Raw genomic sequence first — 40,592 nt, forward strand, 5'->3', positions numbered from 1 at the left:
GACAGGTCCAAACGCCCTCATTTAGCGGATCACGCCTGGCGATGGTTGCGGCGTCTCGGGCCTCTGAGGTGGCTCCGGTTGCTCGGGAAGTTCCGCCTTGCTCGCCGGTTCCGGTCGATCGGGACTCTCAACCGCGCTCGGAGTGTCGGCTTTTTCAACTTCAACTTCGACCACTCCTGAATCTCCGTCCGAAGCAGTTGCCTTCGTGATTGTATTGCCACTGGGAGTTTCGACGCTGCTCTCCTCCGAACCGAGCGTCACTTCCGCGCCATCCCAATTTTCCGCTGGAGTGTCAGGAGGACTTGCCACTTCCTGGGCAAGCGCCATCGGTGTAGCCATGGTGAGTGCAAAACACGATCCGGCGATGGCTGCTGCTTTTCTCATTTCCTGGGTTCCTTTGCTTCTGCTTGTAGCGCTCTCTCAATTCCGGCGAAGTGGGAGCGTTCCAGAAAAGCAGCGTCGATCGGGTAGGCTGCCCCATAGAAGCGATTAGACCGGGCCAAAGCGGCAATGGGGCGATACGGGAAAATTGCTCACAGCCAATCGAAACGAACAGATTGAGGCTGCTGCTTGTGGACTTGGCCATCCCGAATGCGGGAGGGCAATTTAGCCGATGAGACCTGCTGACATTGCCAAGCCGATGACAAGCATGAGCATCGCCACGCTATAACGGACCACACCGATTGTGATCTTGTCGAGGTAGCGAGTGGCTCCATAGGCCCCTGCAAATGCAGAGACTGTGCCGACGGCAACAAGCAAGGTCTCCCGCCCCTGGGAATCTATGCCTGTCCCAGCGAAGGAGGCTGCGTAGGTGACGAGCCGAGACAGGTCGACCAATATGGCGATCATTACGCCTGTTGCGATGAACCGATCGGGAGGTAGCCCGGTCTTCAAAAGGAACATGGATCTTAACGCGCCCTGCTGTCCCGTAAGTCCTCCAAAGAAGCCACTGAGCAGGCCACCAAGAGGCAACAGTCGCGGCGGCGCCTGTAGTTCATTGAACCAGCGCTGAAGTTCAAGCGTGGCGAAAAGGATCAGCAAGAGGCCGATGGTCAAGCCGGCACCAGTTGGGCCGAAGCTTCGCCCTGACAAGCTCCAAGCAAATAGCTGGGACGTCTCACTCAGCAATGCCAACACCCAAGCACCAGCGATCGCGGCGGGTACAGCCGGTAGACCGAATTTCAGGACCGTTGCCCAGTCTGTTCGATCCTTCAGCAAAGTACCTTTGAAGACATTGTTGAGGAGGTGGACCACCCCAGTCGCAGCTACCGCGAGCGGTGCAGGAAGAAACAGGGCGAAAGCAGGCAGCAGGATCGTGCCGAGCCCAAAGCCCGAGTAGAGCGTCAGTGCAGAGGCGACCATGGCCACTGCAGCGATGAGGGCGATATCCATGGGGACGAGCCGGTAAGGCTAACTGCTGATGCGGGCAAACGGGTCCTTCGCAATTTTGTGAACGGATGACCCAGTTCCCGAGAAATTCCTCGGTATGCTTGGTCACTAGCTTAGAACTGTCGCCTGCCGAAGATGAGGCTTCTTCCTACCTAACTGCAGGAGTGTAGGAAAACGAGAAGAACATACAGTGGACATGTCTGCAAGGAGCCGGAGTTTCAGAGTTATCCCAGCAGGCAACGACACCGTCAAAGTTTGTTAGGGCGGACTTCTAGAGGCATACAAGGCAGTGCCAACCGAGGGAGTGTGTGCCCATGAATTGTTTCATACTTTTTTCATACTCGAGCCATGATTCTCGCTAAGTGCTTGAAATCATGGTGGGCGCGACAGGGATCGAACCTGTGACCCCACCCGTGTGAAGGGTGTGCTCTACCGCTGAGCTACGCGCCCGCCCGTGCTTTGCGATGGCCATACCATCGGGGCAGGCGCGCGCCTTTACGCGGCGAATCGCGCCATGGCAAGCGCCGGCTAGGAAGCCAAAGCGCGGAAAACTATCGCCAGCCACCCCTCGTTGTGCGGAGTCGAATTCTCCGCCCGCGGCAAGGGCATGCATTCGAGGCAATAGGCCTGCATGCCATTGACCCGGAGCAATCGATCTAGGTCACTTTCGATACGGCCAAGCAGTCCGCGCTGCTGTCGCGCAAACAAGGCCGTGACGTCGGCGCGCTCGGCATTCTCCGGATCGTCGAGGAATAGGGAGCGCAATAGATTGTCATAACCGCTGGGTCGCGACCCCAGATACTGGGCGTGCCAATCATCGCCCAGCTTGGCCTGCTTGGCGACCCAGGCCAGGGCCTCGTCAATCCCGCCATATTGGTCGACCAGTCCGATCTGCCTGGCAGTGCCGCCGTCCCATACGCGGCCCTGACCGATCCGATCGACCTGATCGCGTGTCAGCTTGCGCGAGGCACTGACGCGCTGGAGGAAGTCCTCATAACCGTCTTCGATGGTGGCCTGCAGGATCGCATCCACCTCAGGGGTGAAGCCGCCGATCAGATCGGGCTGGCCGGATAGGGGAGTGGTCCGCACGCCATCGCTTGTCACGCCAATGCTGGCCGCGGTGTCCTCGAAAGTGGGCACGACTGCGAAGATGCCGATCGAACCGGTAATTGTCTCGGGTTCGGCAAAGATTCGGTCGGCGGGTGTCGAAACCCAATATCCCCCGCTGGCTGCAAGGTTGACCATCGATACGGCAACCGGGATGCCCTTCGCCTTATGGCGCAGGATCGCGTTACGGATTTCTTCGGACGCCAGCACCGAACCACCCGGTGAATCGACCCGGACGACCAGACCGGCCGGATCGCTGGTCAAGGCGTCGTCCAGTAGCGACGCAATCCGCGAACCTCCTGCAATACCTGGTCCCGCATCGCCGTCGACGATCTCCCCGGCAATGGTGACGACCGCAATCGGCTTGCCGCCTTTCGGTTCGGGGTTGTCGACCAACCAGGTTGCCAGCGACGTCGTGGGGTAGGCGCTTGGTTCGCTGCTCCAGGCGTCTGCGCCGACCAGTTCGACCATGCGTTTGTCAAATTCTGCGCGCGTGCCGATTCGATCAACGAGGCCTGCCTGTTTGGCAGCTGTGGCGAGGTCTCCCTTGGCGCCCCTTACCCAAGCCACGGGATCACCCGTCACCTGAGCTATGTTGGCGGATGGTCGAGCCTTCTTGAGATTGGCCTGATACTCTTCCCACAGGGCGCCATAGAGCGCCCGATAGTTCTCGCGCGCGGGTTCGGACATGTCGGACCGCGAATAGGGCTCAACCGCGCTCTTGTATTCGCCGACCTTGTAGATCCGCGCATTGACCTTCAACCGCTGGAGCAGGCCTGCATAGTACGGCCGCTCTCCGCCAGGTCCGGCAATCACTGCTCCGCCAAGTGGGTCCACCCAAACCTCGCTGGCATGCGCTGCGAGCAGCATCGCGTCGTCACCATAGGCCGTGGCATAGGTGAGCACCGGTTTCTCGGCCGCGCGGACACGATCGAGCGCCTCGCCGACCTCTTGCAGATGTACCTGGCCTGCCCCGAGGAAGCGGTCGAGATCGAGTACGACTGCGGTGATGCGATCGTCTGCCGCCGCCGCATCGAGTGCGCGCACGAGATCGCGGGCCTGATACTCCACTACGGGAGCTTCGCGAGCGAGTAGTGCCATGAGTGGGTCGATTTCGGTCCGTTCTTCGACAATCATGCCATTGAGATCGATTTCCAGTGCACCGTCGCGAACGGCCGCCGGGGACGGGCGCGCGGTAAGCACCATGAACAGTCCGGCGAAAAACAGCAGCATGAACACCAGGACCAGAGCGTCCTTGATCCCGACCAGTAAGCGCCAGACCTTGCCCGCAAAATGCATTCGTACAATCTCCTGTTGCACCCTAGCTAGGTGAGGTGGTGTCGCTTCGCCAGCCGAAAGCGCTTGAGCGCACAAGGTCACTCGACTAAGGGCGTGGCTTCAATGGCATCGACGGAAACTTCGGCCCATGTGGCCCGCTATCCCGCGGGTTCGCTGGCATTCCCGCACCGCGACCTCATTGGCATCGGCCAGATGGAGCGGCACGAAATCCTGTACCTGCTCGACGAAGCGGAACAGTGGGTGGCGCTCAACCGCCAACCGACCAAGCACATCGACCTGCTTTCCGGCCTGACCATCATCAACGCCTTCTTCGAGAATTCGACGCGCACGTTGTTGAGCTTCGAGATCGCGGGCAAGCGGCTGGGTGCGGACGTGATCAACATGCATGCCGCGCAGTCGAGCGTGAAGAAGGGCGAAACGCTGATCGACACCGCGATCACGCTCAACGCCATGCACGCAGATGCGATCGTTATCCGTCACGCATCGAGCGGGGCAACCCAGCTGATCGCGGACAAGGTCGATTGTCCCGTGCTCAATGCCGGCGATGGACAGCATGAACACCCGACGCAGGCGCTGCTCGATGCGCTGGCGCTGCGCCATGCGTTGCGCGAAAGGGGCGAGGGGGCCGAGGACTTCACAGGTCTCGTCGTGGTGATCTGCGGCGATATCCTGCATAGCCGCGTAGCGCGCTCCAACCTCCTTTGCCTGCAGGCGCTTGGGGCAACCGTGCGCCTCTGCGCGCCACCTGCACTGATGCCGATCGGGATCGACGCGATGGGCGCCGAGGTGTTCCACGATTTCGATGCCGCGCTGCAGGGTGCGGACGTTGCCATGATGCTGCGGTTGCAGACCGAGCGGATGAGCGGTCAGTTCATCCCGTCTGCCCGCGAATATCATCACCTCTATGGCCTGACCAAGAAACGCCTCTCGAATGCCAAGCCCGATGCACTGGTGATGCATCCGGGGCCGATGAACCGGGGGGTTGAGATCGATAGTGAGGTGGCCGACATGATCGACCGTTCGATCATCACGCGTCAGGTCGAGATGGGCGTTGCCATCCGCATGGCTGCGCTTGACGTGCTCACACGTCGTGCGCGCGGGGTCGCAGGTTGGGGAGATGCCGCATGAAGCAGCTTCGCCCTCTCACTATCATCAACGGCAGGCTGGTAACGCCAGAGGGTCTGCGCGAAGGTGCGGTCCGTCTCGCCGATGGACTGATTGCCGCCCTGGGTAGCGTTGAACCGCATGACGGTGATGAGATTATCGATGCCAAGGGCCAGCTCGTCACACCAGGTCTTGTCGATTTCGGCGTGTTCAAGGTCGACAAGCCGGCATTTCATTTTGGCGGGATCACCCGGGCTGCCCTGATGCCCGATCAGTCACCGCCGCTCGATCTGCCGAGCCGGGTTTCCTATATCGCCAAGAGTGGCAAGCCCGATTTCTGGGTCCACCCGCTTGCAGCCGCGACGCGCGGGCTCGAGGGGCGCGAGATCGCCGAGATCGCGCTCATGCGCGAGGCTGGTGCGCGAGGCATCGCGACGGGCCGTCAATGGATTGCGGACGCTGGGGTCATGCTGCGGCTGCTGCAATATGCCGCCATGCTCGACATGGCGGTGGTCACCCATGCCGAGGAGGCATCGTTAGTGGGCGGCGCTGTCGCCACGGCGGGCGAGATTGCGACGCGTCGCGGCCTGCCCAGCGCACCTGCCGCCGCAGAAGCGATCGCGATCACCCGCGATCTTGCGCTGGCCGAACTGGCCGGCGCGCGACTGCACTTTCGCCAGGTTACCACGCGGTCCGGGCTCGAGCTGATCCGCCAGGCCAAGGCTCGAGGGCTTGAGGTGACATGCGGCGTCACTCCGGCGCATTTCATGCTGTCTGATCTGGCTACCGTCGATTTTCGCACCTTCGCGCGCCTGTCGCCGCCGCTACGATGTGAAGATGACCGTTTGGCCGTGCGCGAGGCGCTCGCCGATGGAACGATCGACATGATAGCCAGCGGACACGATCCGCGCGGGCCCGAGGACAAACGCCTGCCATTCGCCGATGCGGAGCCAGGGATGGCGGGGGCGGAGACCTTGCTGGCGATGGTCCTTTCGCTTGTGCGCGATGAGGTAATCGACCTGTCTCGTGCTTTCGAACTTACTGCTGGAGCGCCGGCAAGGCTGCTGCGTGTCCAAGCAGGACTGCTCAACGAGGGATTTGAGGCCGATATCGCGCTGATCGATGCGGACCGCCCCTGGGTGATCCAGAGCGCGAAGATGGAAGCTACGGCAGGCAACACGCCTTTCGACGGACAGCCAACTCAGGGCCGCGTCAGCGCATTGTGGAAGGGCGGTGTGGCGGTAGCCGATTGAGTGGTTTCCAGTAGCCGCGGCAACGGGTATAGGGGCGGCAGCGGTCGCCAACCCTGTGGAGGGTGCCGATGGCCACGCGTGCAGAAGCTGCGATTCCGCTCGACGATAATCCCGTAGGCGACGGCTTCGCCGCATTCGTCGATCGTTGGATTTTCGTCTTCATGGCAGCGATGCTTATCGCTGTAGTCCTGATTGGCTTTATTCCCGATTCGCTCCAAAAAATTGCGGAGGTTGGTGCGGGCGAACGGCCTGCATTTCCCATCCAGATGCACCTTCATGCGGTGTTGATGGGAAGCTGGCTGCTCTTGCTGTTCACCCAGACCATACTGATGGCGACAGGGAAGCGCGGGCTACATATGCAGCTTGGCCTATTGGGGATGGTCCTGGCGCCGATGCTGGTTGTTGCAGGTGTGTTGCTGGTTCCTGCAAACTTTGCATCCCGCATTGATTTTGCGCAGGGCGCCGCCCCTGAAGTCAGCGCCCAACTGCCCGGGTTCCTGAACTTCATGACCAATATCGCCTTGCTGCAGCTTCGCGCCGGGTTTTGCTTCCTGGTCCTAGTGATCCTGGGCTTACACGCCCGCAAACATGATCCAAGTCTGCACAAGCGGCTAATGATCCTCGCGACGATAGTTCCCATGCCCGCAGCCTTGGACAGGATGCAGTTTTTACCGCACAGCCTTCCGAATTCGCCGCTCACGGTGGACCTGTGGCCGCTATTCCTTATCGCACCTATGTTCGTATGGGACCTGTATCGCCAACGCCGCATTCATCGAGCCTATTGGTATTGGCTGGGTGTCATCGCCCCAACCGGCATCTTGCTCAATGTCATGTGGAACTCGGAATGGTGGCATCGGGTAGCCCCTCCGATCCTTTACGGCTGATCTCCCGCGATGAAGAACCCCGCCCGGATCGCTCCGGACGGGGCTTCAAGTCTGCGCTGAGTGCCCGATTTTTACCGAGCTGCTACTCGAACTTCGTCACGCACCACGTCGAGCGCGCCTGGCAGCGGGCTTGATGCGGCATAGGCGATGCACCCGCCACCCTTGCCTTTGACGGTGCGGCACATCGAAGCGGCTGATGTTTTGGCAAAGCCGGCGGCGGCAACGCGATAGTAGATCTTGCCGTTGACGCGGGCCTTGGTGATCACTCTCTCGGCGTCGCCAAGCTCAGGGTAACGGCGCTGGAACTGTTTCCAGGCCTCCTGCGCGTCCGACATCGAAGAGAAGGAGCCCAACTGGACGTTGTAATCGCCGGAAGCGAAACTCGGAGCAACGGCGCGGCTTTGCGGCGTGGCGGCCGCAACGCGCGGTGCTGCGGAGCTGCGCGCACTGCCGATCGGTTGTACCACTTCGCGCGAGACAAAGCGGGTGCCATTAGTGGTTCCCAGCCCTGCTTCCGCAAGTGCGGCATCGGCGCTGTCGTCGAATGCAGGCGCACTTTCAGCTGCCGGCAGTTCGCCTGCGAAGGCGAAGCTTGTTTCCTGGGCGGCTTCGGTCGGTTCGATAGCCTCTACCGCAAGCTGCTCAACCGCGGGATGGTTCGCGAGCGCAAGCATTGCGGGCTGGCCCGGATCGGCGGCGATGCCCACCCCAAGCAGACTGGCAACACGCTGGGCTGGAACCTCGGCCTGTGCCAATAGCGCCCACTGCGAAAGACGATCGCCCAGCTGGTCACCAGGAATGTCCTGCGCGGCAAGCAGGCGTGCATTCGCCCAGTCTCCCGAAAGGGCGAAAGCGTAGGCGAGATTCTGGCGAACCTTGGTGGTGTTCTGGCCACTGCGCAGCGTGTTGCTGAGCACGTGTACGCCTTCCTGCGGGCGCCCGGCGAGTGCAACGGCAAGGCCGAAGTCGCCGGGATCGATGCCTGCCTGGTGCTGATGCAATACGTTGAGTGCGCTGGCCTGATCGCCCAGCGCCGTCAGGGCGAGTGCGTAGCTGATCACGGTCCGTGGTGCGCTGTCACCCAATTCCAGCGCTTCACCGAATGTCGTTGCGGCAGACTGGAAGCGACCGGCCTCGAGATAGGCATTGCCAAGAAGTGTGCGGGTCGTGGCGTCGCGCGGAGAGGCCATGACCGCAGCTTCCGCGTTGGCGATCGCCTTGTCGAATTGTCCCTTGGCCAGCGCGGTTTCGGCCTGCGAAGCCGAATAGGCGTGCGATGGCGCCACCTTGCCGGTGCAACCCGCAAGCGCAGTCGTCGCAAGCGCCGTGGTTACGGCGAGTTGGACGAGCCGGCGGGTCTTGGCGTTGGTCTCGGTGCTCATTTCATTCCCCCTTGGAGGTGATCCCACGTCGTCTTCGGCTTAGTGTTCCGACTTCTGGACTTGTGCGGCGAGGCTCGCGATTTCCGGCATTTCGGCGAGCAGTGAATCCAGTGCGTCGGTGACGAGTTGCTGTGCGCTGCGACCGCGTACGGTACAGGCCAGGCGCAGCATCAAATGGCGTTCATGGTCCAGGCGTAGCGTGAAGGCAGCGCGGCGACCGTTCGACTTGGCAGGTTTGCGCGGTGCGGGTCGACTTTCCACAATCGGCTTTTCGAGATGGGCCGCGATCCGCGAAAGCGATTCGCGCACCTGGTTGGGCGCTCCGCTTTCGTTTGCCGCCTGCGGAGCTATGGCTACCACCTTCTCGGAACGGGTGATTGCGGCTTCGTCATCACCCATGTCGTTCCAGCCGAGGTCTTCCAGGTTGGCGGCGGCCTCCTTGCCGTCGACCGGACCTGGGATCCCGGACTGCGGGCGCATGGCGGGCTTGGCACCGCCCTTGCGCGCGAGGAGCGTCGGGGTGAGTGAAGCAAAACTGGCGTCTGACATCCGGCCGTCTCCGCCTTTCGCTCTTACTGGGCCACCCGACGGCCGAAGCCGCCAGCGGGGCGATGGGCACCGGGCAGTGCAGACTGCGAATTCGGTGCGGCGAAGACCGTGCGGCGGAAGTTCTTCTCCAGACGGTCGGCGATGTACTTCCACAGCGCAGTGACCTCGGCTGCCGAACGGCTTTCCGGGTCCACTTCCATGACCGTGCGACCGTCGATCATCGAGGCGGCAAAGTCGGTCCGGTGGTGCAGGGTGATTGGTGCGACGGTACCGTGCTGGCTCAGGGCAACCGCAGCTTCCGAAGTGATTTTTGCCTTGGGAGTCGCGGCGTTCACGACGAACACCAGCGGCTTGCCGGCGCGTTCGCACAGGTCGACCGTAGCGCCGACTGCGCGTAGGTCGTGTGGCGAAGGACGGGTCGGCACGACGATCAGTTCGGCCACCGAAATGACCGACTGGATCGCCATGGTGATTGCGGGCGGCGTGTCGATAACGGCCAGCTTGAAGCCTTGCGACCGCAAGATTGCGAGGTCGTTGGCCAGACGGGCGACAGTGGTCTGTGCGAAGGCGGGATATTCCGCCTCACGCTCGTTCCACCAGTCGGCAAGCGAGCCCTGCGGGTCGATGTCGATCAATACGACCGGCCCTGCGCCCGCGCGCTGGGCCTGAACGGCGAGATGTCCGGAGAGCGTGGTCTTACCCGATCCGCCCTTCTGCGATGCCAGTGCCAGTACACGCAAGGTTTGTCCCCCTGGTTTGCGCCTGAGTTCGATAATCTGACGCGCCAAATGCGGCGGTCTTGAGAGGGAGATCGCAGACTACCCCTAATTTAGAGTTAACTTCGCGCCGGATTGGCCGATCTAAATCGCACAAGACTTTGCTAACCTAGGATTTACTATAGGATGGCCACGTTGGAGCCGCGCCTTGAGGCAAAGCCGCAGGAGGTAGGGTCAATGGATCGTCAAACGAAGCGGATGTTGGCGGCAATCTGCGCCGTCGGATCGCTTGCGCTTGCTACTTCTGCTCAGGCGGATGTGAAGGACGGAGTCGATGCGTGGACGCGCGGCGAATATGCCGTGGCAGTCCGTGAGTGGGTCGAGCCCGCGCAGCAGGGCGATCCCGATGCGCAGTTCAATCTGGCGCAAGCCTATCGATTGGGCAGGGGCGTCGATTCCGATCCAAAACAAGCCAAGGCGTTTTATGAATTGGCTGCCATGCAGGGGCATCTGCGTGCGGCTGACAATCTTGGCCTTATGCTGTTTCAAGATGGGCAACGTGAGCAGGCGATGCCCTACATCGAAGCCGCAGCAGGGCGGGGAGATCCCCGCGCTCAGTATATCCTTGGTATTGCACATTTTAATGGCGATCTGGCGATGAAGGATTGGCAGCGCGCCTATGCCTTGCTGACCTTGGCCAATGGCGCCGGATTGCCGCAGGCCAGGTCGGCCATCCAGCAAATGGATCAATATATCTCGTTGGAGGATCGCCAGGCGGCCCAAGCGCTTGCCGCCTCGATCAAGGCGCAAACAGAAGCCGTGCGGGCGCGGGACATGGCTGCTGTCGACCTGGCATTGGGTGGGGAGGCCGTGACGGTCGGGACCCAGCACACGCCATCGGCGGCGGTGCCTGCATACCCGCCGCGGCCACCCGTATCCACGATCCAGGCGGGCGCGGACTTCACTTTGCCGGCGCGCTCTCAGCCAGTTCTTGTGGCACGGGCCGAACCATCGACTGTGCCGGCACCGCCGAAACCTGCACCAACTGTAGGTGTGCCACCAGCACGGCCAGCACCTGCGATCGTCAAGGCCGACCCAGCGAGTGGGCCATGGAAACTGCAGCTTGGCGCCTTTGGTGTTCCCGGAAATGCCGACCGCATGTGGAACCAGCTGTCTGGCCGCAAGGAACTGGCAGGCCGGAAGAAGATCAAGGTCGCGACGGGATCGCTGACAAGGCTGCTGGCTGGAGGATATGCAAGCCGTGCGGAGGCGAACGCGGCATGTGGATCGCTCAAGCGTGCCGGCCACGTTTGCCTCGTAACCCAGAAGTGACCGCAACTGTTCAGCGGGACTTGGCGCCTTAGTCCAGTGTGTTAATACGATGGCACACGGGGAGAGTTCTTATGACAGTCGCTGCCACGCCCGACATGGCCGACGATACTGTAGCCGCAGGAGTCGAGCCGAGAACAACGCGCGGTGCCGATCGTCTGATAAGCCTCGATTTCATTCGCGGGATCGCCGTGCTCGGTATCCTCTTCGCCAATGTCACCGCCTTTGCCCACCCGTTCATGGTCTATGTGTGGCCGGGTGCGATGCCCGGTGGCCCGACCGAAAGCGATAAGCTGGTCTGGTTGATCCAGTACGTGCTGATCGATCACAAGATGCGGGGGCTCTTTACGCTCCTGTTCGGCGCTGGAATGATGCTCTTTGTCGAAAGGGCTTGGGAGAAAGGCTCGGGTCGCTGGCTCCAACTGCGACGCCTGTTGTGGCTGCTGCTGTTCGGCATGATCCACTATTACCTGATCTGGTTCGGCGACATCCTCCAAACCTACGCCGTTTGGGGCATGGTGGCGCTGCTGTTCATGAAGTGGAGGGCGAAATCGCAATTCCTGTTGGGGCTTGTCCTCTATGGGCTGGGAGCCCTTGCCATGGGCGGTCTATTCGGCTCGCAATATTACTTTGCGACCAATCCCGAAGTAGCCGAACGGATCCTGCCGGAAGGGCAGCAGGAGAGCTTGGCAAAGGTGGTTCCGGATACGATCGAGGAGGTGGCCGAGGACATCGAGCGCGTCCGTAGCAGCAGCTATGGCGAAGTGGTCCGCCACCAGGTGGTCGATGAGACCGACCAGAACCTCGTAGGGATCGCCTTCGGCCTGGCCGAGACGATCGCACTGATCCTGATGGGCATGGCGCTCTACCGCTTCGGTTTCTTTAGTGGGACGCTCGATCCGGGGGAGATGCGGCTGTGGGGCTGGGTTGGTCTGGGGGCAGGAACGCTGTCGTCGCTTGCGCTCGGCCTGTGGGCCTATGCAGCGGATTTTCCCTTCTTCCTCACGTTCTTCGTGTTCGAAGGGCTGTTCATGGTGCCGCGCCTAGCCTTCGTGCTTGGCCTCGCTGCTTTGTTGGTCGAATGGGCGCCACGCGCGGGTCAGAGCTGGCTGGGCCAGCGCTTCGTCGCGGCGGGCCGGATGGCTTTCAGCAACTACCTCGGCACATCGCTTATCATGATGGCGATCTTTCCGGCCTGGGGCCTGAACTTGTTCGGCACCATGCATCGCGTGGCGTTGTTTGGCATGGTGCTCGCCGTCTGGGTGTTGATGCTACTTTGGTCCAAGGCCTGGCTCGAACGCTATCGCTATGGGCCGCTCGAATGGCTGTGGCGCTGCCTTACATACTGGCGCTTGTTCCCTCTGAGGAGGTAATGTGTACCCGCCCTTGCTATTGCGAATGACTCGCACTAAATGTGCTCTTGCGAATCACTCGCAGGAGCTGCCAGCATATGTACGTCTGCATCTGCAATGCCATCAGGGAAGGTGAGTTGCGTAACATTGCGCGCCGCGTCCCGGGCGATGCGGTCGCGTGCTACGCAGCGATGGGCAAGCAGCCCAACTGTGGACAGTGCTTGGTCGAAGCTGACGAGGTCGTGAGGGAGGAGCGCGAAATGGCGTTCGAACCCGCCGCAGCTGCTTGATTTCACGCTACTGACAATCGGTTGCAACTGGCGGAATTCTGCCAATTTTGCTCCCGCTGACCCTTGCCATGACCAGCCATGCAGGCGCATAGTCGCGCTCCCGCAGTCAGAACAGGAGAGCAGCCATGAAAGGCGATCCCACGGTCATCGAGTTCCTCAACAAGGCACTCACTAACGAGCTGACCGCGATCAACCAATATTGGCTGCATTATCGCGTGCTCGCCGATTGGGGCATCACCCGTCTTGCCGAGTATGAGCGACACGAATCGATCGATGAGATGAAGCATGCGGATGTGCTCGCCGAACGCATCCTGTTCCTCGAAGCGCTTCCCAATTTCCAGGCGATCCACAAGCTCAAGGTTGGCGAAACGGTTGAGGAAATCCTCAAGGCCGACCTGGCGGTGGAAATGGAGGCGATCCCGCTGCTCAAGGATGCAATCGCGCATTGCGAGAGCGTGCGCGACTATACGAGCCGCGAGATCTTCGAACGGATCCTCGAAAGCGAAGAGGAGCACGTCGATTTCCTCGAAACGCAATTCGACATGATTGCCCGCATGGGGCTGGAAAATTATGTCCAGCTCAACAGCAAGCCGGCGGGTGAGAGCGACTAATTAGCGACCTCCCAAAAGGTTGCACCTGCCTCGCCATGGCGGGTCAGGCGGGCGATGCGACGCGTTCCGTCCCACAATTCCGCGGCACCACCATCTGCGTTGATTTCTGCCACGAGCAAGGCGGTTGCAGTGTCGAGCGCAGCGAATGCCAGGGGCTCGTGCGAAGGGCCGCTCAAGTTTTCTATGACTACGCTAATCCGGTCCATGGCTGGCACTCCTTGGTCAGAACGCCACCGATGCGCCAGTCGGGATGAACCCCGGATAACCGCGCGCGAATCTTTTTCGCAGCATAGTCTGTTCTCGGTCGATCCGCCGCTATTTCGCGCCCAGCCGTTCGGCTCCCCCATTCTTTCGAGGGTCAGGTTCGGATGCCGTAGATCGCAGTTTGACTCCATTTGGATTCACGCGCAGCTAGGGTGCTGGAAACGGTCTTTGAACAAGGATTGGGTCGTTCGTTTCCAAAGTCACGGGTCGCGATAACCTGAGACTTGAGAGGAATGACCAATGAACAAGCTGACAAGACTGGGTGTGACCCTGGCAAGTGGGGCGCTGCTTGCGCTTGCGGCTCCGGCCGCCGCACAGCTGGAGGAATGGGTCGACTATACGCCGCAGAAAGAAGTGATCGAATTGACCTATGTTAAGGTCGATCAAGGCCAGCTGGACACATATCTCGAAGGGCTGAAGCAGACCTGGGTGAAGGCCAACGAGGCGGCCAAGTCCGTGGGTCAGGTCACGTCATACGGGATCTATGTGGTCCCTTACGGCAGCAACGAAGTGAACCTCGTGCTGCGGATCACCTACCCAAGCATGGCATCGCTCGATGCAGACAAGGCCGAATATGACAAGTTCATGGCCGCCTGGGGCAAGGCCAACGCGGATTCGAGCAACAGGACGGTGATCGAACTTTACAACAAGATCCGCGAGATCAAGGGCACCTATATCCTGCGCGAAATCAAGCTGAAATAGTCCGACGGACGACCAAGCGGGCGGGCCTCGGTCTCCGCCCGCTGGTCAAGCACTCATCTCGAATACCGGGCCAAATAACCAGTGTCGTCCGGCACCAGGCTCGCGCGCTCAGTCTTTCTGATAGGGGTTCTTCGGGCTCTTGAGCACGACGCGCACCGGCACCGCCTCGAAGCCGAGCTTGGAGCGGATGCCGTTGACCAGGTACCGCTCGTAGCTCTTGGGCAGCATGTCGAGCCGTGTTCCGAACACCACGAAGCGGGGCGGGCGAGTGCTCGCCTGGGTAATGTAGCGCAGCTTGATCCGTTTGCCTTTTGGGGCAGGCGGAGGGTTGGCTTCCAGCGCATCGTCGAACCAGCGGTTCAATGCGGCCGTGGGAACGCGGCGGCTCCACGCTTCTCGCAAATCGAAGGCGGCGCAAAGCAGCTGATCCAGGCCCTTGCCGGTCTTCGCACTGACCGCGATCAACGGCAGCCCGCGCACCTGGGCCAGCCCTTCGTCAAGCGCGGCACGAATGCCGTTGAACAGCGCGCTGGCGTCCTCGGCAACATCCCATTTGTTGATGGCGATCATCAGCGCGCGACCTTCCTCAAGCACCATGCTGGCGATCTTGAGGTCCTGGTGCTCCAACCCGCGCGTGGCGTCGAGCAACAGCACGACGACCTCGGCAAAGTCGATCGCGCGGCGCGCGTCGGCGACGGAAAGCCTTTCCAGCTTTTCGACCACCTGCGCCTTCTTGCGCATCCCGGCTGTGTCGATCAGGCGGACCTCGCGCGCTTCGCCGGATCTGGGATCGGTCCATTCCCAGTCGATCGCGATCGAATCGCGGGTGATCCCGGCTTCGGGACCGGTCAGCAGACGATCCTCACCGAGGAAACGGTTGATCAGCGTCGACTTGCCCGCATTGGGTCGACCGACGATGGCAAGCTTGAGCGGACCTGCGACTGCGTCCTCATCTTCTTCGTCGAACTCTTCGGCCTCTTCTGCGGATTCGGCCTTGGCGCCGATGATCGGCCAAAGATGATCGAACAGGTCGGCCACGCCTTCGCCATGTTCTGCCGAAAGTGCGACCGGTTCGCCGAAGCCCAGGGCGAAGCTTTCATAGATACCGGCGTCGCCCTGCTTGCCCTCGGCCTTGTTGGCGACGAGGACCACGGGAACCTCCTGGCTACGTAGCCAACGCGCGATTTCCTCGTCGAGCGGCGTTACACCCACCCGCGAATCAAAGACGAACAGCGCGGCGTCGGCACCTTCCAGGCTGACTTCGGTCTGCTTGCGCATCCGACCGGGCAGGCTTTCGGCGTCCTCATCTTCCCATCCTGCCGTATCGACGATCTGGAATTCCAGCCCGGCAATTTCCGCATCACCAAAGCGCCGGTCACGCGTCACGCCTGGTTGGTCATCAACCAATGCCAGTCGCTTGCCGACCAGCCGGTTGAACAGCGTCGACTTGCCGACATTGGGTCGGCCGATGATAATCACCGTCGGTTTGGCGGGGGATGCGCGCATGATGGCGCGCCAAGTGGCGGTTTGCTGCGCGCAATGCAAGCGGCAGCGCGATTCGCTTGCTCGGCGCTGATTCGATCCGCAACGATTTGGTAAGGTTAACGGCCTACTCATGGTCGGCATGAGGAAGCTGATTGCCCTCGCTGCGTTACTTGCCACTGCAACGCCGGCCCTGGCCGACGATGCTGCACTGGACGGCATGGTCGGCGACAGGGAAGGGCATGAGCTAGAACCTTACCTGCAGTGCGCACCATACGCTCGCCAGGTCACGGGGATCGCACTCTACGGCGAAGCCAGCACGTGGTGGGATCAGGCGCAGGGGCACTACGCCACCGGTCACAAGCCACGCGTAGGCGCGGTGATGACGTTCCGACCTCACTTAAAACTGCAGCTCGGTCACGTTGCAGCGGTCAGCAAGGTGCTCGATTCGCGCCGCGTTCTGCTCGATCATGCCAACTGGTCGCCAATCAATGGGCGCCGGGGCCGTGTTGAACAGGATGTACTGGCGATCGATGTTTCGCCTGCCAACGACTGGAGCCTGGTGCGGGTGTGGTACGGGCCTTTGGGAGACGTCGGTACGACTGCCTGGCCGGTCGAAGGCTTCATCTACAAGGATCGCGCCGCTCAGCCACAAAGCCAAACGGCCCGCCAATCGCCAACACCTGTCCAGCCTGCACCTTTGCCTGAAGAACCGTCAAAGCGCTTCCTCAAGGCTTTCGCCGAATTCCAGTAATCAGCTTGCCTTGGCGACCGGGGCGTCTTCGCCGAGGTCTTCGAACCATGCCTCGACCGGACCGCTGAGCTTGAGCGTCAACGGATTGCCGTGACGATCGACGGTCTTGCCGGCCTGGACGCGAACCCAACCCTCCGAAATCGAATATTCTTCGATGTCGGTGCGCTGCTTGCCCTTGAAGCGGATGCCTACGCCACGCTTCAGCACCTCTACGTCGAAATGCTCGCTCTTCGGGTGCACGGACAGGCGGTCGGGCGGGGTGTCGGTCTTGGTCTGATCGGTCATGGACCGCGCCCCTAATCCGCGCCGCGCCGCGCGGCAAGATCAATTGGGCGTGTGGACCGCCGCCACGCTTGCGCTATTCGTTGCATCCTACTAGAGGCACGCGCCTACACGCGAAGGACTGGCTCCTCTCGCGCAGCTTCACTCGGGTTTGCGGGCGTGGCGGAACTGGTAGACGCGCTGGTTTTAGGTACCAGTATCGAAAGATGTGGGGGTTCGAGTCCCTTCGCCCGCACCAGTGCCGCCGCTGCAAGCGGAACCCTCGCCATTATCGCTTTTGGAAAGTCACGAGTTTCAACCAATGCAGATCAAAGAGACCGCCAACGAGGGCCTGAAGCGCGCATATGCCGTGACCATCGCGGCCAAGGATATCGACGCGCGCATCGACAGCGAAGTGAAGAAGATCGCCCCGCAGGTTAAAATGCCCGGCTTCCGCCCCGGCAAGGTACCCGCGAACCTGGTGCGCAAGATGCACGGCGAGCAGCTGCACGCGCAGACGGTCAATGACATGATTCGCGAATCGGTCGATAAGGTGATGGCCGAAAACAAGCTGCGTCCGGCGATGCAGCCCAAGGTCGAATTCGGCGAAGGCTATGAAGAAGGCAAGGACGCCAGCCTGACGGTCGAGCTGGAGGTGCTCCCCGAAGTGGACGCTCCGGAAGTCGAAGGCCTCAAGCTTGAGCGCCTGATGGTGCCCGTCACCGACGAACAGGTGATGGACGCGGTCAATCGCATCGCGGAAGGCAACAAGAGCTACAAGGACGCGCCGAAGACGAAGAAGGCCGCTGACGGCGACCAGCTGATCATCGACTTCGTCGGCAGCATCGACGGCGTCGAGTTCGAAGGCGGCAAGGCCGAGAACACCCCGCTGGTGATCGGATCGGGCCAGTTCATTCCTGGTTTCGAAGAGCAGCTCACCGGTGTGAAGACCGGCGATGAGAAGACCATCACCGTGACTTTCCCGGCTGACTATCCGGCCGAGCACCTGGCGGGCAAGGACGCGCAGTTCGCGATCAAGGTCCAGCAGGTGAAAGTCCCGGCCGAGACCAAGGTCGACGACGAATTCGCCAAGAACCTCGGCCTCGAAAACCTCGACAAGCTCAAGGAACTCCTGCGCGGCCAGCTCGAGCAGGAAACCGCCGGACTCACCCGCACGCAGATGAAGCGCCAGCTGCTCGACACGCTGGCCGCCGGCCACGACTTCGCCGTGCCGCAGGGCATGGTTGATGCCGAATTCGACCAGATCTGGGCCCAGCTGCAGCAGGAAGCCGCGCGCGCGGACGATTCGGCTGCGATGCTCAAGGAAATGGAAGACGAGAAGGACGATTATCGCCGCATTGCAGAGCGTCGCGTCCGCCTCGGCCTGCTCCTTTCAGAGATCGGCCAGAAGAACGGCGTCGAAGTCACCGCCAACGAAATGCAGATGCTGATCCAGCAGGCTGCACAGCAGTATCGCGCGGAAGACCGCCAGCGTTTCGTCGACTACGTTCGCAATGAGCCGATGGCCGCTGCGCAGCTTCGTGCGCCGCTGTATGAAGACAAGGTTGTCGACTTCCTGTTCGACAAGGCCGAGATCACTGACCGCGAAGTGACGCGCGAGGAACTCGAAGCCGCGATCGAAGCCGAAGAAGATGCGGCTGCCGACGCCAAGCCGGCGAAGAAGGCTGCGGCCAAGAAGCCGGCTGCAAAGAAGGCCCCGGCGAAGAAGGAAGCAGCTGAAAAGCCGGCGGCGAAGAAAACTCCTGCCAAGAAGGCCGCTGCCAAGGACGAGGGCGAGAAGAAGCCTGCCGCCAAGAAGGCACCGGCCAAGAAGGCCGCGGCTAAGAAGTAAGCTTCAAGCCGTAACGAGACACCAGGGGGCGGTGAGCTTCGGCTCGCCGCCCCCATGTTTATCGGGGTATCAGAACTCGAGCTCGACCAGCAGGCGAAACTGCCCGTTGGTCTCGTCGTTCGCTTCACCTAGCGCGAAGAGGTAGCCGGCTTCTATCTCGAGTTCGGGACCCAGTCCCTCGATCTCGAATTTCGCGACCGGGCCGACGAAATGCTCCGCGCGTGGCAGGAAATCGTCGAACGTGCCCAGTTCCCCGTAGGCCTGCACGCCCAGACGGACCTCGCCGAAAGCTTCTACATCGGCTGACACCGCATATTCGAGCTCGACCTTCTCACCCGATTCGAGCTCCTTTTCGGCGATCAAGTTGAAACGCAAGTCGAGCGGCCCTGCCTTGCGCTGGACCAGCAGCTTGGTCTCGATCTTGTCGGCGCCATCGAAGACGATTTCATATTCACCATAGAGCGCGAAAGTCAGTCCACCGACCTTGCCGAGCTCGTAGATGCCCTCGATGCCAAGCGCCTCGAGCTCGCGATCTTCGCCGGGTTCTTTCTCGAACTCGCCGCGCAGGCCGAGACGGAAGCTGTCGGTGAGGCCATAGGCGCCTTCGAGCACGAGCGCGTCCTCGCCATCCTCGGGGCCGCCAGCTAGCGCACTGTAGATCGCCTCGAACTCGAGTTCGCCCTTCTCTACCTCGGCGCCATAGACTTCGTCACCCAGACCGGGCGCGGCATGCGCGGCACTAGGGACAAGCATGGCCATTGCGGCCAGGGCGTAGCGACTCTTCGACATGGGATTCCTCACTGCTGGATGCCTGCCTCTAATGCGAAGCATTCTCAATCACAACAAATTGGCTCGATTGTTGAAATCGATTTTTCTGCGACTGGCAATCGTCGCCCCCCGATCCTATTTCCCCGGCGCAAGGAGATTTATCGTATGGCCACCCATCGCACCAAAATGCTCATCATCGGTTCGGGCCCGGCGGGCTTTTCCGCCGCCATCTACGGCGCGCGCGCGATGATGGAGCCGATCGTGGTGCAGGGGCTGCAGCCCGGTGGTCAGCTGACCATCACCACCGACGTCGAAAACTACCCCGGCTTTGCTGACGTGATCCAGGGCCCCTGGCTGATGGAGCAGATGCAGAAGCAGGCCGAACATGTCGGCACGCGGATGATGTGGGATACGATTGTCGATGTCGATCTGGCCAATGGCTCGCCGTTCCGCGCGGTCGGGGACAGCGGCGATGAGTATATCGCAGATGTGATCGTGATCGCCACCGGTGCGCAGGCCAAATGGCTGGGCGTGCCGGGTGAGCAGGAACTGGGCGGCAAGGGCGTTTCAGCCTGCGCGACCTGCGATGGCTTCTTCTATCGCGGCAAGAAGGTCGTGGTGATCGGCGGCGGCAATACCGCGGTCGAGGAAGCGCTCTACCTCACCAACCATTCGGACGACGTGACGCTGATCCACCGCCGCGACGAGCTGCGCGCGGAGAAGATCCTCCAGGAACGCCTGCTCAACCACCCCAAGATCAGCGTCATCTGGAACAAGACGGTCGAGAGCTTTGATGCCGGGGCGACCGGCGCGCTCGGCCATCTCGCCCTGCGCGACACGGTGAGCGGCGAGGCTTCCACGCTCGAGGTCGGCGGGGCCTTTGTCGCGATCGGCCACGCACCTGCGACCGAACTGTTCAAGGGCAAGCTGGAACTCGATGCCAGCGGTTACCTGGTGGTCGAGCCGGGCACGCCCAAGACGGCGATCCCTGGGGTATTTGCCGCGGGCGACGTGATGGATCACACTTATCGTCAGGCCGTAACCGCAGCGGGAACCGGCTGCATGGCAGCGCTCGACGCCGAACGCTTCCTCGCGACGCTGGAAGCGCGCGAGCACGAGGCTGCCGAGTAATCGGTAGCGCGGCCCCCGCCGTGGCGGGGGCCGGCTATTCCTTTACCAGCCGAACACGAAGATGGCGGCGTGCAGCACGAGCGCCATCAGCACCAGGCTGGACAGCGCGAACAGTACGAAGCGCACCAGCACGCGATTGGCGGTCGCCTGCACCAGCGAGTGCACGATGCGCAAACCGACGTAGATCCACGCCAGCAGGGCATTGAGGCCTTCGCCCTGACCGGTCACCGCCAGCACCAGTGCGATCGCGTAAAACACCGTCGGCGCTTCGTGGAGGTGATTGTAATTGTCGGCCTTCCAGCTGACCGTATCCGGTAGTTGGCCCCGCAGGCTCGCGCCGGTCGAACCGACCATCTTGGCGCCGTCGATACCGGCTTTCGACATGGCGGGGATGCGGGTGATGTACATCCACCACCACATGACCATGGTCCATCCGGCAAGAGTGACGACCGGCTGGAGAATTGACGATTCAATCATGCGAGAGCTCCTGGATCAGCAAAGAGGGTTGCCATCACCGCGCGGATCGCAAGGATCGTTAGGACGATGGAATACAGAGCAAAGATGGCAATTCGCACCGGGATGCGATTGACCAGTGCCTGCCATAAGGAATGAATGATGCGCAGTCCTACATAGCTCCACGCTAGCAGGATGTCGGTTGCGCTTGCTCCCACAATCGCAAGGATGATCACTGCCGGATAAAATACCGTTGGCTGCTCCATCAAATGGGTGAAATTGTGGGACTTCCACATGACTTTTGCAGGTAAGATGCCTTCGAGGTCCTGCCCACGCACGCCTGGTTTTGCGGGCGGCATGTTTTTCCCCAGCTTGGCGATGGCGGGAAAACGGGTTCCAGCAGTCCAAAAGAGCATCACCATGGACCAAAGCACCAGGACTGCTGCCGGTGCGAGCATCTGAGCCTGCATGTTCCTACTCCTCCTTTGCCCTTGTGGCAAAACTGCGGCGGGTTCCGGGGATTGTCAAATGCTTGCTAAGCCTCGGCAATCGTTGCGGCATATGCCTGCGGGTCGACATTCCCGCCGGTCATCATGATCACGGTGCCTTCGTCGACCGGCACCTTGCCTGCCAAAGCCGCCGCCAGCGCCGCGGCGCCGCCGGGTTCGGCCACCAGCCTCAGCTTGGCAAAGGCAAAGCGCTGTGCCGCAAGAACCTCGTCATCGGTCACCGTCACACCGGGTTCGACGCGGTCCTTCAAGATGGCAAGGTTGAGTGGCTTCGTGGCGTCAGGCTGCAGAGCGTCGCAGATGGTCTTGGGCGGAACATCGGCAACGCGCACGATTTCGCCTGTGGCCAGCGCTTGGCCGACCATGTCCCAGCCGACCGGCTCGACCAGGTGGATCGCACTTTCAGGGCAGGCCAGCGAGAGGCCTGCCGTGAGCCCTCCGCCCCCGCAGCAGACGATGAAGCGCGAGGGTGTGCGGCCGAGCTGCGCTTCGGCCTCGATACCTGCGCTGCCTTGGCCTTCGATTACCCAGGGGTCGGCGAAGGCATGGACCAACGTTGCACCGGTGTCCCCGATCAGTCGCGCCGCGACCTCATCGCGATCTTCACCGGGGCGCTCGTAAAGGACCACTTTCGCGCCTAGCGCGCGGGTTGTGTCGAGCTTCACCCGCGGGGCGTTTCTCGGCATGACGATCGTCGCGGAGATACCCAGCCGCCGGGCCGCCCATGCTACGCCTTGTGCATGATTTCCGCTCGATACAGCGACCACACCCCGGGATTGTTCTTCCTTAGTCAGGTTGACCAGGCGCCACCAAGCACCCCTTATCTTGAACGCGCCAACCGGCTGCAGCATCTCGGCCTTCACCCAGCACTTTACGCCATGGATTTCGATGGGGAGCAGGGGTGTGGGCGGAACAATCTCCGCAATCTTGGCCGCTGCTTCGAGGACACCTTCGCGGGTCGGCATGCGTTGTTGGGTCATGATTGGATTACTCTGTGGGAGGTCCTGCAGGATGGAACAGGTGGAACAGGGTACTGCCGAAAGGAGTGAGGTCGATCCGTTTGGGTCGCTTAACGACTACGACGGGCATGATCGACAACGTGCGCATGCCGGGTCCTTGCCTCAAGCGGCACTGCTAGGAAACGGGTTTCTCGGATCGATTGGCGACTTCCGCGCATTTCGCTAGGGGACCTGCCAAGATTCGAATTTCGGAGAAACCCTATGTCGACAGTCCTCGTGATCGGTGCCGGCGGCGTCAGTTCGGTATGCGTGCACAAGATGGCGATGAACGCCGATATCTTCAGCGATATCCACCTTGCCAGCCGTACCAAGTCCAAATGCGATACGATCGCCGCCAGCGTGAAGCAGCGCACCGGCGTGGACGTCGCGACCTATGAGATCGACGCCGAGGAAGTCCCGGCGATGGTCAATCTGATCAAGAAGGTCCAGCCCAGCCTGGTGGTCAACCTGGCGCTGCCCTATCAGGACCTGCCGATCATGGATGCCTGCCTTGCTGCAGGCGTCGACTACCTCGACACCGCCAATTACGAGCCGAAGGACGAGGCCAAGTTCGAATATAGCTGGCAGTGGGCCTATCACGACCGTTTCAAGGCAGCGGGGATCATGGCGCTGCTCGGTTCGGGCTTCGACCCGGGTGTCACCAGCGTCTTCACCATGTGGCTCAAGAAGCACAAGCTGAAGACCATTCGCACGCTTGATATCCTCGACTGCAACGGCGGCGACCATGGCCAGGCCTTCGCCACCAACTTCAACCCGGAAATCAACATCCGCGAAGTGACCGCACCCGCGCGGCATTGGGAAAACGGCGAGTTCGTCGAAACCCCGGCGATGGGTAAGAAGGTCGAATTCGACTTCGAGGGCGTCGGGCCCAAGAACATGTACATGATGTATCACGAGGAGCTTGAGAGCCTCGCCAAGTTCAATCCCGAGATGGAGCGTGCGCGCTTCTGGATGACCTTCGGTGACGAGTACATCAAGCACCTCACCGTGCTGCAGAACGTCGGCATGACCTCGATCGAGCCGATCAAGTACAAGGGCAAGGAAATCATCCCGCTGCAGTTCCTCGCCGCGGTGCTGCCCAAGCCCGAAACGCTGGGCGAAACGACCAAGGGCAACACCAATATCGGTTGCATCGCCACCGGCGAGGCGCTCGACGGATCGGGCGAGAAGACCTTCTACATCAAGAACATCTGTTCGCACGAAGCCGCCTATGAAGAGACCGGCAATCAGGCAGTTTCCTATACCACTGGCGTTCCCGCGATGATCGGCAGCGCGATGGTGGTGCAGGGTGCGTGGAAAGGTGACGGCGTGTTCAACGTCGAAGAAATGGATCCCGACCCGTTCATGGACATGCTCAACAAGCATGGTCTGCCGTGGACCGTCGAGGAACTGGACGGGCCGGTCGAGTTCTGATCAACTGCGCCTTCGGGATTTAGTGATCCGGGGGCAAGCATGAAGACTTCACGACGTGGCTTTATGGGCGCGGCGGCCATTGCCGCGACTGCGGCAGGAACTGGCTTGCGTGCGCAGCCGAAGGAGTCCGGTCGGGTCGACGGGCCCTTCGTCCTGACGACCTGGGATTTCGGTCCGGGGGCGAACGAGACTGCCTGGCCGGTTCTTGCCGGGGGTGGATCCGCGCTCGACGCGGTCGAGCATTCGATCAATCATGTCGAACTGCTGCCCGACGAATACTGGGTCGGTTACGGTGGCGTTCCCAACGAGGTTGGCGAAACGACGCTCGATGCGACCATATTGTGGGGTCCGACGCATGACTGGGGCGGGGTCGGCTGCCTCAAGCGGGTCAAGCGCGCCATTTCGGTTGCACGCAAGGTCATGGAAGAAACCCAGCACACGCTGATCGTAGGGGATGACGCGACACGGTTCGCGGTGCGGATGGGGTTCGAGGAAACCTCGCTCACCAATCTGCGTTCGCAGGCGGCGTGGGAAAAGTGGGCGGCCAAGGGCGTAAAAACCGACGCCTTCGACCCCGAACCGATGGATGCGGATCGCCTTGCAGGGCACGATACGGTTGGTTCGATCGCGGTCGATGCGCACGGGAATCTGTGCGTCGGTTGTTCGACCAATGGCCGCGAGTTCAAGATTCCTGGCCGCGTCGGAGATTCTCCGGTCCCCGGTGCCGGTGCCTATGGCGACCAGTTCGTCGGAGGAGCCGTTGCAACCGGCAATGGCGATGTGATGATGCGCTTCCTCCCGACCTATCACACGGTCGAACTGATGCGGCAGGGCATGCCCCCGCAACTCGCCGCCGAAGCGGCGCTGAAGCGGATCACTGATCGCGGCTACAAGTTCAGCGGCGGGATCGCGGCTATCGGGATCGACGGTCGCTATGGCGGTGCGCAGGTTGGCTGGGACGATGGAGGGTTCAGCTTTTCGGTCCGCAATCGCGAAGGCAATCGCCGCGTTTGGGTTTCGCCCGAGCCTGTCAGTCAGCCCGGCTAACGGTTTGGCAGGCTTGGCCATGGTAATTGGCATCGTTCAGGTTCCGGAGTCCGCATGAAGCCGTCGCATTTCGCCATCGCCATGCTGCTTGCCTCGGCGGGCTGCTCGCAGCCTCCGCCGCGCGAGGATGTGCCCAAGGGTGTGGTCGACTTCGGCTGGCCGACCATCCCCGCCGATGCGAAATTTGGCGAAGTCAGCGCGGTCGATGTCGATCGCGAAGGCAATATCTTCGTTCTCCACCGCGCAGGGCGGGTCTGGGAAGAGCCGTTCCCGACCGAACCGATAGCGGACCCGACCGTGTTCGTATTCTCGCCCGATGGGGAGCTGATCGCCAAATGGGGTGCGGGCCTGTTCATCATGCCGCACGGCATTTCGATCGATGCCGAGGGCAAGGTTTGGATCACCGATGTCGCGCATGAGCAGGTGTTCCGCTTCAGCCACGATGGGCAGCAGGAACTCGTCATGGGCGAGCGTGGGGTGAGCAGGCAGGATGCAGGTCATTTCGGCCGCCCGGCGGACATCGCTTTCCTGGGTGACAAGGTGTTGGTGGCCGATGGCTATGTGAACACGCGTGTGGCGGAATTCGACCGTGACGGGCATTTCATCAAGGACTGGGGGGACTTCAAGGTCGCCCACGCCGTCACGGTGGATGACCAGCACATCTACGTAGCCGACCGCGAGCATGCGCGAATCCAGGTTTTTTCGCTCGAAGGCAAGCCGGTGGAGAGCCGCGTATCGCCGGCGGGCAATCACACCTACAGTCTCAAATCACTGGGCGACGGGCGCCTGCTGGCAGTGGAAGGCCGGGACGGTGCGGATCGCACGGGCGCGATCCTGCGCATCTATGGCGCCGACGGGCGTATCGAGCGATCTTTCGACGTCGGCCTGCCCGGCGAAGACGCGAGCCTTGGCCATGACCTCGCCATCGGTCCCGACGGAAAGGTCTACATGACCGACGTGACCGGGGGGCGGGTGGTCCGTTTCACTATTCCACCCAAGCGCTAGCGGGCTGTTGCGTCTTGCGTGGCGCTGCTACGCTCGCGTGCATGGCCACGCCTGCGAAACAATCCCGCAAGACCCAGCAACGCACGATCGAGACGCGTGCGGCGATCATGGAGGCGGGCGCTCAACTCTTCGCGACGCGCGGCTTTGCACAAACCGGGGTGCGCGACATCGCCGATGCGGCGGGCTGCAACCAGGCGCTGGTTTCCTATCATTTCGGCAGCAAGGGCGGGCTCTACGATGCTCTGCTCGCAGATGCGGTCGAACGGGCGAGGGCGATTGCTGCGAAGGGCTTCGACCATGCCCACCCGGTTCGTGCGCTGGTGCGCACCTTCGCCAGGGCCATCGGATCGACCCCGCATTTCGTGCCCATGCTGCTGCGCGAATACATGGAGCCCGAACGAATGCTCCATCCGCAGACCTCGCGCACTCTGCTGGGGATGATGGCAATGACCCGCGCGGTGATTGACGGGCTGCCCGAAACTTCGCCTGCACGGCAATGGGACCCGCAGGTGGTCCACCTCGCCATCGTCGGCCCGCTGATCCTGTTCCTCGTCGCCACCCCGGTGCGCGAGCGTGTGATGCGCGAGGTCGATGTGGGTGTCAGTACTCCGACCCTCGACGAATTCGCCGATGGCCTTGCCACGATCATGGAACATGCTTTGCGAGAAAATTAAGCGCTTGCTTAAAATAGCGCATTGTGTATTACCGCCCTATTACAGCAATAGGGATCAGCGATCATGCGTGCCAAAACTCTCCTCCTTGCGAGCCTTGCCATGCTCGCAGTACCCGCCAGCGCATATGCGCAGAACAACCAGAGGGATGCTGTGAACACCATCTCCGCAGATGAGGAAGCCCGGGCCGACGCTATCCTGCGCGAATTTGCGGCGGACTATCGCAATGACCCGATGGCGATCGACATGATCTTCGGGATCAAGTTGGGCGGTGCCTGGTGGACCGTCTCGGTCGAACGCAAGGAAACCCCGTCGCCGCGCGGGCGCCTGGTCGATCATGCCTTCGGCCCGCACTCGGTCACATTGACCCGCGGCATGCCGGTGACGCCGACCTGGTATTTCGAGATCGCGGATCTCGACGTGCTCGAGCTCATCGCCTCGGGCAAGGTCAATGCCGGGACTGCTTCCATGCAGAGCTTTGGCAGCGACAAGGTCGGTGTCGAAACGCGCGACATGCCGGGATTCAGTTCGACCTCGGGCGATGAGGCGGATCTCTACCTCGCGCTTTCGCACTTCTTCACCAAGGGCAAGCCCGAGGTAACCCGCTTCGGCCGCGACACCTCGCTCGAAACGCATGGTGCGCAAGCGACCGCGCTGCATACGATGAAGGGCTTCCGCATCCTCTATTTCAGCATTGGCCCGGAGGAAGTGGTCAACGACGACCCACGGCTCGAGTTCGGACAGATGCCCAACCTCTTCGTGGTCACTTCGGGAAGGGGCACGCTCTATTCCGATGACGGGCCGATCGCGCTGGAGAAGGGCATGAGTGTCTTCGTCGCACAATTCGTGAAGCACAGGCTCGCCAATACCGGGACCGAGCCGCTCGAAGGCGTGCTGGTGCTCTATGGCGACAATTCCGACTTCGGTTTCGGGACCTCCTATCCCAGCTATTTGCAGGACCTGAACCAGTTTCACCGGACTTACCCCTTTGCCAAGCCAAAGCCCAAGGAAGAGTAGCCCGGCGGTCTCGATTGACAAATTTATCAAACGACATAAATTCGAGCGCGAAAGGAGCCAAACATGGCGACCCACGCGCTCGAATCATTCGATGATACCCTTGTAGATTCGGAGGGCGCCGGACTGCCCGCCTCGGTCTTGGCCCAGCGCGAGGCGATCCCGGCGATCTACGGTTCGATCGACTTCGCACGAATGCCCGAGCGCTTTTCGACCGATCTTGCCGACAAGGTCGAAATGCCCGCGCGCTTCACTTCGCGGCGGGCAGAGCTTCTCGCCGATACCGAATGCCTGGAGCTCATTCGCGCATATACGATGACCGGCGACCGCACCGCCGATGCCTTTGCCGCGCTGATGCCCGATTACGGCTTTCGTCGCCTCGTCGACATGCTCGACCTGGCCTGCGAGCAGGGCATCGAAGCAGTCGCGGATGCTCCCGCTGAACTGCGCGCCTTCATCGCCGCGATGGAAGCCAAGCCCGACTGGCTCGACATGGAACTGGTTGAGCAAGGCGCGCGACAGGAACGCAACGCGCATGTCCACCTGACACCCTTCGTGCTGCGTGGGGCCTTCATCGCGACCTTCATGAACAAATACAGCGCGCTGCCCATGGCGCTCACCGGCACGCTCTCGAACAACACCGCCGCGCGCCGCGCCTATGAGACCGGCAGCTTCTTCACCTCCACCCTGATGCCCGGCGCGCTGCGGCGCGACGGTGCGGGCTTCAAGGCGGCTGCCAAGGTGCGTCTGATGCACTCGATGGTGCGCGCCAACATCATGCGCAGCGGTAAATGGGACGTCGGCACCTATGGCGTTCCGATCCCGCAGGTCGACCAGATGCCGGCAGGGCTCATCGGCACCTATCTGATGGCGCGCGAAGTGCTCGACAGCGGGCGCGAGACCTTCACGCCCGAGGAACGGGCCAAGGTGGAACTGGCCCGCTATCGCTGCTTCCTGCTTGGCCTGCCCGAAGACCTGCTGAGCGACACGCCGCGCGGGATCGAGAAGCTGTGGCTGACACGCCAGGCGACCTTGCGCGCCGAATTCGACCCCGAGACCTGCGGTGCCCTGTTGCGCGCCACCATGGTCGCCGAAATGACCCAGGGCGAGGGCCTGTTTGCTGGCGTCAAGCGTTGGATGGAAGGCGGGTTCTCCAAGCTCTTCTTCATCGAGCATTTCATGGGCGGCGACCGCAAGCTGGCCGCCAGCGTCGGTGTGACCATGAGCGCAGCGGACAAGGTCGCGGCGATCGCCGCGCTCGCCTTCGTCCATGGCCGAATCCGCTGGTTCAAGCTGCTGGCGGCGATCCCTGTGACACGCGAATGGGCCGACCGCAGGCTTGTCCGCAAACTCGCGGGGCTGCTCGAGACCTACGGCCACGCCGATTTCATCACTGACGCGAGCAAGTACAAGCCGTCGGTCTGACAGGTTCTGGCGAACCTATGGAGCTTGGTCGCGGCTTGGCCTATGGGCCGCGCATGGCACAGCCCGAACCTGCCGCACGCGGCACCTACGCCAAGAGCGCCGACACGCGCCGCGCGATCGTCGACGCGGCGATCGTCGCGTTTGGCGAAAGCGGGCTCGAAGGTGCCAGCACCCGCTCGATCGCCGCGGCGGCCGGGGTCAACCAGCCTGCTCTGAACTATCATTTCGGATCGAAGGACGGGCTCTATGTCGAATGTGCCCGGGCGATTGTCGAACGCTTCGCTGCCGGGACTGCCTCGGCCTCGGCGGCAGCGGTCGCCTTGCTGGCGAGTGGGGCACCCATCGATCCGGCGCGGGCCTTGGGTCGTCTGCACGAACTCATGGATGCTCTCGTCGAAACGCTGGTGTTGAACGAGGAAGCCGCTGTCTGGGCCGGTTTCGTTGCGCGCGAGATGAATGCGCCCGGCGCGGCCTTCGCGATCCTCTACGAAAACCTGTGGCAACCCGGGACCGAACTTGCGGCGCGGCTGATCGGCGCGGCACGCGGCCAAAAGGAACCGGGCGAAGATGCACGCCTTGAAGCCTTGATGCTGATTTCCAATCTAATCGCCTTCACCAACGGCCGGCGCGTGTCGAAGGCGATCATGGGCTGGTCCGACATCGGGCCCGAACAGGTGGTAGCGGTGCGCCGCTCCATCGCCCGCCAGATCGATGCGCTGGTTACCGCGAAGACCGGAGAGTAGGACAGACATGGAAACCAGAGCCGGCGATCCGGGCGCATTCGCCCATTTCGACCTTTCGCGGGTCAGTTCGCCTGCCTTCGTGGTCGACGCGGCGAAGCTGCGCGCAAACTGCCAGGTACTGGCCGATATTCGCGATGCTGCCGGGATCAAGGTGCTCGCTGCACTCAAGGCGTTCAGCATGTGGTCGACGGCGCCGATCATCGGCGAATATCTCGATGGCGTGTGCACCTCGGGCCTATGGGAAGCCCGGCTGGCCAGTGAGTTCTACGATGGCGAGATCGCGACCTATTCGGCCGCCTACAAGCCCGAGGAACTGGAGGAGGTCCTGCGTCTGTCGGACCACGTGATCTTCAATTCGCCCGGTCAGCTTGAACGGGCCTCGCTGATCCTGGACGCCGCTCGCGCTGCCGGGCACGACTTCGACGTGGGCCTGCGCATCAACCCGCTCAGTCCGCAGGGCGAGGTGCCGCGCTATGACCCCTCAAGCCCGGGCAGCCGTCTCGGCTTCCCGATCGACCAGCTGACGCCCGAGATCATGGAGCAGGTCGACGGCATCCATTTCCACAATCTCTGCGAGCAGGATTTCGAACCGCTCCACGCCACCTGGGATGTAGTGTTCGATGCGCTCGAACCGTATTTCGGCCAGCTCAAATGGATCAACATGGGCGGCGGCCACCACATTACCCGCGCCGACTACCAGCGCGAGGAATTGATCGAGTTCCTCAAGGACGCGAAAGAGGATACGGGCGCGGAAATCTACCTCGAACCGGGTGAAGCGGTGGCACTCGACGCGGGTATCCTCGTCGGTACCGTGCTCGACACCGGGTGGAACGGGATGCCGCTGGCGGTCGCCGACATCTCGGCCACCTGCCACATGCCCGATGTAATAGAAGCGCCCTATCGCCCCGCAATGCTTGGCGAGGCACAGGATGAGAATATCGAGCCGGTGCGGATCGGCGGCCCCTCGTGTCTCGCGGGCGATGTTATCGGTGACTATCGTTTTGCGGAAGGGCCGGAAGTCGGCACGCGCTTCGCCTTCCTCGACCAGGCGCATTACTCGATGGTCAAGACCAATACTTTCAACGGGGTCCAGCTACCCTCGATCTACCTGTGGGACAGCGAAACCGATCAGCTCGAGCTGGTCCGCGAGTTCGGCTACGAAACCTTTCGCGACCGGTTGAGCTAGCGCGCGGGTCGCTGCTGGCCACGCGCTCAGTACGGCGGTGTCACGCTGCAACACCGGACGCGAAAGCTTCCCGGCGGTGCTGTTCGCCGGGATGCTCGGTTTCAAGCCTGACGATTTCCATCGGCCCGGCGACGATGAATAGGGCACGTTCGACCAAGGCCCCAGATCAGCTTCTGATCAGGGCGTCGGGCTCGCCTCGGTAAGCTCGATCGGGGCCTCCTCGATTGGCATCTTCGTACTTGCCGCAGTGGCAACGGTGACATTGGCGCTGGCAAAGGCCGCGGGATCGTCACGCTTCTTGAGCTTGGTCCAGGTCCCGACCGGATAGCCGTATTCGGCCAGACAGTCGCCCATGGTGCGTTTGTACGCGCGTTCCTTGCCGCCACGGATGGCGCGAGATACCCCGAAGCCAGCCAAGACGCCGATTACCGGTACTGCGGCCAGGCTGGCCGATGCCGCTCCCGTGGCAACATTCACACCGCCAAGCCCTGTCGACACAATGGCCGCGCCTGCTCCGACCGTAGCCACGCCTGTCGTCGCGATGGTGGCTGCGGCGCCCTTGAAGTTTGACGAATGGCCTGCGCGGACAAGCTTCTCGCATGTGCGATAGTCGTTTTCGAACGCCATCCGATCGGCGACCGGCGCGCTGACATTGGCCGAGAAATTGCGCGGACGCGTGGAACAGCCGGCAGCCATGACCGACAGGGCCACGAGGCAGGCGGTGTATGGGCGATTTTGCATCGGACTTCTCCCTGTTGAAACCGCCGTTCTGGGCGGGTGAGGGTGATGTCCGCGATCGCCGTGCATTCGGTCAGATGCATCGGGCTGCGCAGCGCGATGCATCGAGTTGCAAATCCGGTGCACTGGAGTAACTCATGGGCATGGACACGGCACGCGACCTGCCGATCAAGCTCGACATGGTGCTCAAGGCAGCATCGCTGAGCCGCGTCGCGCTGGCGCAGGCGCTGGGAGTGGACAAATCGCTGGTTGGCCGCTGGCTGGCGGGTACGGTCCACCCAAGCGAGCACAACCTGTCGCGTCTCAGTCACTTAATGGAAGAACGGCTGCCCGGCTTTCGCCTGGCGGACTGGTATGTCCCGGCGGAGGAGCTGGCGCGCAAGTTTGAACTGGAGGCGCCGACCCAGCCCGACCTTTCGCCGGCAGAACCGATCCTGGGCGAGTTTCGCGAAGCTGCCGCGCAGGAAATCGATTCGCGCGGTACTGCCTATGAAGGCTTCTGGCGCACCGCGCGGCCGTCGCTGCTGATGCCGGGTGAACTGTTTCACGATTACGGGATGATCCGCCGTACTCCGGCGGGCCTGATCGAGGTGCGCATGTCGGGCTCTGGCCTCGATTTCGCGGGCCACCTGTTTCCCTTCGCGGGCAATATCGTGGTCTACCTGTTCGATCGCATCGGCCGATCGCCGGTCACGGTGCTGTGCAAGGGCGTGACGCTGCCGCGGGCGATGGTGCTCGACGGGATCATCATGCTCGCAGCGCTCGATCCGGCGCGGACACCCGCTGCCTTTCCCCTTCTGGTTGAACGGGTTGGTGATCTTAGCGGCGATGCCGCGCGCGACGATGCCACCTATGCCGAGCTGGCAGACTTGCAGCCGCAACCGCTCGATCCGGTGGGTGACGAAGCGATCAAGGCGCGAATCTATCGCGATTCGGGGCCGACGCATGCAGCGCAGGGTGGTGACGCCTTCCTCAGCGTGGGCGCGCAGGCCTCGCTCTCGCGCGGGACCACCGGCCGGGGGCTGCGCGGCTAGGCCGCAAACCACCGCGGAAACAGCCCGCCGCACCCCGCGCCGGGCTTGCGAATTTTCGGCGCATATTCACTTGCGTTTCATGATGCAGGTTTTATACGCCGCGCTCCCGCTGCCCCAAGGGGACTTCCTAACCGCAAGGCAGCTTGTCGTTTCATGGTCCGCAAGGACTGTTTAGGGGGTCCCTTGAGTTGCACGAATTTCCTGACGCACGGTCTGTAGTTCGCGCCCTTCGGCCGGACGAACCGATCATCCTCAATCGCCCGCATGCCGCCGCGCGTGCCGCTCGATTCTTCGTTGAGAAGTTTCCGGGCAAGTCGCTATATGCGGTGAAGGCTAATCCCTCGCCGGATCTGGTGCAGATCCTGTGGGACAACGGGATCACGCATTACGATGTGGCCTCGATCGCCGAGGTGCGCATGGTGCGCGGCGTACTGCCCGATGCGGTGCTGTGCTTCATGCACCCGGTGAAGGCGCCCAGCGCGATCCGCGAGGCTTACCACCAGCATGGCGTGCGCACCTTCAGCCTCGATTCGGTCGAAGAACTGGCGAAGATCGTCGATGCCACGCGCGGCGAAGATGGCAAGCCGGCGAAGGATCTGCGGCTGTGCGTGCGCCTGCGCGTCAGCAGCGAATATTCCGAGCTTTCGCTCGCCAGCAAGTTCGGCTGCGATCTGACCGAGGCGCCGCAGCTGCTGCAGCAGACCCGCCAGCATGCCGACTGGCTTGGCGTGTGTTTCCACGTGGGTAGCCAGGCGATGACCCCCTTCGCCTATGTCCAGGCGCTGGAGCGCGTGCGCGCCGCGATTGCCGAGGCATCGGTGGTGATCGATATGATCGACGTCGGCGGCGGTTTCCCCAGTGTCTATCCGGGCATGGAGCCTCCGCCACTGGAGGACTACTTCACCATCATCCACCGCCAGTTCGAAGCCCTACCGATCGCCTATAACGCGGAACTGTGGTGCGAACCGGGCCGCGCACTGTGCGCCGAATACTCGTCGCTGATCGTCAAGGTCGAGAAGCGTCGGGGCGAAGAGCTCTACATCAACGACGGCGCCTATGGCGCGCTGTTCGATGCAGCGCATGTGGACTGGAAGTTCCCGGTCCGCGCGCTCGAGGACGACCTGATCAAGCCGGAGATGGATTTCTCCTTCTACGGCCCGACCTGCGACGATGCCGACTACATGCAGGGCCCCTTCGTCCTGCCCGAGGACATCCAGGCTGGCGATTATATCGAGATCGGCATGCTCGGCGCCTATGGCGCGGCGATGAAGACCGATTTCAACGGCTTCGGCGCCGCCGAGCGGATCGTGGTCGAAGACGAGCCGATGGCGAGCCTCTACGACGGCAGCCGCACGCGTCCCGAGGCGGACAATGTGGTGAGCCTGCGTTAATCCCTCCGGGCCCACCGAAAGGTCGGGCCCGGTCTGGACGCTTCAGACCTCCATGTAGCAGAGCGCTACATAGCCCTTGCCGTGGGCGGTATTGATCCGGCCGAATTCGATGCCGAAGGAATTGTCGTCTTCGGAGGTGATACCGTCGAATTCACGTATGGGTTGCAGGACGGTGAAACCGCGCGATTGCGCGAGGGCCTCGACACCCACTTCGGTCGCGGCGCAAATGACCATGTATGTGCGTGACATGGGCTAACCTCCTATCGCTAGGATACGACGTGTCGCAGTGTTGAGCTTGACGAAGCATGCCCGCATTTCCTGCGCGTCGGCTGCAGCGGCGAAACATGATTTCAGCGCGGCTTCGGGCCGCGACAGCTTGCTGGCAATCCGGTTGATGAGCGCAACCCGTGTCGCGTCCCTGCTGAAATTCACCTGTTCGCGCGCCCAGAAGACGTCGAACAGGGCATTGGCGACCTCGATTTCATTCGAGGTGATCCCGCCATCGGCATCCCTGCTGTAAACAATGGGGACGCCGAGCTTTTTTCTCAGGAGATTTGTTTCGAGCTCAAGCTGCTGCTCTTTCTGTTCCACGTAGGAGATCGCGAACTCGACGCATCTATCCAGGACCTTGCCTTGCGCTGGCGTGATGTCGGTTACAACGGACAGGGTCCTGATCTGCCGTTGGCAGAAGAGGAGCGTTTCGGTGCCATCGCTGAAGTTCTGCCCGACGATGGCCTGTACCGCAGCGGCTACATCCTTCACCGCATCGGCATGGGCCCTGTCGAGCCCGCCATCGCCGTCCCCCAGTACCGAGGTGTTTACTGCGACGCCGCCAGATCGCGCCAGCGAACCGAGCTCCTGATAAGCCGCTGACTTGCCAGCCAGCTGCCCCTTTGCCTCGTCACGCGCCTTGCGCTTTTCCTGGCACGGTTCGACCTTGGCCTTCTGTTCGGCGGTCAAGTCGTCCTCTTCCTTGCCGTCGATCGCATCGCAGACGCCGTCTTCGCCATTTTCTTCCGCATAGGCTTCAAGCGCGGAGGCATACTTGCCTTCGGCGGTTTCCTTGGCCTTGCGTGCCTCGTCGAGCCGGATGATCGCGTCGCCCGATGCGCCCGCGGAGCCGCCGCCCGATGCTGCAATGATCACAGGCTTGGGCGTGACCGCCCCGGTCAGCTGTTCGATCGCGAGGATCGAAACCATGATCCTCTGGTCGCGCGCAGCCTGAACCGACAGTTCGGTCTCGTCATAGCCGCCGCTGAGATAGCGCTCGCAGGTGCGGAACATCATTTCACGCAGCATATTGGCGGTCTGGGTGCGCGGAATGGTCGCACCCTGTTCCGCCGAACTGAAAGCAGCGTTCAGAGCGATTTCCAGGCTGGCAGGGTCTGCCGTCTTGCCGAAACGTCCCCCTGCGCTGAGCGCCTGTGCGATTACGCTGAAGACATCGGGGCTGGGTTCCGAACAGAACCGCCGGACGCTGGAGGGGTCTGGGTTTCCCTGCGCGTCGAGCAGGGCATGTGCGGACAGCACCATTCTCTGCTTGGCATCGACAACAAGTGCACTTGGTCCCGCGGGAATGCGCGTATTGCGGAAGGCGGTATTGTGATTTGCGGAGCAACCGGAAACCACCACCGCCAAGGCGATCAAGACGAGTGTCCAGATATTCTTAATCATGGCGCTCCCCCCACCAAAGAGTGCCGCAAGTTCATCTTGCCTTGATTTTCTAGCGCTGTGGCTCTGCGAGATATTGTAAGTAACGGCCATGCCCGCCTGGTTCGTGGATTCATTCCGGAAGGGCGAGATCGCATTGGCCTGTTGCTGGAATTGTCCTTGCGTATTGACCGCCCTCTGGGGATGGTGCCCGAAAGACAGTCTGGGGAGAGGTCCCACAAATGATAGAGTTCTTTACCGCGCCAGCGCCCAATGGGTGGAAGGTCGCGATCATGCTTGAGGAGTGCGGGCTGCCTTACGAACCGCGTTGGGTGAACCTTGCGGCGGGCGATCAGCACAGCGAGGAATATCTCGCGATCAACCCCAATGGGCGCATTCCGGCAATAATCGACCATGCGCCTGCAGATGGCGGCGAAGCGGTGACTGTCTTCGAATCCGGTGCGATTCTCCTCTATCTGGCGGAAAAATCGGGGCGGTTCCTGCCGACCGACCTGCGCGGAATTTCACGCGTGCGGGAGTGGTTGTTCTGGCAGGTGGGCCACCTGGGTCCGACGCTGGGCCAGCATGGCCATTTCCATCTCTATGCCGAGGAAAAACTGCCCTACGCGATCGAGCGTTTCCACCGCGAGGCACTGCGCGTTTACGGCGTGATGGACCGCCAGCTGGGGCAGGAGGAGTATATTGCCGGGCCTGACTATAGCGTGGCCGACATGGCCTGTTTCCCCTGGGTGCGCACGTGGAAGGCACAGGGCATCCCACTGGAACAGTTCCCGCATGTGCGGCGCTGGTACGATGTGTTGAAACTGCGCGAGGGCTTGCGCCGCGGCGTGGCGCTGGGGAGCGACATGCGGCGGCAGGGGGAGATGAGTGAGGAGGAGCGCAAGAACCTCTTCGGAACGGGGAAGGCGAAACTGCTATGACGGTGCCGATCGAGTTCTTCTTCGACCTGTCGAGCCCATGGACGCGGCTGGCCTTCGCCAATATCCGCCCGACGCTCGCTGGCCTTGACCATGCGATCACCTGGCGGCCGTTCCTGGTCGGCGGGGTATTCAACGCCGTGAACCCTGCAGTTTACGAAAGCCGCAAGCCTGAAAATGCGGCGCGGCTTGCGCGCAGCTTCGGCTGGCTCAAGCAATGGGCGCAGCTGGCGGGGGTAGGGATGAAGTTCCCTTCCGAATATCATCCGCTGAAATCGGTCCACGCCATGCGCTTCTGCTGCGCGCTGGAAGACGACCAGGAAGCCCTCGAACGCTTCGCCCATGCGGCGTTCGAAGCCTATTTCACCGACGCCCGCAATCTCGACGATCCCGCCGTGCTGGTGGCAGTGGCGGATGAGGCGGGCTTTGACGGCACCACTCTTGGTGATCGCGCATCGAGCCAGCCGATCAAGGACCGGCTGCGCGCCAATACCGAGGAAGCGATCGCGCGCGGTGCGTTCGGTTCGCCGACGATCTTCGTTGGCGGTGAACACATGTATTTCGGCAACGACCAGCTGCCGCTGGTGCGTCAGCAAGTCGCCATGCTGGCCGGGGGATAAGGGTCAGTCGGGGAAGCCGACGAAGCGCGCCGCTTCCTCCACGCTCTTGCGCGTGCTGACCACGGCGTTGGCGGGGAATGTCTCGTCGGGCCAACCCAGGGCGACCGCCTTCATGATCACCTGGTCGTCCGGGATTCCGGCATGTTCGCGCACCACAGGACTTTGCATAATGCCCTGTGAATTGATCACGCAGCCGAGCCCGCGGCTCCATGCCGCGTTGACCAGCGCGGTCGTCACCGCCCCGCAGTCGAACTTGCTGTCGTCTCCGTCGTCAAGGATGCGGTCGTAGGTGATGATCACGCAGACCGGAGCGTCGAACTGGCGGAAGCCGCGGAGCACCCAGTCCTGCCGCCGTTCCTTGTCGTCGCGTTCGATGCCCATGGCACCGAACAGCTGTTTGGCGACATGGATCTGCCGCTCGCGATGGACGCCTTCGAAGGCGCTGCCACGGCGGAATTCGCGGCTGTCGGGCACGCCTGCGAGGATATTCTCGGTATTTCCCTTGCGGATCCGGTCGAGCGGTTCGCCGGTGATGACGTGGAAGTTCCACGGCTGGGTGTTCATCGAGGAGGGCGCGCGCATTGCGATCTCCAGGATTTCCTCGATCAACGCGCGCGGCACCGGCTTGTCGAGATAGCCTCGGATCGAACGTCGTCCGTTGACCACATCTGCAAAGCTCATTTCCGGATTACCGCTCATGCACACACTCTCCCGCGCTGATGGCCGGTGCTTAGCGCGGTGCTGCGCAGCCGCAAAATCCGCTACGTCACGCGCGTCTCAGGGCGTGAAATAGGGCCGATCTCCGGCGATGGTGACTCGCTCCATCACCCGTCGTGCGGGGAAATAGTCCGAAACTGCGAGATGCTGGCACACGCGATTGTCCCAGAAGGCGATCGAATTCTCTCGCCAGCGGAAGCGGCATTGGATCTCGACGTCCATCGCCGTGGCATAGAGGTGTTCGAGCAGCCAGCGGCTCTCCTTATCGCTCAGTCCCTCGATATGGCTGGTGAAGCCGGTGTTGACGTAGATCGCGCGCTCGCCCGTCTCCGGGTGCGTGCGGATCACCGGGTGGCGCATCGGCGGGTATTTCTCGTGCAGCTCCTCCGGCGCCTTTCCAAGGCGGCGGGCGAAGACGCGGGCGATGTCGTGCACAGCGGTCAGGCCCTCGCAGAAGCGCTGCATCTGTTCGGACAGGCGCTCGTAGGCAAGGTGCATGTTGGCGAACAGCGTGTCGCCGCCCACCGGCGGGACCTCGCGGGCATAGAGGATCGAGCCGAGCGAGGGGCATTCACGCCAGGTGACGTCCGAATGCCAGTTATTCTCCTGCCCGCGGCTATCGGGCCCATGCGCGATCCGCAGCACTTCGGGATTAGGCTGGTCCTTGGGTGTCGCCGGATGGATCTCGAGCTCGCCGAAATGCCGTGCAAAGGCGATGTGCTGGTCCTGTGTCAGCTGCTGGTCACGGAAGAAGATCACGCCATACTTGAGCAGTGCAGCACGAATCTCGGGCACGCGGTCGGCAATGTCGGGCCCGCCAAGATCGATGTTGAGGATCTCCGCACCGATCGCTGGGGTCAGCGGGTGGATATCGAGCGCGCCCGTGTCGAGCCGGTTCTTGTCGAGTTGCGTGGCCATTTCTCTCTCCCTTGCCGCAAGGCTAACACGCAAGGGGAAGGGCGGCCAGACCCTCAGTAGAGGGCGCGCGGCAGGCAGCTTCCGGCTGTGGGAGCCGGGAAAAGACGACAGTCGAAATAGGCGACTTCGCCGTTGCCCGAGCGAGCGGGGAGGAAGCTGAAGCGTAGTTTCGCGCGGGCCGTCGATGACAGTGGCAGCTTGGCCGGGATCGCGGAGGGATCGTCCCACCCATAGACCTGACAATAGCGGTCGCCCGGGCACAGGGCGCGGGCCTTTTCGACCAATGTGTCGGGGGAGTCGCCCGAGCCGACGAGCACGAAGTGGACGCCCGGAGCGGGGGAACCCGGCGACGCGGGCTGGGGCGCTGGCAGTGCGGAATCGCGCGGCGTGTCCGAGGCAGTGATGCTGCGTACCGCGGTGCCCGCATCGACGAGTCGGGGGAGCAGGTCTTCAGGCCGCTCGGTCTGTTGTGCCAGCGTGCGCAGGGCCAGCGGATCGGGCTCTCCACCCGAATAGCGCGCGGTAAGCGCATGGCTGCTGCCCCATGTGCCCTTCCAGCGGAAGAACAGGTGCGGTCCAACCGCCGCGATCTTGTCGAGCTCGCCGCTCCAGGCCGGATAGACATAGTCTGCATGGTAGTGCGTCGCACTGCCCACCTTGCCGTCGACATAACCGCCCAGTGCCTCTTCCGCCCGCGCGCGTGCCGAGCGCCACAGGCTTTCGGGATAGCTGCGCGCGAGCGAGCCGTCGCAGGTAAAGGTGAACTGGCATCCGGTGGGACGCTGCGACCCTTCGAAGACCACACCGCACACCGTCCCGGAGAAAGCCGGATGGCGTACCCGATTGAGCACCACCTGCATCACCGCGCGTTGATCGGCATCGCCTGCGCCCGCTTCGGCCAGTGCCGCCAGCGCCAGGCAATCGCGCGCCCGATCGCGGTCAATGCCATTGCCGCGGAAGTGGAACGGGGGCGCCGGATCGGACGCGGCATCGACAAAGCCTACTGCGGCGTTGCGCAGGCGCGCCTCTTCGGGATCGAGCGTGGAGAACAGGATATCCGCGTCCTCGCCGCTCGCCGGAAGGGCCTCAAGCGGAGCCTGTAACGGTAGCGCCGCAATTGCATTGGGTGAGGGAGTCTGGCGCCCGAACGCCGCCAAGGCCGTGAAGCTCAGGACGAGCAGGAACAATACCCCGAACAGGGGGGCATTCTCGCGGAACCGGCTTGAGGCAAGGGCCTGCATCGCCGCTATCTAGGAAGCCCCTGCCCTGAGAAACAGGGGTCGGCCGATTAGGCCGCCTTCCTGAGCTCCAGCTCGAGCCGGCCCCAGATCTCGACCAGCGCGTCGACGAGGCCGTCCATCAGTGCCTCGGTATGCGCCGGGCCGGGGGTAAAGCGCAGGCGCTCGGTCCCGCGCGGCACGGTCGGGAAATTGATCGGCTGCACATAGACACCGTATTCGGCGAGCAGGATGTCGCTGATTTTCTTCGCGCGCACCGGATCGCCGACCATCAGCGGGACGATATGGGTGACGCTGTCCATCACCGGCAGGCCGGCTTCGGCGAATTTGAGCTTGAGCATGGCCGCGGCCTGCTGCTGCGCGTTGCGTTCGACGTTCGAGTTC

The 40,592-nt window shown here is 62.2% G+C and carries 43 protein-coding genes and 2 tRNA genes; 23 read left to right on the plus strand and 22 right to left on the minus strand.

Going from position 1 to position 40,592, the window contains the following annotated elements:
• Positions 1-21: 21 nt before the first annotated feature.
• From AAFM29_RS07475 to sppA, 4 genes are all read right to left on the minus strand, one after another.
• On the minus strand, positions 22-384 hold the full coding sequence (locus AAFM29_RS07475) for a hypothetical protein (protein ID WP_341712180.1): 363 nt from the start codon (positions 382-384) through the stop codon (positions 22-24).
• 222 nt (positions 385-606) lie between these two features.
• Positions 607-1,392 carry a TSUP family transporter gene (locus AAFM29_RS07480; RefSeq protein ID WP_341712181.1) on the minus strand — a complete coding sequence of 262 codons (786 nt, stop codon included), beginning with the start codon at positions 1,390-1,392 and terminating at the stop codon, positions 607-609.
• A 372-nt stretch (positions 1,393-1,764) separates the two neighbouring features.
• Positions 1,765-1,839: transfer RNA gene (locus AAFM29_RS07485), tRNA-Val, on the minus strand.
• A gap of 78 nt (positions 1,840-1,917) precedes the next feature.
• Positions 1,918-3,795: a signal peptide peptidase SppA gene (sppA, locus tag AAFM29_RS07490; RefSeq protein WP_341712182.1), complete on the minus strand. Its 1,878-nt coding sequence runs from the start codon at positions 3,793-3,795 to the stop codon at positions 1,918-1,920.
• A gap of 102 nt (positions 3,796-3,897) precedes the next feature.
• Between sppA and AAFM29_RS07495 the strand changes: the two genes are divergently transcribed.
• The 3 genes from AAFM29_RS07495 to AAFM29_RS07505 all read left to right on the plus strand — a co-directional run bounded on the left by AAFM29_RS07495 (position 3,898) and on the right by AAFM29_RS07505 (position 7,036).
• Complete coding sequence (locus AAFM29_RS07495) at positions 3,898-4,923, plus strand: aspartate carbamoyltransferase catalytic subunit (protein WP_341712183.1); 1,026 nt, start codon at positions 3,898-3,900, stop codon at positions 4,921-4,923.
• Positions 4,920-6,152 (plus strand): amidohydrolase family protein, encoded by a 1,233-nt coding sequence (locus tag AAFM29_RS07500; RefSeq protein ID WP_341712184.1) that lies wholly within the window; start codon positions 4,920-4,922, stop codon positions 6,150-6,152. Before AAFM29_RS07495 ends, AAFM29_RS07500 begins: the two co-directional genes overlap by 4 nt.
• Positions 6,153-6,313: 161 nt before the next feature.
• Positions 6,314-7,036 (plus strand): hypothetical protein, encoded by a 723-nt coding sequence (locus AAFM29_RS07505; RefSeq protein WP_341712185.1) that lies wholly within the window; start codon positions 6,314-6,316, stop codon positions 7,034-7,036.
• A 71-nt stretch (positions 7,037-7,107) separates the two neighbouring features.
• On the opposite strand, the gene AAFM29_RS07510 is transcribed toward AAFM29_RS07505, so the two are convergent.
• From AAFM29_RS07510 to AAFM29_RS07520, 3 genes are read right to left on the minus strand one after another with little or no spacing between them, the layout of a single operon-like run.
• Complete coding sequence (locus AAFM29_RS07510) at positions 7,108-8,418, minus strand: tetratricopeptide repeat protein (protein ID WP_341712186.1); 1,311 nt, start codon at positions 8,416-8,418, stop codon at positions 7,108-7,110.
• Positions 8,419-8,457: 39 nt separating this feature from the next.
• Entirely contained in the window at positions 8,458-8,967 is a 510-nt protein-coding gene (locus AAFM29_RS07515) for a hypothetical protein (protein ID WP_341712187.1), read from the minus strand.
• 23 nt (positions 8,968-8,990) lie between these two features.
• Entirely contained in the window at positions 8,991-9,707 is a 717-nt protein-coding gene (locus tag AAFM29_RS07520; protein ID WP_173215087.1) for a ParA family protein, read from the minus strand.
• Between the two features lie 213 nt (positions 9,708-9,920).
• On the opposite strand from AAFM29_RS07520, the gene AAFM29_RS07525 reads away from it, so the two are divergent.
• Positions 9,921-11,015, plus strand: a complete 1,095-nt coding sequence (locus tag AAFM29_RS07525) for an SPOR domain-containing protein (RefSeq protein ID WP_341712188.1) — start codon at positions 9,921-9,923, stop codon at positions 11,013-11,015.
• Positions 11,016-11,086: 71 nt separating this feature from the next.
• Positions 11,087-12,385 (plus strand): DUF418 domain-containing protein, encoded by a 1,299-nt coding sequence (locus AAFM29_RS07530; RefSeq protein ID WP_341712189.1) that lies wholly within the window; start codon positions 11,087-11,089, stop codon positions 12,383-12,385.
• A gap of 35 nt (positions 12,386-12,420) precedes the next feature.
• Here the strand turns inward: AAFM29_RS07530 and AAFM29_RS07535 are convergent, their stop codons facing one another.
• On the minus strand, positions 12,421-12,699 hold the full coding sequence (locus AAFM29_RS07535) for a hypothetical protein (protein ID WP_341712190.1): 279 nt from the start codon (positions 12,697-12,699) through the stop codon (positions 12,421-12,423).
• An 80-nt stretch (positions 12,700-12,779) separates the two neighbouring features.
• On the opposite strand from AAFM29_RS07535, the gene bfr reads away from it, so the two are divergent.
• Positions 12,780-13,265 carry a bacterioferritin gene (gene bfr / locus AAFM29_RS07540; protein ID WP_341712191.1) on the plus strand — a complete coding sequence of 162 codons (486 nt, stop codon included), beginning with the start codon at positions 12,780-12,782 and terminating at the stop codon, positions 13,263-13,265.
• Here the strand turns inward: bfr and AAFM29_RS07545 are convergent.
• Positions 13,262-13,471, minus strand: coding sequence for a hypothetical protein (locus AAFM29_RS07545; protein WP_341712192.1), 210 nt, complete (start codon positions 13,469-13,471; stop codon positions 13,262-13,264). The two genes, bfr and AAFM29_RS07545, sit on opposite strands and share 4 nt — an antisense overlap.
• Before the next feature lie 298 nt (positions 13,472-13,769).
• Between AAFM29_RS07545 and AAFM29_RS07550 the strand changes: the two genes are divergently transcribed.
• Entirely contained in the window at positions 13,770-14,231 is a 462-nt protein-coding gene (locus tag AAFM29_RS07550) for a hypothetical protein (RefSeq protein ID WP_341712193.1), read from the plus strand.
• A 108-nt stretch (positions 14,232-14,339) separates the two neighbouring features.
• On the opposite strand, the gene der is transcribed toward AAFM29_RS07550, so the two are convergent.
• A complete protein-coding gene (gene der, locus AAFM29_RS07555) occupies positions 14,340-15,737 on the minus strand; it encodes a ribosome biogenesis GTPase Der (RefSeq protein ID WP_341712194.1) in 1,398 nt (465 codons plus the stop codon).
• Between the two features lie 109 nt (positions 15,738-15,846).
• Here der and AAFM29_RS07560 point away from each other — a divergent pair, with 109 nt between their 5' ends.
• Positions 15,847-16,467: a CHAP domain-containing protein gene (locus AAFM29_RS07560; RefSeq protein WP_341712195.1), complete on the plus strand. Its 621-nt coding sequence runs from the start codon at positions 15,847-15,849 to the stop codon at positions 16,465-16,467.
• Here AAFM29_RS07560 and AAFM29_RS07565 read toward each other — a convergent pair whose 3' ends face one another.
• A complete protein-coding gene (locus AAFM29_RS07565) occupies positions 16,468-16,752 on the minus strand; it encodes a DUF3297 family protein (protein WP_341712196.1) in 285 nt (94 codons plus the stop codon).
• A gap of 150 nt (positions 16,753-16,902) precedes the next feature.
• Here AAFM29_RS07565 and AAFM29_RS07570 point away from each other — a divergent pair.
• Positions 16,903-16,987: transfer RNA gene (locus AAFM29_RS07570), tRNA-Leu, on the plus strand.
• A gap of 63 nt (positions 16,988-17,050) precedes the next feature.
• Positions 17,051-18,580, plus strand: coding sequence for a trigger factor (gene tig, locus AAFM29_RS07575; RefSeq protein ID WP_341712197.1), 1,530 nt, complete (start codon positions 17,051-17,053; stop codon positions 18,578-18,580).
• Positions 18,581-18,649: 69 nt separating this feature from the next.
• Here tig and AAFM29_RS07580 read toward each other — a convergent pair whose 3' ends face one another.
• Positions 18,650-19,369 (minus strand): hypothetical protein, encoded by a 720-nt coding sequence (locus tag AAFM29_RS07580; protein WP_341712198.1) that lies wholly within the window; start codon positions 19,367-19,369, stop codon positions 18,650-18,652.
• Between the two features lie 144 nt (positions 19,370-19,513).
• Here AAFM29_RS07580 and trxB point away from each other — a divergent pair, with 144 nt between their 5' ends.
• Entirely contained in the window at positions 19,514-20,479 is a 966-nt protein-coding gene (gene trxB, locus AAFM29_RS07585; RefSeq protein WP_341712199.1) for a thioredoxin-disulfide reductase, read from the plus strand.
• Between the two features lie 42 nt (positions 20,480-20,521).
• Here the strand turns inward: trxB and AAFM29_RS07590 are convergent, their stop codons facing one another.
• From AAFM29_RS07590 to AAFM29_RS07600, 3 genes are all read right to left on the minus strand, one after another.
• Entirely contained in the window at positions 20,522-20,956 is a 435-nt protein-coding gene (locus AAFM29_RS07590; protein ID WP_341712200.1) for an MAPEG family protein, read from the minus strand.
• On the minus strand, positions 20,953-21,402 hold the full coding sequence (locus tag AAFM29_RS07595) for an MAPEG family protein (RefSeq protein WP_341712201.1): 450 nt from the start codon (positions 21,400-21,402) through the stop codon (positions 20,953-20,955). Before AAFM29_RS07595 ends, AAFM29_RS07590 begins: the two co-directional genes overlap by 4 nt.
• Before the next feature lie 65 nt (positions 21,403-21,467).
• The gene (locus tag AAFM29_RS07600) at positions 21,468-22,421 is read right to left on the minus strand and encodes a threonine/serine dehydratase (protein ID WP_341712202.1); all 954 of its coding nucleotides are present in this window, start codon (positions 22,419-22,421) and stop codon (positions 21,468-21,470) included.
• Between the two features lie 240 nt (positions 22,422-22,661).
• Between AAFM29_RS07600 and AAFM29_RS07605 the strand changes: the two genes are divergently transcribed.
• The 8 genes from AAFM29_RS07605 (at position 22,662) to AAFM29_RS07640 (ending at position 30,964) form a co-directional block, all read left to right on the plus strand.
• Positions 22,662-23,873, plus strand: a complete 1,212-nt coding sequence (locus AAFM29_RS07605; RefSeq protein ID WP_341712203.1) for a saccharopine dehydrogenase family protein — start codon at positions 22,662-22,664, stop codon at positions 23,871-23,873.
• A 39-nt stretch (positions 23,874-23,912) separates the two neighbouring features.
• Positions 23,913-24,920, plus strand: coding sequence for a N(4)-(beta-N-acetylglucosaminyl)-L-asparaginase (locus tag AAFM29_RS07610; RefSeq protein WP_341712204.1), 1,008 nt, complete (start codon positions 23,913-23,915; stop codon positions 24,918-24,920).
• 54 nt (positions 24,921-24,974) lie between these two features.
• Positions 24,975-25,925, plus strand: a complete 951-nt coding sequence (locus AAFM29_RS07615; protein ID WP_341712205.1) for a peptidyl-alpha-hydroxyglycine alpha-amidating lyase family protein — start codon at positions 24,975-24,977, stop codon at positions 25,923-25,925.
• Positions 25,926-25,966: 41 nt separating this feature from the next.
• Entirely contained in the window at positions 25,967-26,599 is a 633-nt protein-coding gene (locus AAFM29_RS07620; RefSeq protein ID WP_341712206.1) for a TetR family transcriptional regulator, read from the plus strand.
• Positions 26,600-26,662: 63 nt separating this feature from the next.
• Entirely contained in the window at positions 26,663-27,613 is a 951-nt protein-coding gene (locus tag AAFM29_RS07625) for a cupin domain-containing protein (RefSeq protein ID WP_341712207.1), read from the plus strand.
• Positions 27,614-27,676: 63 nt separating this feature from the next.
• Positions 27,677-29,035, plus strand: coding sequence for an oxygenase MpaB family protein (locus tag AAFM29_RS07630; protein ID WP_341712208.1), 1,359 nt, complete (start codon positions 27,677-27,679; stop codon positions 29,033-29,035).
• Positions 29,036-29,088: 53 nt separating this feature from the next.
• Positions 29,089-29,778 carry a CerR family C-terminal domain-containing protein gene (locus AAFM29_RS07635; RefSeq protein ID WP_341712209.1) on the plus strand — a complete coding sequence of 230 codons (690 nt, stop codon included), beginning with the start codon at positions 29,089-29,091 and terminating at the stop codon, positions 29,776-29,778.
• Between the two features lie 7 nt (positions 29,779-29,785).
• Positions 29,786-30,964 (plus strand): carboxynorspermidine decarboxylase, encoded by a 1,179-nt coding sequence (locus AAFM29_RS07640; protein ID WP_341712210.1) that lies wholly within the window; start codon positions 29,786-29,788, stop codon positions 30,962-30,964.
• Positions 30,965-31,141: 177 nt separating this feature from the next.
• Here the strand turns inward: AAFM29_RS07640 and AAFM29_RS07645 are convergent, their stop codons facing one another.
• Positions 31,142-31,705: a hypothetical protein gene (locus tag AAFM29_RS07645; RefSeq protein ID WP_341712211.1), complete on the minus strand. Its 564-nt coding sequence runs from the start codon at positions 31,703-31,705 to the stop codon at positions 31,142-31,144.
• A gap of 140 nt (positions 31,706-31,845) precedes the next feature.
• On the opposite strand from AAFM29_RS07645, the gene AAFM29_RS07650 reads away from it, so the two are divergent.
• The gene (locus AAFM29_RS07650) at positions 31,846-32,736 is read left to right on the plus strand and encodes a helix-turn-helix transcriptional regulator (protein ID WP_341712212.1); all 891 of its coding nucleotides are present in this window, start codon (positions 31,846-31,848) and stop codon (positions 32,734-32,736) included.
• 188 nt (positions 32,737-32,924) lie between these two features.
• Positions 32,925-34,127, plus strand: coding sequence for a type III PLP-dependent enzyme (locus AAFM29_RS07655; RefSeq protein ID WP_341712213.1), 1,203 nt, complete (start codon positions 32,925-32,927; stop codon positions 34,125-34,127).
• 42 nt (positions 34,128-34,169) lie between these two features.
• On the opposite strand, the gene AAFM29_RS07660 is transcribed toward AAFM29_RS07655, so the two are convergent.
• Both AAFM29_RS07660 and AAFM29_RS07665 read right to left on the minus strand, forming a co-directional pair.
• Positions 34,170-34,376, minus strand: coding sequence for a hypothetical protein (locus AAFM29_RS07660; protein WP_341712214.1), 207 nt, complete (start codon positions 34,374-34,376; stop codon positions 34,170-34,172).
• Positions 34,377-34,379: 3 nt separating this feature from the next.
• Positions 34,380-35,801: a hypothetical protein gene (locus tag AAFM29_RS07665; protein ID WP_341712215.1), complete on the minus strand. Its 1,422-nt coding sequence runs from the start codon at positions 35,799-35,801 to the stop codon at positions 34,380-34,382.
• Between the two features lie 218 nt (positions 35,802-36,019).
• On the opposite strand from AAFM29_RS07665, the gene AAFM29_RS07670 reads away from it, so the two are divergent.
• Positions 36,020-36,718 (plus strand): glutathione S-transferase N-terminal domain-containing protein, encoded by a 699-nt coding sequence (locus AAFM29_RS07670; protein ID WP_341712216.1) that lies wholly within the window; start codon positions 36,020-36,022, stop codon positions 36,716-36,718.
• A complete protein-coding gene (locus AAFM29_RS07675) occupies positions 36,715-37,335 on the plus strand; it encodes a 2-hydroxychromene-2-carboxylate isomerase (RefSeq protein ID WP_341712217.1) in 621 nt (206 codons plus the stop codon). Before AAFM29_RS07670 ends, AAFM29_RS07675 begins: the two co-directional genes overlap by 4 nt.
• Positions 37,336-37,338: 3 nt before the next feature.
• On the opposite strand, the gene AAFM29_RS07680 is transcribed toward AAFM29_RS07675, so the two are convergent.
• The 4 genes from AAFM29_RS07680 to AAFM29_RS07695 all read right to left on the minus strand — a co-directional run.
• Positions 37,339-38,034 (minus strand): nitroreductase, encoded by a 696-nt coding sequence (locus AAFM29_RS07680; protein ID WP_341712218.1) that lies wholly within the window; start codon positions 38,032-38,034, stop codon positions 37,339-37,341.
• Between the two features lie 78 nt (positions 38,035-38,112).
• A complete protein-coding gene (locus AAFM29_RS07685; RefSeq protein WP_341712219.1) occupies positions 38,113-38,970 on the minus strand; it encodes a TauD/TfdA family dioxygenase in 858 nt (285 codons plus the stop codon).
• A gap of 53 nt (positions 38,971-39,023) precedes the next feature.
• Positions 39,024-40,211: a cell wall hydrolase gene (locus tag AAFM29_RS07690; RefSeq protein ID WP_341712220.1), complete on the minus strand. Its 1,188-nt coding sequence runs from the start codon at positions 40,209-40,211 to the stop codon at positions 39,024-39,026.
• Positions 40,212-40,258: 47 nt separating this feature from the next.
• A partial coding sequence (locus tag AAFM29_RS07695; protein WP_341712221.1) for an aminotransferase class I/II-fold pyridoxal phosphate-dependent enzyme occupies positions 40,259-40,592 on the minus strand: 334 nt, incomplete at its 5' end.

Source organism: Erythrobacter sp. (genome assembly GCF_038133525.1).
Classification (GTDB): domain Bacteria; phylum Pseudomonadota; class Alphaproteobacteria; order Sphingomonadales; family Sphingomonadaceae; genus Qipengyuania.

Coding starts and splice junctions, on each gene's coding strand:
- AAFM29_RS07580 (WP_341712198.1), bottom strand. CDS start 19,369: ATGTCGAAGAGTCGCTACGCCCTGGCCGCAATGGCCATGCTTGTCCCT.
- trxB (WP_341712199.1), top strand. CDS start 19,514: ATGGCCACCCATCGCACCAAAATGCTCATCATCGGTTCGGGCCCGGCG.
- AAFM29_RS07480 (WP_341712181.1), bottom strand. CDS start 1,392: ATGGATATCGCCCTCATCGCTGCAGTGGCCATGGTCGCCTCTGCACTG.
- AAFM29_RS07685 (WP_341712219.1), bottom strand. CDS start 38,970: ATGGCCACGCAACTCGACAAGAACCGGCTCGACACGGGCGCGCTCGAT.
- bfr (WP_341712191.1), top strand. CDS start 12,780: ATGAAAGGCGATCCCACGGTCATCGAGTTCCTCAACAAGGCACTCACT.
- AAFM29_RS07630 (WP_341712208.1), top strand. CDS start 27,677: ATGGCGACCCACGCGCTCGAATCATTCGATGATACCCTTGTAGATTCG.
- AAFM29_RS07525 (WP_341712188.1), top strand. CDS start 9,921: ATGGATCGTCAAACGAAGCGGATGTTGGCGGCAATCTGCGCCGTCGGA.
- AAFM29_RS07590 (WP_341712200.1), bottom strand. CDS start 20,956: ATGATTGAATCGTCAATTCTCCAGCCGGTCGTCACTCTTGCCGGATGG.
- AAFM29_RS07500 (WP_341712184.1), top strand. CDS start 4,920: ATGAAGCAGCTTCGCCCTCTCACTATCATCAACGGCAGGCTGGTAACG.
- AAFM29_RS07545 (WP_341712192.1), bottom strand. CDS start 13,471: ATGGACCGGATTAGCGTAGTCATAGAAAACTTGAGCGGCCCTTCGCAC.
- AAFM29_RS07605 (WP_341712203.1), top strand. CDS start 22,662: ATGTCGACAGTCCTCGTGATCGGTGCCGGCGGCGTCAGTTCGGTATGC.
- AAFM29_RS07560 (WP_341712195.1), top strand. CDS start 15,847: ATGGTCGGCATGAGGAAGCTGATTGCCCTCGCTGCGTTACTTGCCACT.
- tig (WP_341712197.1), top strand. CDS start 17,051: ATGCAGATCAAAGAGACCGCCAACGAGGGCCTGAAGCGCGCATATGCC.
- AAFM29_RS07550 (WP_341712193.1), top strand. CDS start 13,770: ATGAACAAGCTGACAAGACTGGGTGTGACCCTGGCAAGTGGGGCGCTG.
- AAFM29_RS07665 (WP_341712215.1), bottom strand. CDS start 35,801: ATGATTAAGAATATCTGGACACTCGTCTTGATCGCCTTGGCGGTGGTG.
- AAFM29_RS07675 (WP_341712217.1), top strand. CDS start 36,715: ATGACGGTGCCGATCGAGTTCTTCTTCGACCTGTCGAGCCCATGGACG.
- AAFM29_RS07615 (WP_341712205.1), top strand. CDS start 24,975: ATGAAGCCGTCGCATTTCGCCATCGCCATGCTGCTTGCCTCGGCGGGC.
- AAFM29_RS07565 (WP_341712196.1), bottom strand. CDS start 16,752: ATGACCGATCAGACCAAGACCGACACCCCGCCCGACCGCCTGTCCGTG.
- AAFM29_RS07625 (WP_341712207.1), top strand. CDS start 26,663: ATGCGTGCCAAAACTCTCCTCCTTGCGAGCCTTGCCATGCTCGCAGTA.
- AAFM29_RS07635 (WP_341712209.1), top strand. CDS start 29,089: ATGGCACAGCCCGAACCTGCCGCACGCGGCACCTACGCCAAGAGCGCC.
- AAFM29_RS07650 (WP_341712212.1), top strand. CDS start 31,846: ATGGACACGGCACGCGACCTGCCGATCAAGCTCGACATGGTGCTCAAG.
- AAFM29_RS07600 (WP_341712202.1), bottom strand. CDS start 22,421: ATGACCCAACAACGCATGCCGACCCGCGAAGGTGTCCTCGAAGCAGCG.
- AAFM29_RS07680 (WP_341712218.1), bottom strand. CDS start 38,034: ATGAGCGGTAATCCGGAAATGAGCTTTGCAGATGTGGTCAACGGACGA.
- sppA (WP_341712182.1), bottom strand. CDS start 3,795: ATGCATTTTGCGGGCAAGGTCTGGCGCTTACTGGTCGGGATCAAGGAC.
- der (WP_341712194.1), bottom strand. CDS start 15,737: ATGCGCGCATCCCCCGCCAAACCGACGGTGATTATCATCGGCCGACCC.
- AAFM29_RS07595 (WP_341712201.1), bottom strand. CDS start 21,402: ATGCAGGCTCAGATGCTCGCACCGGCAGCAGTCCTGGTGCTTTGGTCC.
- AAFM29_RS07505 (WP_341712185.1), top strand. CDS start 6,314: ATGGCAGCGATGCTTATCGCTGTAGTCCTGATTGGCTTTATTCCCGAT.
- AAFM29_RS07475 (WP_341712180.1), bottom strand. CDS start 384: ATGAGAAAAGCAGCAGCCATCGCCGGATCGTGTTTTGCACTCACCATG.
- AAFM29_RS07690 (WP_341712220.1), bottom strand. CDS start 40,211: ATGCAGGCCCTTGCCTCAAGCCGGTTCCGCGAGAATGCCCCCCTGTTC.
- AAFM29_RS07515 (WP_341712187.1), bottom strand. CDS start 8,967: ATGTCAGACGCCAGTTTTGCTTCACTCACCCCGACGCTCCTCGCGCGC.
- AAFM29_RS07640 (WP_341712210.1), top strand. CDS start 29,786: ATGGAAACCAGAGCCGGCGATCCGGGCGCATTCGCCCATTTCGACCTT.
- AAFM29_RS07610 (WP_341712204.1), top strand. CDS start 23,913: ATGAAGACTTCACGACGTGGCTTTATGGGCGCGGCGGCCATTGCCGCG.
- AAFM29_RS07510 (WP_341712186.1), bottom strand. CDS start 8,418: ATGAGCACCGAGACCAACGCCAAGACCCGCCGGCTCGTCCAACTCGCC.
- AAFM29_RS07670 (WP_341712216.1), top strand. CDS start 36,020: ATGATAGAGTTCTTTACCGCGCCAGCGCCCAATGGGTGGAAGGTCGCG.
- AAFM29_RS07620 (WP_341712206.1), top strand. CDS start 25,967: ATGGCCACGCCTGCGAAACAATCCCGCAAGACCCAGCAACGCACGATC.
- AAFM29_RS07530 (WP_341712189.1), top strand. CDS start 11,087: ATGACAGTCGCTGCCACGCCCGACATGGCCGACGATACTGTAGCCGCA.
- AAFM29_RS07495 (WP_341712183.1), top strand. CDS start 3,898: ATGGCATCGACGGAAACTTCGGCCCATGTGGCCCGCTATCCCGCGGGT.
- AAFM29_RS07660 (WP_341712214.1), bottom strand. CDS start 34,376: ATGTCACGCACATACATGGTCATTTGCGCCGCGACCGAAGTGGGTGTC.
- AAFM29_RS07645 (WP_341712211.1), bottom strand. CDS start 31,705: ATGCAAAATCGCCCATACACCGCCTGCCTCGTGGCCCTGTCGGTCATG.